This is a genomic window from Tabrizicola sp., assembly GCF_022842145.1.
In the GTDB taxonomy this organism is placed as follows: Bacteria; Pseudomonadota; Alphaproteobacteria; order Rhodobacterales; family Rhodobacteraceae; genus Tabrizicola.
In genome coordinates, this window is the sequence record NZ_JALHQD010000003.1 from 460766 (window position 1) to 514524 (window position 53759).

Below are 53759 nucleotides of genomic sequence, written 5' to 3' on the forward strand. Positions count from 1 at the left end.
GTCGAAATCGGGCACCCAGGAGGTGATCAGCTCCCAGGCCGCCTCGTCCGGGCGGATGCGCGCCTGGGTCAGCAGTTTGGCCGCGGCCAGCCGGGCTTCGTGGATGTTCGTCTCCCAAAGGTCCGCCGCCAGTGCAATCCGGTCGTCCAGCGTCAGTTCGGCCCGCCAGCGGTCAGTCAGGTCCTCGATCTGCGGAACGGTCGCGCCAAGATACACGCGCGGGACCTTGTGGTAGGCCTGCATCTCGGCGGCTTTCGTGGGGTCGGCAAGCGCCTGAAGTTCGTCCAGCGGGGTCATCCGGGCCTCCTAAACCATGGCCCTACCTGCCAGCCATGCGGCCCAAGGGCAAGTCAGCGCCGGATCAGGAAGCGCACCGAGGCGACCGCAATGCCGGCGCGGGTGACGACGGCATCATTCACGATGGTGCCGTCGGGGCGGGCATAAAGGATATCTTCGAAGCCAAGACGATTGACGCCCGAGGGCGATTTGAAGTCGGCCAGATAGGTCAGGCGGATCTGGCCGTCTTCCTCGACGACCGTGGCCTCGCCGACTGTATCTTCGCGCTTGCCCGTCCAGCGGCCCGCGCCCTGTTCCCGGAAGACCCAGGTCAGGCGGTCCTGCTGGCCATCATCGTACAGGAAGTCCTCCACCACCGTCAGCGTCCGTGCGCCTTCCGCACCGGTGACCGTGCCGTTCAGCCGGGCGGTGAAGCGGCGTTCGTCGCCGGTGAGCCAGACGCGGAAGTGGCCCTGGCCGGTCGTGCGGCCCTGGAAGGCTGAGACAAGGGTGATCGGAGGACCCGGCTCGACTGGCGGAGCGGGCGTCGCGGCACAGCCGGCAAGCGGAATGGCGGCGAGGCCGAGAAGTAGGGTTCTGCGCTGCATCAGTGGCCTCCATTTCAGAATGGATACGCAGGCGGCGCGCTGATGGATCAAGGGGTGCGGAGTTTTGGCCACTCCGCACCCCGGATGCTTCTTGGTAGGGTTACTCCACCGTCACCGATTTGGCGAGGTTGCGCGGCTGGTCAACGTCGGTGCCCTTGGCAATGGCCGTGTGATAGGCCAGCAACTGAGCCGGCACGGCATAAAGGATCGGCGCCCACAGCGGATCGACGGCGGGAAGGGTCAGCGTCTTCCAGGTGCCCTGGCCCGCGGCCTCCACTCCGGCCGCGTCCGACAGCAGCAGCACCTTCCCGCTGCGTGCCATGACCTCTTGCATGTTCGACACGGTCTTGTCGAAAAGCGCATCCTTGGGCGCCAGGACGATCACCGGGACCGCCGCGTCGATCAAGGCGATGGGGCCGTGCTTCAGTTCACCTGACGCATAACCTTCGGCGTGGATGTAACTGATTTCCTTTAGCTTCAGCGCGCCTTCCAGGGCAAGCGGGAACATCGAACCGCGGCCGAGGAAGAGGATATCCTGCGCCGTGCCCAGTTCCTCGGCCAGCTTGGCTATGGGGTCCGACAGCCCCAGTGCGGCGTTCATCAGGCCCGGCACGAGGCGCAGGGTCTCCAGCCGGTCGCGCAGGGTGGCGGCATCGATCCGGCCCCTGTCCTGCGCGGCCTTCAGGGCCATCAGGGCCAGCACGGTCAGCTGGCAGGTGAAGGCCTTGGTCGAGGCGACACCAACCTCCACCCCGGCAAGGATCGGCAGGGCCAGATCGGACTCGCGCGCGATCGAGGAGGTGGGCACGTTGATCACCGACACGACCGTGGCGACCTTCTCCTTGACGTGGCGCAGCGCGGCGAGTGTATCCGCCGTCTCGCCCGACTGGCTGACGAAGATCGCCATGCTGGTGGGCGACAGGACCGGGTCGCGGTAGCGGAACTCGGATGCGATATCGATGTCGGCAGGCAGTCCGGCAATCTGCTCGAACCAGTATTTCGCCACGTGGCAGGCGTAGGAGGCGGTGCCGCAGGCAACCAGGGTGACTCGGTCCACGCCCGTGAAATCAAGGGCTTCCGGAAGCTGCAGCGTGCCTTGCGGCGAGGTGTAATGCTTCAGCGCATCGGCGATGACCACCGGCTGCTCGGCGATTTCCTTCGCCATGAAGTGCTTGTAACCGGCCTTCTCGATGCGTGTCGCATCCAGCTGGATGCGGGTTTCGGCCCGGTTCGCACGGGCATTGCGGGCGTCATAGATCTCGGCCCCCTGGCGGGTGATGATCGCCCAGTCGCCCTCTTCCAGATAGGTGACCCGATCGGTCATTGGTGCCAGCGCAATGGCGTCCGAACCCACGAACATCTCGCCGTCGCCCCACCCGATGGCAAGCGGAGAGCCCTTGCGGGCGGCGATCATCAGGTCGTCGTGGCCGTCGAACAGGAAGCACAGCGCAAAGGCGCCATGCAGGCGGGCAAGCGTGTCCTTTGCGGCCTCGACCGGGGCTGCACCACGGTCCATCGCGCGGTTGACGAGAAGGACGATGGTTTCGGTATCCGTCTCGGATTCTTGGGTGTAGCCGTCGGCAGCAAGTTCGGCGCGCAACTCGCGGAAGTTCTCGATGATGCCGTTGTGGACGACCGCCACGCCGCCCGCGCGGTGCGGGTGCGCGTTCGTCACCGTTGCGGCTCCGTGGGTAGCCCAGCGGGTATGACCGATTCCGGCTTTTCCGGCCAAGGGGCTATGCACCAGAAGGTCCGACAGGTTCACCAGCTTGCCCACCGCGCGGCGGCGGTCCAGCTTGCCCGCGTTTACCGTGGCGATCCCCGCGCTGTCATAGCCACGATACTCCAACCGCTTGAGCGCCTCGACCAACAGCGGGGCAGCCTCATGGTTACCCAGCACCCCTACAATACCGCACATTTTTAAATCCCTTTCGCCTTCACAGCTTTAATAGCTTTCAACCTTTCGAACATCCGGGTCGCAAGTCCGGCCTTGGTGACCTGCCGCGCGCGCCCGATGGCGATGGCTTCGGCCGGAACATCCTCGGTGATGACCGACCCCGAGGCCGTCAGCGCGCCGTCGCCCACAGTAACCGGGGCCACCAGCATGGTGTCCGACCCGATGAAGGCCCGTTTGCCGATGGTGGTGCGGTGCTTCATTACGCCGTCATAGTTGCAGGTGACGGTTCCCGCGCCGATGTTGGTGAACTCACCGACATGGGCGTCGCCGAGGTAGGTCAGGTGTCCGACCTTCACGCCCTCGTCCAGGATGGCGTTCTTGATCTCGACGAAGTTGCCGACATGCACGTCCTCGGCCAGTTCCGCGCCGGGGCGGAGGCGGGCAAAGGGGCCGACCGTGGCACCGCGGCTGATGTGGCAGCCTTCGAGATGGCAGAAGCCCTTGATCTCGGCCCCGGATTCCACTGTTACGCCGGGGCCGAAGAGGACATTCGGCCCGATGATCGCGTCACGCCCCACATAGGTATCCAGCCCGAAGAAGACGGTTTCGGGCGCGGTGAGGGTAACGCCATTGTCCAGCGCCTCTGCGCGGGCGCGGGCCTGGAAGGCGGCCTCGGCCTCGGCCAGCTGGGCGCGGGTGTTCACGCCAAGGGTTTCCGCCTCGTCGCAGAGGACGACCCCGGCGGAAAGACCGCGCTTGCGAGCCAGTTCCACGATGTCGGTAAGATAGTATTCCTGCGCCGCATTGTCGTTCTTCACCTCGGCGATGAGGGAGAAAAGCAGCTTCGCCTCGGCGCAGACCACTCCGGAGTTGCACAGGGTGATGGCGCGTTCTTCCGGCGTGGCGTCCTTGAATTCGCGGATCGCCAGAAGCTGATCGCCGTCGGTCAGCAAACGGCCATATCGGCCGGGGTCGCGGGCGTGGAAGCCCAGGATGACGACGGCGTGTTTCGCCCGCGCCTCCAGCATCCCGCGGAGGGTTTCCTCGCGGATGAGGGGGGTGTCTGCATAAAGGACGATCGCCTCGCCCGGTGCGTCGGACAGGAGGGGCGCGGCCTGGGCGACGGCGTGGGCAGTGCCGGCTTGCGGGTCCTGGACAACGGTTTCCACGGCCTCGTTGAAGGCGGTGGCAGAGGCCGCGACAGCCTCGCCCCCGTGGCCGATGACCGTGACGATGCGCGAGGGTTCGAGAGCCTGGGCGACGCTGAGGGCGTGGTGAAGAAGCGGGGCGGCGGCGACGTGGTGGAGGACCTTCGGCAGGTCGGAGTTCATCCGTGTTCCCTGACCGGCGGCCAAAACGATGACTGAAACCTGCATTCTGCCCCTTCCAATGTATCGGCGCCCGTTTTACCCCCGTGGCAGTGGGTGGCAAGGGGCCGTCCGCTCACGACAGGTTACAGGACTGCCGACATGCGCTGTGTAGTGTTCGATCTGGACGGAACTTTGGCAGACACCTCGGCGGATCTGCTGGCGGCGGCAAATGCGTCGCTGCCGCAGGCCTGTCTGGGACCGCAGGATGCGCTGACGGCGTTTCATGGCGGGCGGGCGATGCTGCGGCTGGGGTTCCAGCGGCTGGGAATGGAGTGGTCGGAGGCGGACGTGGATGCGGGCTACCCGGTGCTTTTGGAGGCCTACCGGGGTGGGATCGCGACCCATACCCGGCTGTATCCCGGCGCGATGGAGGCGGTCGAGGCGCTGAAGGCGGCGGGGATTGCGGTCTCGATCTGCACGAACAAGCCGGAGGGGCTGGCGGAGCTGCTCTTGGCCGAGTTGGGGGTGCGGGGGGCCTTCGGGGCGCTTGTCGGCGCGGATACGCTACCGGTGAGAAAGCCGGACGCGGCGCCCTACCGGGCGGCGGTGGAGCGGGCGGGGGGGCTTGTCGGGCGGTCGATGCTGGTCGGGGATACCGAGACGGACGCGAAGACGGGGGTGGCGGCGGGGGTGCCGGTCGCGCTTGTGACCTTCGGGCCGGAGGGGCGCGGGGTGGAGCGGTTCCAGCCGGCGGCGCTTCTGGACCGGTACGAGGACCTGCCCGGGCTGGCGGGGCGGCTTCTGGCGTGAGGTGCGCCGCGCGTGGGCATCTTTCCGGTTCAGTCTTTTCAATGGTTTAACTGCGGTCCTTCAGGAGTTCTTAAGCTTGTTGCGGCGGGTCTTGCCGGACGCCCGCATCCAGTCACGACGGAATGGGGAGGTGAGGTGCTTTTCTGCAGATGGCCGCGCGGGTGACCGGCGGGTTTGAAAAGGAGCGCTGCGCGCAAGCCTTTTGTCTCGCCTCTGGCGCAGCGCCAACCGGCTCGCGAAGGGCCTCCGGCGGGGATATTTGCAGCCAGGTGAAAGGTCTTTGTGCCGCTTCTGTGTGGACCACCGCGGGTAGCCCGGAGGTTTGACAGTTCCCGCCCCGATCCATAGGGTCCCGCCCCATGAGCCAAGCGCCAGATGCCCCCCGGACGGTCAGCCGCCATGCGGTGACATTTGTGCTGATCACCGTCTTTCTGGACATGGTGGGCTTCGGGTTGATCATGCCGGTCCTGCCGAAGCTGATCGAGGACGTGGGGCAGGTCGACATTGCCCAGGCGGCCGTCATCGGCGGCTGGATGTTTGCGGCCTTTTCCCTGGCACAGTTCGTCTTTGCGCCGCTGATGGGCAACCTTGCCGACCGTTTCGGGCGCAGACCCCTTCTTCTGCTGGCGATCTTCGGGCTGGGGATGGATTTCATCCTGATGGCCTTGGCGCCCACGCTGGCGTGGCTCTTCGTCGGGCGGATCATCGCCGGGGTCTGTGGCGCAAGCTGGATCATCGCCAGCGCCTATATCGCGGACGTCACCGCTCCGGATGACCGGGCCAAGGCGTTCGGCTACATGGGCGCGGCTTTTGGCGTGGGCTTCGTGATCGGCCCCGCGATCGGCGGGCTTCTGGGAGAGTTGGGGCCGCGGGTCCCGTTCTGGGTCGCGGCATTCATTTCCCTGCTCAACTTCATCTACGGCTGGTTCGTCTTGCCCGAGTCGCTTGCGCCCGAGAACCGCCGCAAGTTCGAGTGGTGGCGGGCGAACCCGTTCGGGGCCTTCCGGGTCTTTGCCAGCTATCCTGGCGTGTTGCCTATGGTGCTGGTCATGGGCCTTTTCTTCTTTTCGACCTCGGTCTACCCCGCGATCTGGAGCTTCTGGGGCATCGCCAAGTTCGGCTGGTCCGAAGCGATGGTGGGTGCAACGCTGGCCGTCTTCGGCCTGGTCGCCGGGGGCTTTCAAGGCTTTCTGACCGGCCCGGCAACCAAGCGCTTTGGCGAGTGGCAGGTGGCGCTGTTCGGGCTGGTCTGTTCGGCGCTGGTCCTGCTGGGCTACGGGTTCGTCGGCGCGCTTTGGGGCGTGATCGCGCTGATGATCCTGCACGGGCCGGAGGGTTTCGTGCATCCCCTGCTGACCTCGATGCTGACCAAGCGGGTGCCGGAGGATGCGCAGGGCGAGTTGCAGGGCGGGATTTCCGCGGTGACCAACGTGGCGATGCTGTTCGGGACGGTGTTCTTCGCCTTCCTCTTCGGGCATTTCTGGGCCGAGGATCGCGCATGGCGGTCGACCGATGTCGCCTACTGGGTGGCCGCGGGGTTCCTCGCGCTTACAACCATGCTGTTCCTGATGTTGAAGAGGCGTGAGAAGGCATGAGCGAGCGTTTCGTGGGCGAAAGATTCTCGGGCAGCTTCACCCAGCAGGAGCCGATCCCCGAGGCGGGGATCGAGGCTGCGATGGCCGTGCTGCGGCATGGGCGGCTGCACCGCTACAACACGGTGGCGGGCGAGATCGCCGAGACGGCCCTGCTGGAGGAGGAGTTCGCGGCCTATGTGGGCGCGAAGTATTGCCTGGCGCTCGCTTCGGGCGGGGCGGCGATGGCTTGCGCGCTGCGGGCCTTGCAGGTCAAGCCGGGCGAGCCGGTCTTGTCCAACGCCTTCACGCTGGCCCCGGTGCCGGGGGCGATCGCCTCCATCGGCGCGAAGCCGGTTTTCGTCGACGTGGCCGAGGATCTGACCATCGACCTTGCGCATCTGGAAGCGCAAGCCAAGGCCACAGGATCGACGGTGCTTTTGCTGTCCCACATGCGGGGGCATGTCTGCGACATGGACGCGCTGATGGCGATCTGTGACCGCCTTGGGGTGCGGGTGGTCGAGGATTGCGCGCATACGATGGGCGCGAAGTGGAAGGGTGTGCCTTCGGGCCGGCATGGGGTGATCGGCTGCTATTCGACGCAGACCTACAAGCACCTGAACAGCGGCGAGGGCGGGTTTCTGGTCACCGACGATGCCGAGCTTGCGGCGCGGGCGGTGCTTCTGTCCGGGTCCTACATGCTTTACGCGCGGCACCGGGCGGCTCCGGCTCTGGAGGTCTTCGAGGCGCTGAAGCTGGAGGTCCCGAATGTGTCCAGCCGGATGGACAACCTGCGGGCGGCGATCCTGCGGCCCCAAATCGGGATGCTAGACGACCGGCGGGCGCGGTGGCGGGCCTTGTATCAGGGGATGGAGCGGGGGTTGGCCGGTGCGCCGGGCTTGAAGCTGATCCCACGGCCGCAGCACGAGGATTACATGGGGTCCAGTTTCCAGTTCCTGTTGCCCGGGTGGGAGCCTGCACGGGTGGCCGCTTTCGTGGCGGCGGCGGCGGCGCGGGGGGTGGAACTGAAGTGGTTCGGCGCGGCGGAGCCTGCGGGCTTCACCAGCCGCTACGCGCATTGGCAATATGCCCGGCCCGAGGCGCTGCCGCAGACCGACCGGGTGCTGGCGGGGCTGATCGACATGCGGCTGCCGCTGACCTTCCTGCCCGAGGACGTGAACCAGATCGCCCGCATCCTGAGCGAAGAATCGGCCCTTGCGGCCAAGGCAGCGGCGCTTGGGCCGGTTGCGGCCGTGTCGGCGGATTGATGGGCTGGCTCTTTCGCCCCGCACGGCCTGCGGGGCCGATGGTGCGCGGGTTGCGGCGTCTGGCAAGCCCGCGCTTCTACCTTCGCGGCGTGATCGTTGTGGCGCTGGGCGGGCTGGTTCTGGTGCCGACCATCGCCGATCTGGTGAATGCCGGCATGAAGACGGTGGCGAGCGACCAGGGCGATTGCCGGATCATCCGGGTGGTCGACGGCGATACCGTCTCGTTGATCTGCCCCGAGGATGGAATGGTCAGCGCGCGCATTCTGGGCTTCGACACGCCGGAGAAATACGCGCCGCGCTGCCTGGGCGAGTTCGTGGCGGCGGAACAGGCCAGTTGGGCCTTGCGGACGATGATCCAGAAGGCGGACCGGATCAGCCTGGCTCAGGAGGGCACGGACCAGTATGGCCGCTCGCTGGTGAAGCTGGAGATCGACGGAGTGGACGTAGGCCGGCTGATGATCCGGGCGGGCCATGCGCGGCAATATGGTGGCGGGTTGCGGGGGAGTTGGTGCGGATGAGGGTGGTGCGGGAGACGGCGCTGTCGCTGAAGGTCGAAGTGTCGGACCTGACGGTGACGATGTTGCTGGACGGCGAGACGATGATGCCGGCGGACTGTCTGCGGGGATCGGACAGGGCGGGTCTGACCGACTATGCGCCGGGCGATCTGGTGGCGGGCAAGCTGCCATTGCCGGTGCGCGCCTTTCTGGTGCGAGGGCCCTCGGGGTGCCTGCTGATCGACGCAGGGGCGGCGCGGGCCTGGCACAAGGGGCTGGGGCGTCTGGGCGCGGCGCTGGCCGAGGCGGGGTCGGGGCCGCAGGAAGTGGACGTGGTGGCGCTGACGCATACCCATATCGATCATCTCTCCGGGCTGGTGGACGAGGACGGCGGGTTGGCATTCCCGAACGCCGAGCGGGTGTTCGTGGCGACCGAAGAGCTGATGGCCTTCCGGGCAGAGCCTCGGATGATCCCTGTCCTGCCACGCCTGATGCCGCTGGAGCAGGGGGATGGGCCTTTGGTGGGGGTGGTGGCGGTCAATGCTCCGGGCCATTCGCCGGGGCATATGGCGTTCCTGGTCGAGGGAAGGTTGTTGATCTGGGGCGATCTGGTGCACCACCCGCTGCAGTTCGCTCGGCCCGAGGTGACCTGGAAGTTCGATGAGGATGCCGACCAGGCGCGGCAGACTCGGGCCGGGCTGTTCGAAAGGGTGCTGTCAGAGGGCTGGCTGGTCGCTGGCGCGCATTTGCCGCACCCCGGCATCGGGAGGCTGGAGCGGGACGGGTCGGCTTACAGCTTCCACCCCGTCACACGCTGAGGCGGACCGAAGCGTAGCCGTCTGCAGATATCCCGGAGGTTTGAGGGCAACGCCCCCGTCGCCGAGGAGGAGGGCGTCAGCCCGACGAGGAGACTAGCGTCTCACGCGTCAGCGCCGGGTTTGACAAACCACTTGTCACTGCGGGTAGGGCGAGGTGCCGCCGAGGCTGGCGTTGGTGTGCTGGGTCAGGGCGTCGCAGAGGCAGGCCTCGTCGGTGCAGGCGTCGCGGTGGGCGATGAAATCCTGATCGCGGGGCGGGTCGGTCTCGTCCACGTCCTGCCCCGTCGCGTTCTCGACCGCGTAGATCCAGGCCAGATCGTCCAGCCGTCCCATGCGCCAGAGGGGGGCGTTCGGCGCTTCGGACGCGGTGCACATCAGGATATGGGCGGGGACCGTGGGGGCATCGCAGCCGATGTCCGACAGGACCATGCCGTACGAGGGTTCCAGCTCGGCGATGCGCGCCTCGACGGCGGCGAGGTCGATCTGGCAGGTCTGGGCCGAGGCGGTGCCGGCGGCACAGGCGATCAGGAGGGCAAGGCGCATGGGGCAGGGTCCTTTCGTCGTGCGGCAGGAAAGGCCGGTTGGAAGCGCCGGTCAAGGTAAGGGGAACCTCCGCTCTTGAACGGCCAATCGGGCGTTCTAGATCCTGAGCGAAACTCTCTGTCATCACGGATTTTCTGCAACCGCAAAGGCCGGAATCCTGCCCGCCTTCGGTTGACCCCGGCATGGGTGCAGAGTAAACGGGCGGGAAGACAAAGCGGGCGCGGTATGCGTTCGCATGCACGCGCGCCGCCAGCATTTGAAGGAGCCCCTCGTGGACCTGCTTCTCCGTGAGTATCTACCCATCCTCATCCTCATGGCCGTTGCCACCGGCCTGGGACTGATCCTGATTCTGGCTGCAGCGGTCCTGGCCGTGCGCAACCCGGACCCGGAAAAGGTCAGCGCCTACGAGTGTGGCTTCAACGCCTTCGACGACGCGCGGATGAAGTTCGACGTGCGCTTCTACCTGGTCTCGATCCTGTTCATCATCTTCGACCTTGAAGTCGCATTCCTGTTCCCCTGGGCCGTGGCCTTCGGCGAGATCAGCATGGCGGCCTTCTGGTCGATGATGATCTTCCTGGGCGTGCTGACCATCGGGTTTGCCTATGAATGGAAGAAGGGGGCCTTGGAATGGGAGTGATGGCGGGTGCCAACACGGCCGGGGGCGACCACGAGGTTGCCGTCCAGGCGCTGAACCGCGAGCTGTCGGACAAGGGGTTCCTGCTGACCTCGACGGAAGACATCATAAACTGGGCGCGCATCGGCTCGCTGCACTGGATGACCTTCGGTCTCGCCTGCTGCGCGGTCGAGATGATGCATACATCCATGCCGCGCTATGACCTGGAACGCTTCGGGACCGCGCCGCGCGCCAGCCCGCGTCAGTCGGACCTGATGATCGTCGCGGGCACACTGACCAACAAGATGGCCCCGGCCTTGCGCAAGGTCTACGACCAGATGCCCGAGCCGCGCTATGTGATCAGCATGGGCTCCTGCGCCAATGGCGGGGGCTACTATCACTACAGCTATTCCGTCGTGCGCGGCTGTGACCGGATCGTCCCGGTCGACATCTATGTCCCCGGCTGCCCGCCCACGGCCGAGGCGCTGCTTTACGGCATCCTGCAGTTGCAGCGGAAGATCCGCCGCACTGGCACTTTGGTGAGGTAACCCCATGTCCGAAGCCCTGCAGGAACTGGCCGCGATCATCGAGATGAAACAGCCCGAGGCGGTGGTGTCCTCGACCATCACGCATGGCGAGCTGACGCTGGTGGCGAACCTGGCGAACCTGGAAGCCCTGGTCGAGTGCCTTCGCGATGATGCCTCGTGCCGGTTCACCTCGCTGGTCGACATCACGGCGGTGGACTATCCCGAGCGCGCCCAGCGGTTCGACATGGTCTATCACTTCCTGTCGATGTACCGGAACCAGCGCATCCGCGTGAAGGTCGCGGTCCGCGACGATCAGATGGTGCCATCGATCCACGAGCTGCATCCCTCCGCCAACTGGTTCGAGCGCGAGGTGTTCGACATGTTCGGCATCCTGTTCAGTGGCCACCCGGACCTGCGTCGCATCCTGACCGACTACGGTTTCCGGGGTTACCCCTTGCGCAAGGACTTCCCGACCACGGGTTACACCGAGGTCCGTTATGACGAGGCGCTGAAGCGCGTGGTCTATGAACCCGTGAACCTGGTGCAGGAGTACCGGCAGTTCGACTTCATGAGCCCGTGGGAGGGTGCCGACTACATCCTGCCCGGCGACGACAAGGCACGCGCAGGCGCGCCGGGAGAGAAGCCATGATGGCCCGCGACCGTAGGGAAGCAAAGTGCATGGCCCGCGACCGCAAGGGAGCAAACTGATGGACGGCGATATCCGCGTGAACACCTATGACGACGGCTCGAAGGATTTCGAGACCGGCGAACAGCGCATCCGCAACTTCAACATCAACTTCGGCCCGCAACACCCGGCGGCGCATGGCGTGCTGCGTCTGGTGCTGGAGCTGGACGGCGAGATCGTCGAACGCTGCGACCCGCATATAGGCCTTTTGCACCGCGGGACCGAAAAGCTGATGGAGAGCAGGACCTACCTGCAGAACCTGCCCTACTTCGACCGCCTCGACTATGTTGCGCCGATGAACCAGGAACATGCCTGGTGTCTGGCGATCGAGCGGCTGACCGGCACCGAGGTGCCGCGTCGCGCGTCTCTGATCCGGGTGCTGTTCTGCGAGATTGGCCGGGTGCTGAACCACCTTCTGAACGTCACCACGCAGGCGATGGACGTGGGCGCGCTGACGCCGCCGCTCTGGGGCTTCGAGGAACGCGAAAAGCTGATGGTGTTCTATGAACGGGCCAGCGGAGCTCGCCTTCATGCGGCGTACTTCCGGCCCGGTGGCGTACACGTCGACCTTCCGGATCAGCTGGTCGAAGACATCGACCAATGGGCGGTGGAATTCCCCCGCGTGCTGGACGACATCGACGGCCTTCTGACCGAGAACCGCATCTTCAAGCAGCGCAACGCCGATATCGGCATCGTCACCGAGGCGGATATCCAGAAATGGGGCTACTCGGGCGTGATGGTGCGCGGATCGGGCCTCGCCTGGGACCTGCGGCGCGCGCAGCCCTATGAATGCTACGACGAGTTCGAGTTCCAGATCCCCGTCGGCAAGAATGGCGACTGCTATGACCGCTACCTCTGCCGGATGGAGGAGATGCGCCAGTCGACGTCGATCATCCGCCAGGCCTGCGCCAAGCTGCGGGTGGAAAAGGGCGACGTGCTGTCGCGCGGCAAGATCACGCCGCCGAAGCGGGGCGAGATGAAGACCTCGATGGAGGCGCTCATCCACCACTTCAAGCTTTACACCGAGGGCTTCCACGTCCCCGCGGGCGAGATCTACGCCGCGGTCGAGGCGCCCAAGGGCGAGTTCGGGGTCTACCTGGTGTCGGACGGGACCAACAAGCCCTACCGCACCAAGATCCGCGCGCCGGGCTATCTGCACCTGCAGTCGATGGACTACATCTGCAAGGGGCACCAGTTGGCTGACGTTTCGGCCATCATCGGCACGATGGACATCGTCTTCGGGGAGGTTGACCGTTGATGCCGGACGTCACGATCAACCTGTGGACGCTGATCCTTGGCGCGGCCTCGGGACTTGCCGGGGTCATGGCTGCCAAGTTTGGAAACCGTCTTGTCATGGGTGCCGTCGCCGGTGCCGCTACCGCCGTAATCCTGACTATCGCCAGGGGATATTTCTAGACCATGCTGCGCCGCCTTTACAAAGACCAGCCCGCCTCCTTCTCCTTCACGCCGGCGAACCTGGCTTGGGCCAAGGGCCAGATCTCCAAGTACCCCGAGGGCCGTCAGGCCAGCGCGATCATCCCGCTTCTGTGGCGCGCGCAGGAGCAGGAGGGGTGGCTCTCCCGTCCCGCCATCGAGCATGTCGCTGACATGCTGGGGCTGGCCTATATCCGGGCGCTGGAAGTGGCGACCTTCTACTTCATGTTCCAGTTGCAGCCGGTCGGCAGCGTGGCGCATATCCAGATCTGCGGCACGACGTCCTGCATGATCTGCGGGGCGGAGGATCTGGTGGCGGTGGCCAAGGAGCTGATCTCCAGGACCCCCCACACGCTGAGCGCGGATGGCAAGTTCTCGTGGGAAGAGGTCGAGTGTCTGGGGGCCTGTGCCAACGCTCCGATGGCGCAGATCGGCAAGGACTACTACGAGGACCTGACGGGCGAGAAGCTGCGTGAGCTGATCGAGCGGTTCCGCATGGGCGAAGTTCCGGTGCCGGGGTCGCAGATCGGGCGCTATGCGGCGGAACCGGTCGGGGGTCTGACCAGCCTCAAGGAGTTCGAGTCGGGCCGCAAGCAGTTCAATGCCAGCGTGCAGGCGGCGGTGGACCTGAAGGATACGGTCAAGCGGATCGACGGGACGGAAGTCCCGCTGACGACGCCCTGGCTGGGCAAGCCTGCCGCGGTGACGCCGGCGAAGGGCAGGGAAGTCGAGCCGAAGCCCGGTGCGGGTGCGGTGGCCGATGCGACCGGCGCGACCGTCCAGGAGGCGAAGGCTTCGTCCCCCGGCAAACCCAAGTCGGACGGCAATGCGCCCAATGCGACTCCGCTGGCGACACCCGAGGCCCGGGCATCGGGCCAGGCGGGGGGCGTGAAGCCTGCGGGCCTGTCCGCGCCGAAGGACGACAAGGCGGATGACCTGAAGCTGATCGTCGGGATCGGTCCGAAGCTGGAAGCCCTGTGCAACCGGCTTGGTTTCTTCCACTTCGACCAGATCGCGAACTGGACGCCGGGCGAAATCGCCTGGGTGGACGAGAACCTGGAAGGCTTCAAGGGTCGGGTGACCCGTGACAAGTGGGTGGTTCAGGCGAAGATCCTGGCAGCCGGCGGGAGTGTGGCAGAGGCGGAAGCGGCGGCGAAGGCGTAAAGCTGCCGCAGGGTAGTTGGTGCGGTAAGGGTGGATGATGGACAGCGACGACGATACGACGATCGGCATGGGTGGCTGGGCTCTGGTGGTTCTTTCCGGAGTCGTGACCTTTGCCGTGCTGCGTGGCTGGCTGTACTATCATCCGGTCCCGGCGGCGCTGTTTTCGCTGGCCATTGCGCTGATCGTGGTGCTGGTCCTGTTTCGCCTCGCCGTCGCGGTGAACCGCTATGACGACGCGGAGGAGGAGGCGCACCGGGTTCGCAAGGTGGTGCCTTCGACCGCGGATGTCGGCATGCGGATCGGCGGGGACAGCGTTGCAACGACGCCCTCCGCGATGGCCGTGCCGGTCCGCGCCGAAGGTTCGGTCGTGCCGCAGCGACCTTCGTCCGTGATGACGCCGCTGGCCAGTATCGAGGCGGCCCCGGTGATCCTGCCTCCGGTCATGGCCGCGCCTTTGGTGGCCGATGCCGTGGTGCTGGCACCGGTGGCGAAGGCTGCCGCAAAGCCGAAAGCCGAGGCCAAGGCGAAGGTCGCAAAGCCCAAGGCCGAGAAGCCCGCGGCCGTGGCCAAGTCGACTGGCGCCGCAGGGGCGAAGCCGAAGGCCGAACCGAAGCCGAAGGTGGAGCCGAAGCCGAAGGCCGAGCCGAAGCCGAAGGCCGAGAAATCGGCGAAGCCCAAGACCGCCAAGGCGGCCGCGCCGCAGGGTCTGGTCCGTCTGACCGCGCCCCGCCTGGGCCAGCCGGACGATCTGCAAGAGATCGAGGGGATCGGTCCGGCGCTGGAAAAGCTGGTCAATTCCCTGGGGTTTTACCATTTCGACCAGATCGCGGGCTGGACCGATGCCGACGCTGCCCTGGTCGATGCCGAGATGAAGACGTTCAAGGGCCGCATCGCCCGCGACAAATGGGTGGAGCAGGCACGGATCATCGTCAACGACGGGCTTGAGGCGTTCCGCGAACACGCCAGGGCCAATGATTACTGAAGCCATCGGTGGCCCCGCACGGGCTGCTGCAACGGGAGTGACATGGAATGCGTAGAGCAGAGAATGTGAATGCCCCCTCGATTGGTGGCTGGATCCTGGCGGCGACGGCGGGGCTGGTCGCCTTTGCGCTGCTGACGGTGTTGGGCGACTTTGATCTGACCCCGGCAGTCGCCGTCGCCGGTGTGCTGACGGTGGTCGTGGGTCTGATCGTCGGCATGCCCTGGGGTGCCAGCATGCCGGCCCCGCGCGCGATGCCCGCTCACGCGCCGCAGGCGGCTGTATCCCATCCCGCGGCCCCGGCGGCCGTCATGGCGGCGCCTGTGGCTGCTGCTACGGGTTCCGAAGGGCCGGCCCGGCTGGATGCTCCGCGCGCCGGCAAGGCGGACAACCTGAAGGAAATCGAGGGCATCGGCCCGGCGATGGAAAAGCTGGTGAACGAGATGGGGTTCTTCCATTTCGACCAGATCGCGCAGTGGAGCGAAGCCGACGTCGCCTGGGTCGACGCGAACATGAAGAATTTCAAGGGCCGCATCACCCGCGATCGCTGGGTGGCGCAGGCCAAGATCATCGTCAAAGAAGGGCTTGAGGCGTTCCGGGAACGCGCCAAGACCAACAGCTACTGAAGACCCATGGTGCAGACCCGTCCCGATCCAGCCGATGTCCAGCGCGCCCGCCAGGCGCGGCTGGTGGGCATCGTGCTGGCGGTGACGATCGTTTTGTGGATGGCGGCCCAGTGGTTGGGCGGAAAACTCGGGTTGGAGGTGCGCTTCGTGTTCCTCTTCGACCTTCTCGCCATCGCGGCCTTTGTCTGGGCCCTGGTGGTGACGTATCAGATCTGGCGCGGACGCCGGGGTTAGGAAGACCAAGATGCTCAAGGATCAGGACCGCATTTTCAGCAACCTCTACGGGATGCATGACCGCAGCCTGAAGGGTGCGATGAAGCGCGGGCATTGGAATGGCACCGCCGACATCATCAAGCGCGGGCGCGACACCATCATCGAGCAGGTGAAGGCTTCGGGCCTGCGGGGCCGGGGTGGCGCGGGCTTCCCGACGGGCCTGAAGTGGTCGTTCATGCCCAAGCAGTCGGACGGGCGGCCGTCGTATCTGGTCATCAATGCCGACGAATCCGAGCCGGGGACCTGCAAGGACCGCGAAATCATGCGGCACGACCCGCACACGCTGATCGAGGGCGCGCTGATCGCTGCCTTCGCGATGAACGCGAACGCCTGCTACATCTACATCCGCGGCGAATACATCCGCGAGCGTGAGGCGCTGCAGGCCGCCATCGACGAATGCTATGACGCCGGGATGCTGGGCAAGAACGCGGCCAAGTCGGGCTGGGACTTCGATCTGTACCTGCACCACGGGGCAGGGGCCTATATCTGCGGTGAAGAGACCGCGCTTCTGGAGTCCTTGGAAGGCAAGAAGGGCATGCCCCGGATGAAGCCGCCGTTCCCGGCGGGCTCGGGTCTGTATGGCTGCCCGACGACGGTGAACAACGTCGAATCCATCGCCGTGGTGCCGACGATCCTGCGGCGCGGGTCGGACTGGTTTGCCTCCTTCGGGCGGCCGAACAACACCGGGACCAAGCTTTTCGGCATCTCGGGCCACGTGATGCAGCCCTGCGTCGTGGAAGAGGCGATGTCGATTCCGCTCAAGGAGTTGCTGGAGCGTCACTGCGGCGGCGTTCGCGGCGGCTGGAAGAACATCAAGGCCGTGATCCCCGGCGGGTCTTCGGTGCCTTTGCTGACCCAGGCGCAATGCGACGACGCGATCATGGACTTCGACTGGCTGCGCGAGCAGCGGTCAGGCCTTGGTACCGCGGCGGTGATCGTGATGGATCAGTCCACCGACGTCATCAAGGCGATCTGGCGGCTGTCGAAGTTCTACAAGCACGAGTCCTGCGGCCAGTGCACCCCCTGCCGCGAGGGCACGGGTTGGATGATGCGCGTGATGGACCGTCTGGTGCGCGGCGAGGCGGAGGTCGAGGAGATCGACATGCTTCTCAGCGTGACCAAGCAGGTCGAGGGCCACACCATCTGCGCCCTTGGCGACGCCGCCGCCTGGCCGATCCAGGGCCTGATCCGCGCCTTCCGCGACGAGATCGAGGACCGCATCAAGGCCAAGCGCACCGGCCGTGTCACCGCGGTCGCGGCGGAGTGATGCGGATGGCGCTGGCCCTTTCGGTTCTTGCCCAGGCGGCCTGCGTGGCGACGGTTCCGTCCGTCCCCGCAATGCGCGAGCCTGTGCGGGTGACGAATGGGGGCCAGCCGTTCCAGATGTGGGAGGGCGCACTGGCCCGCAAGGTCGCGGATGCGGCCTGCGGCGGGAAGGTTCGCGTCTCGATCTACGACCGGTTCGACCGGGCGACCGGGGAATGGGTCTATCGGGAGGGCTGCGCATGACATCGGCCGTCACCTTCGGTCACAAGGGCCTGATGCGGGCACTTTGTCATGGCATATCAAGGGCGTTTGGCTCCATCTCGGCCGCACGAGCAGCCATGGAGGCCAATATGCTTCGCACCGTTATCATTGCCCTGACCCTTACGGCCACGCCCGCGCTGGCGCTGGTGCCGATCAACGAAGAACCGGTGATCCGCGAGAAGCTTCTGCAGGGCTTCATCGGCGACGCCATCGCCGACAACTGCCCGACCATCGACGCCCGCAACCTGCGCGCTCTGGGTGAGCTGAACGCCTTGCGCGACTATGCGCTGAAGCAGGGCTATGAGGCCAAGGTTGTCCGCGAGTTCGTCACCTCGGACACCGAGAAGGCCAAGTTCAAGGCCGAGGCGGCCGAATGGCTGAAAGCCAAGGGCGCCGAGCGGGGCAATGCCGAGGCCTATTGCGCCGTCGGTGAAGAGGAAATCGCCAAGGAAAGCCTGGTTGGCTATCTGTTGAGGTCGAAGAAGTGACCGACCCCGTCCTGCACCTGGCCGAGTTGAACGTGGGGCGCCTTCTGGCCCCCACCGACGACCCGCGCGTGGCCGAGTTCATGGCGGCGCTGGACCGGGTGAACGGAATGGGCAAGCGGATGCCCGGGTTCGTCTGGATGATGGAAGGCTCGGGCGAGCCGGGGACTGGCAACACCGAAGCAAAGATCGACGGTGACGCGCAGTTCGTGTCGAACCTGACGGTCTGGGAAAGCGTCGAGACGCTGGAGCATTTCGTCTTCAACACCGTCCACCGCACGTTCTATGAGCGGCGGGCCGAGTGGTTCGAGGTGCTGGGCCGGATGCATTTCGTCATGTGGTGGGTGCCCGCGGGGCATCGGCCAACTTTGGACGAGGCGCTGGCGCGGCTGACGCACCTGGAGACGCATGGCGACAGCGACCATGCCTTCGGGTGGAAATATCTGCAGGAAGCGCAGGCGTGGAAGACCCGCGGTTGCGCCCAAGTGGCGGCGGAGTAGGGGCGATGTGCTACGGCGGTACTGACCCGAAATACATGATGCGCGACATCGAGGCGCGTGTGAAACACCTGTCGTTTGAACAGGATACGACGAAACAGGCGGCCCCGGTCGCGCAGGGCGGGCTGCTGGCCCGGCTGCGCGATGCAGTGGTGGGGCTGCTGCGGAAGGACCGGGCGCATGTCTAACTTGAAGAAAATCAGCATCGACGGGATCGAAGTCGAGGTCGATGGCGCGATGACCATCATCCAGGCGGCGGAAGTCGCCGGGGTGGAGATCCCGCGCTTTTGCTACCATGAGCGGCTGTCGATCGCCGGCAACTGCCGGATGTGCCTGGTCGAGGTCGTCGGTGGCCCGCCGAAGCCTGCCGCAAGCTGCGCGATGCAGGTGAAAGACCTTCGCCCCGGCCCGGAAGGGCAGGCGCCCGTGGTCAAGACCAAGTCGCCGATGGTGAAGAAGGCCCGCGAGGGGGTGATGGAGTTCCTGCTCATCAACCACCCGCTGGACTGCCCGATCTGCGACCAGGGCGGCGAGTGCGACCTGCAGGATCAGGCGATGGCATACGGCGTGGACTTCAGCCGCTACCGCGAGCCGAAGCGGGCGACCGAGGATCTGAACCTTGGCCCCTTGGTCAAGACCGCGATGACGCGCTGCATCTCCTGCACCCGCTGCGTCCGCTTCACCACCGAAGTCGCCGGGATCTCCCAGATGGGCCAGACCGGGCGCGGCGAAGACAGCGAGATCACCAGCTATCTGAACGAGACGCTGGCCTCGAACCTGCAGGGCAACATCATCGACCTGTGCCCGGTGGGCGCGCTGACCTCGAAACCCTATGCCTTCACCGCGCGGCCCTGGGAGCTGACCAAGACCGAATCCATCGACGTGATGGACGCGCTGGGGTCGAACATCCGCGTCGACACCAAGGGCCGCGAAGTCATGCGCTTCCTGCCGCGCAACCATGACGGCGTGAACGAGGAGTGGATTTCCGACAAGACCCGCTTCGTCTGGGACGGTCTGCGTCGGCAACGGCTGGATACGCCCTATGTGCGCGAGAACGGCCGTCTGCGGAAAGCCACCTGGGGCGAGGCGCTGGAGAAGGCCGCCGCCGCGATGAAGGGCAGACGCGTGGCCGGGCTGGTGGGCGACCTCGTGCCGGTCGAAGCCGCGTATTCGCTGAAAACGCTGGTGGAATCGCTCGGCGGCCATGTCGAGTGCCGCACCGACAACGCCAAGCTGCCGATCGGCAACCGCTCGGCTTACGTCGGCACGGCGACGATTGAGGACATCGACAGCGCCAAGGTGATCCTGTTGATCGGGACCAACCCGCGCGTCGAATCTCCGGTCCTGAACGCCCGCATCCGCAAGGCCTGGACCAACGGGGCGATGGTCGGTCTCTTCGGCGAACGGGTCGACCTGACTTATGACTACAAGCACATGGGCTCCGACCGGGCGGCGCTGGTCGATCTGGTGGGCCGGGTGACGCAAAAAGACAACACGCTGGTCATCATCGGCCAGGGTGCCATCAACGAAGCCGACGGCGAGGCGGTGCTGTCCCAGGCGATGGCCTATGCGACCGGCGCGGGTGCCAAGTTCATGGTCCTGCACACCGCGGCGGCCCGTGTGGGCGCGATGGACGTCGGTGCTGTGACCGAGGGCGGGCTTGCAGCTGCGACTGAGGGTGTCGAGGTGATCTACAACCTTGGCGCCGACGAGGTGGAAATCGCCGCCGGCCCCTTCGTGATCTACCAGGGCAGCCACGGCGACCGGGGTGCCAACCGTGCCGACATCATCCTGCCGGGCGCTGCCTACACCGAGGAGAACGGGCTGTTCGTCAACACCGAGGGGCGGCCCCAGTTGGCCTTCCGCGCTGGCTTCGCGCCGGGCGAGGCGAAGGAGAACTGGGCGATCCTGCGGGCGCTGTCGGCCGAAGTGGGCCAGCAACTGCCCTGGGATTCGCTGGCAGGTCTGCGGGCGGCGCTGGTCAAGGCGCATCCGCATCTGGGCCGCATCGACGAGGTGCCGCAGAACGAATGGCAGCCGCTGCCGGTGAAGGCCCCGGCCAAAGCCACGTTCCGCAACGCGATCGGGGATTTCTACCTGACGAACCCGATTGCCCGCGCTTCGGCGGTGATGGCCGAACTTTCGGCGATGGCCAAGGACCGCGCGGCGGCCCCGATTGCGGCGGAGTAACATGGCGCAGCGCCTCTCCCTTCTGGCGACCCTTGGCACCGCGACAGCGGCGCTTGGGGCTTGCGCGCCCGCCGGAGAGGTGCCAGAGGAGCGCGGGCAAGCGCCGGTCTATCAGGGGATCTCGACGATCCTGCTCGACAAGGACCTGGTCAGTCTCACGGTCGCGATGACCGGGGCGAAGGACGGGTCGGACGTCGAGGCCTATGGCCGCTGCGCAGCCGCGCAATATGCGCTGGATCAAGGGTTTGGCTTCGCACGCCAGGTGCGGACCATCGTGAAGAAGGACGGGCAGACGTGGTACGGGGATGCGGTCTATCTGCTCTCGGCCACCCGGCCCGAAGGCCTTCGCACCATCGTCACCGCCGAAGCGGTGGCAGAGTGCGAAGCGCTTGGAATACCAAGCCGGTAAGACTGGCGGATTGAGGATGAGGGACTGACATGGACGGGTTTCTTGCCACGGGGTTCGGAACGGCGGTGCTGATCGCGGCGCAGTCGCTGCTGATCGTGGCCTTCGTGATGATCAGCCTTCTGTTCCTCGTCTACGGCGACCGGAAGATCTGGGCGGCGGTGCAGATGCGGCGCGGCCCGAACGTTGTGGGGCCGTTCGGCCTGCTGCAATCGGTGGCCGATGCGTTGAAGTATGTGGTGAAGGAGATCGTGATCCCGGCGGGCGTCGACCGCCCGGTCTTCTTCCTGGCACCGATGCTGTCCTTCGTGCTGGCGATCCTCGCCTGGGCGGTGATCCCCTTTGATGACGGCTGGGTCCTGGCCAACATCAACGTGGCGATCCTGTTCGTCTTCGCCGTCTCCTCGCTGGAGGTTTACGGCGTGATCATGGGCGGCTGGGCCTCGAACTCGAAATACGCGTTCCTTGGGTCGTTGCGGTCCGCCGCACAGATGATTTCCTACGAAGTGTCGCTGGGCCTGATCATCATCGGCGTCATCATCTCGACCGGCGCGATGAACTTCGGCGCCATCGTGGCGGCGCAGGACGGGGCTTACGGCTTTTTCAACTGGTACTGGCTGCCGCACTTCCCGATGGTCTTCCTGTTCTTCATCTCGGCGCTGGCTGAAACCAACCGCCCGCCCTTCGACCTGCCGGAAGCGGAATCCGAACTCGTCGCCGGGTTCATGGTGGAATACTCGTCCACCCCCTACCTTCTGTTCATGGCCGGCGAATACATCGCGATCTTCCTGATGTGCGCGCTGATTTCGCTGCTGTTCTTCGGCGGCTGGCTCTCGCCCATCCCCGGCCTGGCCGATGGCTGGTGGTGGATGGTTGCCAAGATGTGGCTCTTCTTCTTCATGTTCGCGATGGTGAAGGCCATCGTCCCCCGCTACCGCTACGACCAGCTGATGCGGATCGGCTGGAAGGTCTTCCTGCCGATGTCGCTGGGCTGGGTCGTGCTGGTGGCGTTCCTTGCGAAATTCGAAGTGTTCGGTGGCTTCTGGGCCCGCTGGGCGATTGGAGGCTGAAGATGTCCAACATCGACTGGACCCGCGCCACGAAGTATTTCCTGCTGATGGACTTCATCAAGGGCTTCGGCCTGGGGATGAAGTACTTCTTCGCGCCGAAATCGACGGTGAACTACCCGCACGAGAAGGGGCCTCTCAGCCCCCGCTTCCGCGGCGAACATGCGCTGCGCCGCTATCCTAACGGCGAGGAACGCTGCATCGCCTGCAAGCTGTGCGAGGCGGTCTGCCCGGCCCAGGCCATCACCATCGACGCCGAACCGCGGGAGGACGGCTCCCGCCGCACCACGCGGTACGACATCGACATGACCAAGTGCATCTACTGCGGCTTCTGCCAGGAAGCCTGCCCGGTCGATGCCATCGTCGAAGGCCCGAACTTCGAATTCTCGACCGAGACGCGGGAAGAGCTTTTCTACAACAAGGACCGCCTCTTGGAGAACGGTGCCCGTTGGGAAGCCGAGATCGCCCGCAACCTTGAAATCGACGCCCCGTACCGGTGACCCCATGACCGACGATTTCGCCAAGATCTTCGCCTCGATGATGGAGCAGGGCCAGAAGATGGCCCAGTCCTTCATGCCCGGCATGGAGAACGTCGATGCGAAGGCGTTCGAAAAGTTCTTCCCGGCGATGCCGAAGGAACTCTTGGAGATGTGGTTCGGCAAGACCTTCAACCCCGAGGGTCTGGATGCGCGCACCCGGTTTCTGGTGACGATCGCCGCGCTGACGGTGCTTGGTCCGGTCGGTGAGCCGCAACTGCGGATGACGATCAAGAACGGGTTGGCCGCCGGGGCCACGAAACGCGAGGTCGCGGAAGTGATCTGGCAGATGTCCATGTTCGGCGGCGTTCCCGCCATGCAGAAGGCGCTGGAAATTGCCCAGTCCGTCTTTGCCGAGACCCCTGAGGAGAAAGACGCATGACCGTCTTCAGTTTCGCCTTCTACATGTTCGCCGTGGTCACGGTGCTGTCGGGCCTGATGGTCACGCTGTCGCGGAACCCGGTCCATTCGGTGCTGTGGCTGATCCTTGCGTTCCTGTCGACCTCGGGCCTGTTCGTGATGCTCGGGGCCGAGTTCGTGGCGATGCTTCTGGTCATCGTCTACGTCGGCGCGGTGGCGGTGCTGTTCCTGTTCGTCGTCATGATGCTGGACATCGACTTTGCCGCCCTGAAGGGGGAACTGGCACGCTACATGCCACTGGGCCTTCTGATCGGCGTGGTCCTCTTGATGCAGGTCGCCATCGGCGTCGGCGTCTGGACGGCCGCTGACGGGGCGGATGGCCTGCGTCAGGCCGTGGCACCCGCCCCGACCGAGATGGAGAACACCCGCGCGCTGGGGATGATCCTTTACGACCGCTATTTCCTGCTGTTCCAGCTGTCGGGCCTGATCCTGCTGGTTGCGATGATCGGGGCGATCCTTCTGACGCTGCGCCACCGCAAGGACGTCAAGCGGCAGAACGTGCTGCAGCAGATGTGGCGCGACCCGGCGAAGGCGATGGAACTCAAGGACGTGAAACCGGGGCAGGGGCTGTGAAGGTGCGCTTTAGCGCCGCCTGACGAAGATAGGCCCAAGGGCCAAGTGAACTAACGGGCCCTAAGAGCCCAAGAGGGAACGGACAGATGATCGGACTTGAACATTACCTGACGGTGGCCGCGGCGCTGTTCGTCATCGGGATCTTCGGGATCTTCCTGAACCGGAAGAACGTGATCGTCATCCTGATGTCGATCGAACTGATGCTTCTGGCGGTCAACATCAACCTCGTCGCCTTCTCGTCCTTCTCGGGGGACCTCGTGGGGCAGGTCTTCACGATGTTCGTCCTGACCGTCGCGGCGGCTGAGGCTGCCATCGGCCTTGCCATCCTCGTCGTCTTCTTCCGCAACCGCGGCACCATCGAGGTGGAAGACGTCAACGTGATGAAGGGCTGATCCATGCAGGTCGGAGACAAGAACGCCTTCGGGATGCGGATCACCGCCCTCAAGGGCCGCATGGTCGATCTGACGTGCGAGACATGCCACACCGCCGGGGCCGTCCCAGCGACAGAATTCCCATCGACCCGCTGCGGATCAGACCGCTGCGGCGCGACCCAAGGCAGGACCGAGTAAATGGCAACGATCATCCTCTTCGCTCCCCTGATCGGGGCCTTGATCTGCGGCTTCGGCTGGCGGCTGATCGGCGAGAAGGCCGGGCAGGTGATCTCCACCGCGATGATCTTCCTGGCCGCGGCGCTGTCCTGGCAGATCTTCCTGACCTTCGACGGCGAGACGCAGCGCATCGTCCTGATGCGCTGGATCGAATCCGGCACGATGGGCAGCGAATGGGCGATCCGGCTGGACCGGCTGACCGCGATCATGTTGGTCGTGGTGAACTCGGTCTCGGCCTTGGTCCACCTCTACAGCTTCGGCTACATGGCGCATGACGAGAACTGGCACGAGGGCGAGCACTACAAGGCGCGCTTCTTCGCCTACCTCTCGTTCTTCACCTTCTCGATGCTGATGCTGGTGACCTCGGACAACCTGGTCCAGATGTTCTTCGGCTGGGAAGGCGTGGGCGTCGCATCGTACCTGCTGATCGGCTTCTACTATCGCAAGGCCAGCGCCAACGCGGCGGCGATGAAGGCCTTCATCGTGAACCGGGTCGGCGACTTCGGCTTTGCGCTTGGGATATTTGCCCTCTTCTACCTGACCGACAGCATCCGCTTCGACGATGTCTTCGCCGCCGCCCCGGCGCTGGCCGAGACGAACCTGACCTTCCTCTGGGCCGAGTGGAACGCGGCGAACCTGATCGGCGTCCTTCTCTTCATCGGCGCGATGGGGAAATCTGCGCAGCTTTTTCTGCACACCTGGCTTCCGGACGCGATGGAGGGCCCGACGCCGGTGTCCGCCCTGATCCACGCGGCCACGATGGTGACGGCGGGCGTGTTCCTCGTCTGCCGGATGTCGCCGGTCTATGAGTATGCCCCGGAAGCGCTGGCCTTCATCACCGTCCTTGGCGCGCTGACGGCCTTTGTCGCCGCGACCATCGGCCTGGTGCAGAACGACATCAAGCGCGTGATCGCCTATTCGACCATGTCGCAGCTTGGCTACATGTTCGTGGCCGCCGGGGTGGGGGTCTATTCGGTGGCGATGTTCCACCTGTTCACCCACGCCTTCTTCAAGGCGATGCTGTTCCTCGGCGCGGGTTCCGTGATCCACGCGACCCACCACGAGCAGGACATGCGCAACTACGGCGGGCTTCGGAAGAAGATCCCCTACACCTTTGCCGCGATGCTGATCGGCACGCTGGCGATCACCGGCGTGGGCATTCCGCTGACGCATTACGGCTTTGCCGGCTTCCTGTCGAAGGACGCGGTGATCGAGAGCGCCTGGGTCGACTCGGGCTTCGCCTTCTGGCTTCTGGTCGTCGCGGCCTGCTTCACCAGCTTCTATTCCTGGCGGCTGATGTTCCTGACCTTCTTCGGCGAAAGCCGCGCGCAGGGGCACGATGCGCATGGTCACGGCCACGCGGCGCACGGGCATGACGACCACGGGCACGGCCACCACGAGCCGCACGAAAGCCCGATGGTAATGCTGATCCCGCTGGGCGTCCTGGCCCTGGGCGCGATCTTCTCGGGGATGCTGTGGTACAAGGTCTTCTTCGGCGAAGAGACCGCCGTGCGGAACTGGTTCGGCATGGAGACCGAGGCCCACGGCGAAGCAGCCGACCACGGGACGGAGGTCGCTGCCACCGAAACGCACAGCGAGACCGCCACGGCCGAGACCGCGACCACCGAGGCTGCTCCGGCTGCACCCGCCACGATCGAGGCCGCTCCGGCCGAAGGCACCACCGTCGCCACCACGACCGAACCGGCCGAGCCCGAAGCCAGCCCCGGCGATGCCGAGGGTCATGCCGTGGGCGTGGCCCCCAAGGGTGCGCTGGTGATGCTGCCCTTCACGCCCGAGGAGCAGGCCGTGGTCGACACCCGCCTGGATGCCGACAAGGCCGCCAAGGCTGAACACGCGCCGACCACAATGATCAACGCAGCCCACCTGGTGCCGACCTGGGTCAAGGTCTCGCCCTTCGTCGCCATGCTGATCGGTTTCGCGGTGGCCTGGCTTTTCTACATCAAGGACCCCAGCCTGCCGCGCCGTCTGGCGACCCAGCAGCGTCCGCTCTACCTGTTCCTGCTGAACAAGTGGTACTTCGACGAGCTTTATGACGTGATCTTCGTCCGTCCCGCCAAGTGGCTGGGCAACTTCCTGTGGAAGAAGGGCGACGGCAACGTCATCGACGGGTCACTGAACGGGGTGGCTCTGGGGATCATCCCCTACTTCACCCGCCTCGCAGGCCGCGCGCAGTCCGGCTACCTGTTCCACTACGCCTTCGCGATGGTGCTGGGGATCGTTGCCCTCGTCACCTGGATGACGCTCTTCGGCGGCGCGAAGTAAGGGGCGCGCATAATGGAAAACCAGCTTCTCTCGATCATCACCTTCCTGCCGCTGGTCGCGGCGCTGATCCTTGCGCTGTTCATGCGCGGGGACGATGCGGCGGCGCGTCAGGGGGCGAAGTGGCTTGCGCTCTTCACCACCTCGGCGACCTTCGTGATCTCGCTTTTCATCCTGTTCCGCTTCGATCCGTCGAACACCGGCTTCCAGTTCGTCGAGGAGCGCGAATGGATTCTGGGCCTGAGCTACAAGATGGGCGTCGACGGGATCTCGATCCTCTTCGTCATGCTGACCACCTTCCTGATGCCGATCACCATCTGGTCGTGCTGGGGCGTGGAGACGCGGGTGAAGGAATACATGATCGCCTTCCTGGTGCTGGAAACGCTGATGCTTGGCGTGTTCTGCGCGCTGGACCTTGTCCTTTTCTACCTCTTCTTCGAGGCCGGGCTGATCCCGATGTTCCTGATCATCGGCATCTGGGGCGGGAAAGAGCGGATCTACGCGGCGTTCAAGTTCTTCCTGTATACCTTCCTCGGTTCCGTCCTGATGCTGGTTGCGATGATCGCGATGTATCTGGACGCGGGCACCACCGATATCACCAAGCTTCTGGTGCATGACTTCGGGTCCGAGACGTTCAGCGTCCTCGGCATCCAGGTCGTCGGCGGTTTGCAGACGATGCTGTTCCTCGCCTTCTTCGCGTCGTTTGCCGTGAAGATGCCGATGTGGCCGGTCCACACCTGGTTGCCTGATGCCCACGTGCAGGCGCCCACGGCCGGGTCCGTGGTGCTGGCGGCGATCCTTCTGAAGATGGGCGGCTACGGCTTCCTGCGCTTCTCGCTGCCGATGTTCCCCGTGGGGTCGGACGTCATGGCGCCCCTGGTCCTGTGGATGTCGGCCATCGCCATCGTCTACACCTCGCTCGTGGCGCTGGCGCAGACCGACATGAAGAAGCTGATCGCCTATTCGTCCGTCGCCCACATGGGCTTTGTCACGATGGGGATCTTTGCCGCGAACCAGCAGGGCGTCGACGGGGCGATCTTCCAGATGATCAGCCACGGCTTCATCTCGGGTGCCTTGTTCCTCTGCGTCGGCGTGATCTACGACCGGATGCACACCCGCGAGATCGACGCCTATGGTGGCCTCGTGAACCGGATGCCCGCCTATGCGCTGGTCTTCATGTTCTTCACGATGGCCAACGTCGGCCTGCCGGGCACCAGCGGTTTCGTCGGTGAATTCCTGACGCTGATGGGGGTCTTCCAGGTCAACACCTGGGTCGCCGCCGTCGCCGCCACGGGCGTGATCCTCTCCGCCGGTTACGCGCTGTGGCTTTACCGCCGGGTCGTCTTTGGCGACCTGATCAAGGAAGCGCTGCGCTCGATCACCGACATGGACCGCCGCGAGAAGGCGATCTTCGCCCCCTTGATCGCGATGACCCTGATCCTTGGCATCTATCCCAGCCTTGTGACCGACATCATCGGGCCCTCTGTCACGGCCCTTGTCACCGACTACCAGGCCGCGCTGCCCGTTGACGGAGCGGCAGTGGCCCTGAACGAAGGACATTCGGAATGACTTCCGCCGATTTCCAGACCCTCCTCCCCGAGATCGTGCTGGCGGGCTATGCCATGCTGGCGCTGATGGTGGCGGTCTACACCACCAAGGACAAGCTGGCCGCGACGCTGGTCTGGGCGACGGCGGGCCTCTTCGTGGCGCTGGCGCTGTACATCGGCGCGGGCGGAGCGGGAGAGCGGCTGGTCTTCAACGGCCTCTTCATCGACGACCCCTTCGCGCGCTTTGCCAAGGTGACGATCCTGCTGTCCGCCGCCGCCGTGCTGGTGATGAGCCAGGACTACATGACCCGGCGTGACCTTCTGCGGTTCGAATACCCGATCCTGGTGACCCTGTCGGTGGTCGGCATGATGGTCATGGTCTCGTCTGCCGACCTGATCACGCTTTACATGGGGTTGGAGCTGCAATCCCTGTCGCTTTACGTCATCGCCTCGATCCGGCGGGACAGCGCCAAGTCGTCGGAAGCCGGCCTGAAGTACTTTGTCCTTGGTGCGCTGTCGTCGGGCCTGCTGCTCTACGGTGCCTCGCTGGTCTATGGCTATTCCGGCACCACCCAGTTCGCAGGTATCCTGTCCACCGTGCAGGACGGCGTGCCGCTGGGGTTGCTGTTCGGTCTGGTGTTCATGCTGGCGGGCCTTGCCTTCAAGGTCTCCGCCGCGCCCTTCCACATGTGGACGCCCGACGTCTACGAAGGCTCGCCCACCCCGGTCACCGCCTTCTTCGCCACGGCCCCCAAGGTCGCCGCGATGGCGCTGATCGCGCGGCTGGTGCAGGACGCGTTCGGCGGCATCCCCGGCCAGTGGGGCCAGGTGCTGGCGGCACTTGCCGTGGCCTCGATGTTCCTGGGCGCCGTGGCCGCGATCGGCCAGCGCGACATCAAGCGGCTGATGGCTTATTCTTCGATCGCCCACATGGGTTACGCGCTCATCGGGCTTTGCGTCGGCACGGCTTACGGCGTGCAGGCGACGATGATCTACATGGCGATCTACGTCACCATGAACGTCGGCACCTTCGCCTTCATCCTGTCGATGGAGCGTGACGGCCGCCCGGTTTCGGACATCGCAGGCCTGAACCAGTTCGCCAAGAAGGAGCCGCTGAAGGCGCTGGCGATGCTGGTCCTTCTCTTCTCCCTCGCCGGCGTCCCACCGATGGTCGGGTTCTTCGGCAAGTTCTACGTGCTGAAGGCCGCCGTCGACGCGGGCTGGGTCTGGCTGGCTGTGGCCGGTGCCGTGGCCTCGGTGATCGGTGCCTTCTACTACCTGCGCATCGTCTACTTCATGTACTTCGGCGCCGAACAGGAACCCGTCGAAAGCCGCATGGCCCCGGTTCAGTGGGGCATGCTGGTCGCCGTGGCAGCGATCATGCTGCTGGGGATCGTGAACCTCTTCGGGATCGAAGCCCCAGCGGCGCTGGCCGCCGAAGCGCTTGTCCGGTGACGGCGGGGCAGGGCGCATCACCCTGCCCGAAATCGACAGCACCAACGCCGAAGGCTTCCGGCGGGCAGCAAGTCTGCCGGGGCCGACCTGGATCCTCGCCGGGGTCCAGACCGCAGGCCGGGGCCGCCGTGCCCGGCCCTGGTCCAGCCCGATGGGCAACTTCCACGGCACCCTCGTCCTGAAACCGCATGAGCCACCCGAGACGGTGGCCCTGCGCTCCTTCGCCGCCGCCCTGGCACTCCGCGACGCCTTCGTCCATCTCACGGGCCTGCCCGACAGCTTTGCCTTGAAGTGGCCGAACGACGTTCTCTGCAACGGCGGCAAGATCGCCGGCATCCTGCTGGAGAGCCAGGGTCTGAACGGCCCGGCCCCGATCCTTTGCATCGGTATCGGGGTCAACCTGATCGCCGCTCCGGATGCGTCGCAAGTGGAAGCCGGAGCGGTCGCACCCGTGTCGCTGCTGACCGAAACCGGACTGCGTCCCACGCCCCAGGCCTTTCTCGACGCCCTCGCCCCCGCCTATGCCCGATGGGAAGCAATCTTCACCAGCGAAGGCTTCGCGCCCTTGCGGGCGGCCTGGCTTTCCCACGCCGCCCGCCTGGGTCAGCCGATCCGCGCCCGCACCGGGACCGAAACCCGTGAGGGCACCTTTGAGACCATCGACGCCACCGGCAACCTGATCCTCCGCACCGCCCACGGCCCGGTTGCCATCCCGGCTGCCGAAGTGTTCTTCTGACAGGGAAGGGAAGGCCATATGCTTCTCGCCATCGACTGCGGCAACACCAACACCGTCTTCTCCGTCTGGGACGGCACGCGCTTCCTGGCGACCTGGCGCATCGCCACCGACCACAAGCGGACGGCGGACGAATACTTCGTCTGGCTCTCGTCGCTGATGACCCTGACCAGCACCGCCGCCACGGTGACCGAAGCGATCATCTCCTCGACCGTCCCCCGCGTCGTCTTCAACCTGCGCGTCCTGTGTGATCGCTACTTTGGCTGCCGCCCGCTGGTCGTGGGCAAGCCGGACTGCAAACTGCCCGTCGCCCCCCGTGTCGACCAGGGCACCACGGTCGGGCCGGACCGCCTGGTCAACACGGTGGCAGGCTTCGCGCGGTATGGCGGTGACCTGATCATCGTCGACTTCGGCACCGCCACCACCTTCGATGTCGTCGACAGTGACGGGGCCTATATCGGCGGTGTGATCGCGCCCGGCGTGAACCTTTCCCTCGAAGCGCTGCACATGGCCGCAGCCGCCCTGCCTCACGTGGATGTGGCCAAACCCCTGAAGGCCATCGGCACGAATACGGTGGCCTGCATGCAATCTGGCGTGTATTGGGGCTACATCGGGCTGGTCGAGGGCATCGTGCGCGAAGTACGCCGCGAACGTGACCGGCCGATGAAAGTGATCGCGACCGGGGGCCTTGCCTCCCTTTTCGCGCAAGGAACCGAACTATTTCATTCGATTGAGGACGACTTGACCATGCACGGCCTCGTCCTGATCAACGACCTGAACAAGGATACCCCATGAGCGCCAACCGCCTCATCTACCTTCCCCTCGGCGGCGCCGGCGAGATCGGCATGAACTCCTACGTCTACGGCTATGGGCCGAAAGGCAAGGAACGGCTGATCCTGGTCGACGTGGGCGTGACCTTCCCCGACATGGACGGCTCGCCCGGCGTGGACCTGATCCTGCCCGATGTCAGCTGGCTGCACGACAAGCTGGACCGGCTTGAGGCGATCTTCATCACCCACGCGCACGAAGACCACATCGGTGCGCTGGCACCCCTGTGGCCGGAGCTTGGCAAGAAGGTCTATGCCCGCCGCTTCACCGCGACCATTGGTCGGCTCAAGTTCGAAGAGGCGGGTCTGCCCGTCGACCAGATCGTCGTGGTTGAACCGCGCCCCACCACCATCGAGGTCGGCCCCTTCAAGGTGCAGTTCGTCCCCGTCTCGCATTCGATCCCCGAAAGCTCGGCGCTGGTGATCGACACACCGGCGGGGCGGATCTTCCATTCGGCGGACTTCAAGATCGACCACACCCCGGTGGTGGGCGAAGGCTGGGATGACGCCCGTTTCACCCAGATCGTGGCCGAACGCCCGGTCAAGGTGATGACCTGCGATTCCACCAACGTCTTTTCGACCCACGAGGGCCGGTCCGAGGCGACACTGGCCGAGCCTTTGACCGAGCTGATCCGCAGCCGGACCGGCATGGTCGTCGCCACCACCTTCGGCTCGAACGTCGCCCGCCTGAAGACCCTGGCCGAGGCGGCCCGCGCCGCCAACCGGACGATCTGCGTCCTTGGCCGGTCGATGAAGCGGATGCTTTCGGTCGCAGATGAAGCGGCGGTCATGACCGGTTTCCCAAAGACCGTGTCTCCGGAAGAGGCGCTGGACGTGCCGCGCCGCAACCTGATGCTGCTGGTCACCGGCAGCCAGGGTGAACGCCGCGCCGCCTCGGCGCAGCTAAGCCGTGGCAAATACCTTGGTCTGGAAATGAAAGAGGGCGACACCTTCCTCTTTTCCTCGAAGACGATCCCCGGCAACGAACGCGACGTTCTGCGCGTCTGGAACGCGTTTTCCGAACAGGGCGTGCAGGTGATCGATGACCAGGGCGGCAAGTACCACGTCTCGGGCCATGCGAACCGACCGGACCTGGAGCACGTCCACAGGCTGATCCTGCCCGACATGCTGATCCCGATGCACGGCGAACACCGGCACCTGGCGGAACACGTCCGCATCGCCACCGAAAGCGGCATCGCGTCCGCCGTGGTGGTGAACGGCACGATGGTGGACCTGACCGGCGACGTGCCCGTGGTGGCGGAATATGTCGAGACTGGCCGCATCTACCTGGACGGCACCGCGATGGTCGGGGCGATGGACGGCGTGATCCGCGACCGCATCCGGATGGCGCTGAACGGCCATGTCACCGTCACGGTGATCCTGGACGAGACCAACACCCCGATGGGCGAGCCCTGGGTCGAACTGATGGGCCTTGCCACCACCGGCCGGGGCGACCGGCCGCTGGCCGAAACGATGGAGACCGACCTTGACGAGGTCATGGGTCGCCTTGGCCGCAAGGTCCTGGCCGATGACGTGAAGCTTGAGGAAGAAATCCGCCGCGTGGTCCGTCAGGTGTCGATGGAAGAGATCGGCAAGAAGCCCGAGGTCAACGTGGTGATCAGCCGCCTCGTCGCCGAATAAGCGAACCGCAACCAAAGAAAAAGGCCCCGTCCTGGACGGGGCCTTTTGCATGTCTGGGGGAGGGATCAGCCCTCGGTGCCGGTGGCGTCTTCCAGCTCTTCGGTCTTCGACGGCTTCAGCGCGAAGCTGCGCAGGATGAAGTCCGGCACATGGTCGCCCATGCCGATCACCGACGGCCCAAGGTCGCGGTCGCGGCGATAATCGCGCCGGTCGTCCCGACGTTCCTCGCGCGGCTCGCGGCGTTCACCCCTGTCTGCCCGTTCAACCCGATCAGTCCGCTCAACGCGGTCCGTCCGTTCAACGCGGTCCGTCCGCTCGACCCGGTCGCCCCGATCTTCACGGCGACGCTCGCCGCTGCGCTCGGTGCGTTCCGGGCTGCGCGGTTCGCGGCGGTCATCCCGGCGCTCTTCGCGGGGGGCCTCGCGTGGGGTTTCGCGCACGGCCTCTGCGACAAGCTCGGGCTTCGGCGCTGCGACCAGCGGCTCCATCGGTGCGCTTTCGTCATGCGCCTTGACCGGACGGTCACGCTCACGGCTGCGGCCGCCACGTTCGCGGCCCTTGCGCTCTTCGCGCGGGCGGTCGGGCTTGCCTTCCCGGGTGTCGGGCTCAAACCCCTCGGGCAGCGCGCCGCGCGGGATTTCCGTCTTGATCAGGCTTTCGATCGCCTTGAGGTACTTTTCATCCGACGGAACCGAGATCGTGTAGGCCTTGCCCAGACGCCCCGCGCGGCCGGTGCGGCCGATGCGGTGGATGTAATCCTCGGGGTGCGAGGGCACGTCGAAGTTGAACACGTGGCTCACGGCCGGGATGTCCAGCCCGCGTGCCGCCACGTCCGAAGCGACCAGAAGGTGCAACGAGCCGTCGCGGAAGGCGTCCAGCGTCTTCATCCGCATCGACTGTTCCAGGTCGCCGTGGATGGGTGCCGCGTTGAAACCATGCGATTTCAGCGACTTGGCCACCACGTCCACGTCCATCTTCCGGTTGCAGAAGATGATCGCGTTGGTGCAAGACTCACCCTCGGCGCGGATCAGCCCGCGCAGGACGGCGCGCTTGTCGCCAAAGCTGCGGTCCTTGCGAACGGGCTTCACCTCGATCAGGCTTTGCGTGATGGTCAGCGAGGCCGTGGCCTGCCGCGCAACTTCGATCTTGGCGGGGTCCTTCAGGAAGGTCTTGGTGATCCGCTCGATCTCGGGCGCCATCGTGGCGCTGTAGAACATCGTCTGGCGGGTCGCCGGGGTCAGTTGGAAGATCCGCTCGATATCCGGGATGAACCCCATGTCGAGCATCCGGTCAGCCTCGTCGACGACCATGATCTGAACACCGGTCAGAAGCAGCTTGCCGCGTTCGAAATGGTCCAGGAGACGGCCAGGCGTCGCTATCAGCACATCGACGCCACGGTCGATCAGCTTGTCCTGTTCGCCAAACGCGACGCCACCGATGAGAAGCGCCTTCGTCAGCTTGGTGTGCTTGGCGTAGATCTCGAAGTTCTCGGCCACCTGGGCGGCGAGTTCGCGCGTCGGCGCCAGCACCAGGCTGCGCGGCATCCGGGCGCGGGCACGGCCCTGACCCAGAAGCGTGATCATCGGCAGCGTGAAGCTCGCGGTCTTGCCGGTGCCGGTCTGGGCGATCCCCAGCACGTCGCGGCCTTGCAGCGCGTGCGGAATGGCCTCGGCCTGGATCGGGGTGGGAGTTTCGTAGCCGGCTTCAGTTACGGCTTGCAGCACGCGCGGGTCCAGCGCGAGGTCGGAAAATTTGGTCATTAGCGTCCTATGAATGCGGTATCGGACCGCATGAATGGTGGGACGCATGTTTCCGGGCGCCCCGGCGTCTCGGCCACGTTGGCCGCCGGAGGCGCATAGCTGAAATCCCGGCGATGGTCAAGTCGGCCCCGGAAAAGGGGAACTGGCAGCACGTTAAAGGGTAGATTTCGGCGGCTCAAACCCGTTGCCAGACACCCTTTCACTGAGGCTGGTTGCGTTGCGGCGGGCGGCACTTGCACACGGCTGTGGGGAATCCCGGCTCCGGGCTAGGTCGCCTCATCGGGGGCTGTTGGTGTTTCTGCTTCCCAGCCCGTCGCCTCCATGGCCGCTTCTTCAGCCCGAGCGCCTGCCTCCAGCCGCTCAAGATAGGCCTGACGCCCCGCGCGCATTCCTTGCAGACGACGGAAAAGCGTTCCCGGATCGGAATTCAACCGCTCCAGGAGGCAACAGGCCAACGGCCCGACCACAGGTTCTGCCAGCGCCGCCTGCCAGATCGGGGCCAAAAGATTGTAGTCCAATCCGCCCCGGTCCAGCCCGAAATCCAGCATGCCCATCGGCAGATGTGCACCCTTCTTGCGTTTCCGGCGAAAAAGCTCGTCCGGACCAAGGCCAGAGGTCATACGCTCGAATTCATACAGTTTCATTAGCGAAAACAAGACGTTCATCGAAAGGCCTAGCCTGCGCTGCGCCTCGGTCTCGCCAAAGTCGCCAAAGGTGATAACCGACGAGATCAGCCAGCGGGTCGGAAGTTCGTCCCTGAGCGATCGACCATGTTCGATCCAGATGCGGCGGAACAGGGCCGGAGCATGGTCCGGAAAGGTTGCTCGCCGCAGATGGACGATCAGGTCGGCATTCAGAACGGCGAGTTCGGACTTGCCGCGCAGTTCCATTCGCAATTGCCACAGCTTGCGCTTGTAGTCGGACAGGCGGTGGGCGGGCGGCGTATCGCCCTCCGGCACCATGTGTTCGGCAAGCATCGCCAGGTCGATGTCCAGAGGTGGCAACCCTTCACCTTGGCCATAGTTCACCGGACCCCGGCGCTTGCTCCAGCGCTCGATCAAACCGTCGGGTGCATCCTGATAGGTCAGATTGACCTCGGCTGCAGCCGAATCCGGCGGGTCGGCAGGGCTGTCGGCCATCGTCATAGTCGCATCTCCTGGCCCCATCCCGTCCAGCCTTCGTGAAGGCTAGGATGCGGGGTAGACCCGGTCAAGCGCGGCTCAGACCATCATTTCCTTGGTCGCAGTCAGCTTGACGCCGGGATAATCGCGGACGACTCGGTCGATGTCCCATTGCAGGCGGGTCAGGAACACAAGGTCCCCGTCACTGTCATGCGCGATGTGGCCCTTGTTGACGTTGACCAGCTTTTCCATGTCGGCCTTGTCGCCGGAAATCCAGCGAGCGCTGGTGAAGTTCGATCCTTCAAAGCGGACGGGCAGTGAGTATTCCTGCTCGATCCGGCTGGCCAGCACGTCAAATTGCAGCGCGCCGACGACGCCGACGATGTAGCCCGAACCGATCATCGGCTTGAAGACCTTGGCGGCCCCTTCCTCGGCGAACTGGGTCAGGGCCTTTTCCAGATGCTTGGCCTTCATCGGGTCCATCGCCCGGATGGACTGTAGAAGTTCCGGCGCGAAGGAGGGGATGCCGGTGAAGCGCAGGGATTCCCCTTCGGTCAGCGCGTCGCCGATGCGCAGTTGTCCGTGGTTCGGGATACCGATGATGTCACCGGCCCAGGCTTCCTCGGCCAGCTCGCGGTCGGCGGCCAGGAAGAGGACGGGGTTGGTGATCGACATCGGCTTTTTGGTGCGGACATGGTGCAGCTTCATGCCGCGTTCGAAATGGCCCGAGGCCAGGCGCACAAAGGCCACCCGGTCGCGGTGCTTGGGGTCCATATTGGCCTGGACCTTGAAGACAAAGCCGGTGACCGGGCTTTCGCTGGGATCGACCTGGCGTTCGGCGGCTTTCTGGGGCTCGGGCTCGGGCCCGTATTCGCCGATGCCGTCCATCAATTCCTTCACGCCGAACGAGTTGATCGCCGAGCCGAACCAGATCGGCGTCATCGAGCCGTTGAGGAAAGCCGTGCGGTCGAAGGCGGGGAGCAGTTCGCGCGCCATCTCCAGCTCGTCATGGAACTTCTGCAAAAGCTCGGCCGGGATGTGCTCGGCCAGCTTCGGGTCGTCCACGCCGCTGATCTTGATCGATTCCGCCACCTTGTTGCGGTCGGCGCGGTCCATGATCTCCAGCTTGTCGTGCAGAAGGTCATAGGCGCCCACGAAATCGCGCCCGACGCCGATGGGCCAGGAGGCCGGGGTCACGTCGATCGCCAGGTTTTCCTGGATCTCGTCGATGATTTCGAACACGTCGCGGGATTCGCGGTCCATCTTGTTGCAGAAGGTCAGGATCGGCAGGTCGCGCAGACGGCAGACCTCGAACAGCTTGCGGGTCTGGGATTCGACGCCCTTCGCCCCGTCGATCACCATGATCGCGGCGTCGACGGCCGTGAGGGTGCGGTAGGTGTCTTCCGAGAAATCGCTGTGGCCGGGCGTGTCCACCAGGTTGAAGCGGTACTGCCGGAAATCGAAGGACATCGCCGAGGCGCTGACGGAAATGCCCCGCTCCTGCTCCAGCTTCATGAAGTCCGACCGCGTGCGCCGCGCGTCGCCCTTGGCACGGACCTGACCGGCCATCTGGATCGCGCCCCCGAACAGCAGGAACTTTTCGGTCAGCGTCGTTTTCCCGGCGTCGGGGTGCGAGATGATCGCAAAAGTCCGGCGGCGGGCGATTTCGGGCGGAAGGGGGGCACGGTTCGACATGGCACCCCCTTAGCTTGCGCAGGCTTTGGCCGCAACGGGCACGGGGGGTTGCGCGACTCGGATCTGGCGCGCAGGATGAGAACATTGGTGGAACATCAGGAGGATGCCATGACCCTGAAAGAGATTGCCGACGAATTGGTCGCCGGTTGCCGCGAAGAGCGCACGCGAGAGAACCTGGACAAGCTTTACGCCCCCGACGCCGTCTCGGTCGAGGCGATGGACATGGGCGGCGGCCGCGAGACGGTGGGTCTGGCGGGCATCCACGGCAAGCACGACTGGTGGGACGGGGCCTTCGTGACCCACGGGCTGACGGTCGAGGGGCCGTTCCTCCACGGCGACGACAGATTCGCGGTGATCTTCGGGATGGACACCACGGAAAAAGCGACCGGCCGAAGGAGCCAGGGCCGCGAGGTGGCGGTCTACCACGTGAAGGACGGCCGGATCGTGCGGGAAGAGTTCTTTTACGGCGGTTGATCCGGCATCGGCCGGGTTCCTGAAGGAGCGCTGGCGCGCAAGTCATTTGTCTCGTCGTCGGGGCTTGCGCCCTCCTCCTTGAAGTTGGGGGTTTTCCACCCCCAAACCCCCGGAGGATACTTGGGCAAATGTGAAAGAGCGCAGGGTGCTTGTCCTTGTTCCGTCGCCTGCTAGGCTTTGGCCAAAGCAGGAGGGTTGCGGATGGATTTGGGGATTGCGGGAAAGCGGGCGCTGGTCTGCGCGTCGTCCAAGGGCTTGGGCCGGGGCTGCGCCGAGGCGCTGGCGGATGCGGGCGTGGATCTCGTGATGAACGCCCGCGGTGCCGAGGCGCTGGAAGCGGCGGCGCACGACCTGCGCGCGCGCTATCAGGTGAACGTGACCGCCGTGGCCGCCGACATCACGACCGAGGCGGGTCGCGCGGCGGTACTGGCACATGGCCCCTTCGACATTCTGGTCACCAACGCCGGAGGCCCGCCGCCGGGGCTATGGTCCGACTGGGCTCGCGAGGATTTCATCAAGGCGCTGGACGCCAACATGCTGACCCCCATCGCGCTGATGCAGTCCGTTCTGCCCGGCATGATGGCCAAGGGCTGGGGCCGGGTCGTGAACATCACCAGTGTTTCGGTCAAGGCGCCGGTGCCGGTCCTGGGCCTGTCGAACGCGGCCCGCGCGGGGCTGACGGGGTTCGTGGGCGGGACCTCGCGGCAGGTGGCGGGCAAGGGTGTGACGATCAACAACCTCTTGCCCGGCATCCATGCCACCGACCGGGCGATTGCGCTGGATGCAGCCGTGGTCAGGACACGGGGGATCAGCATGGAAGAGGCGATCAGCGAACGCTCCGCCACGATCCCGGCGGGGCGCTACGGCACCCCGGCCGAATTCGGCGCCGCCTGCGCGTTTCTCTGCTCGCAGCACGCGGGCTTCATCGTCGGGCAGAACATCCTCTTGGACGGCGGGGCTACCAACGCGACGCTCTAGCGCGCCTTCGCCCGTCCCGGATCGACGATGCCAAGCAGGAACAGCGCCGCACCGCCGCCGATCCAGGCCCAGCCACCGGTTCCCAGAACCTCGGAGGCCAGCACGAAGAGGCGATTGGCCTCTTCCATCGTCCACTGCGGCTCGAGGATGCCCAGCGTTTCTCGCACGCGCCAGACCAGCGTTCCGGCAAGGCCGACGATGCTGAGGCCGGTGAGGAAGGCCAGCCAGCGCCGTTCCAGTCCCACCAGGGACAGCACGGTGAACAGCGCGGCCAGAAGGAACGAGAAGAGGAAGAGCCGCACTTCGTTCGGTGCCTGGGCCAGGTAGGTCTCAATCGAGGCGCGGTCGAAAGCGGGCAGGGCGTTCCAGGGTGCCAGATTGCTGCCGACCGGAGTGGCGATCCAGGGCAGGAACAGGCCGGCAAGCACGGAAATGGCGCACAAAAGCGCAAGCGCACGAAACAGCATGACCGGACCTTCCTGTCCAGGAATGAAAACAGTTTCCCCATATCGCCGCATTCTGTGCAAATCGTGGACAGTTTGCGCCATTTTTGCGGTGCTGCAGGCCGGACGCGGCGGTTGTAGCGGCGGAAGGGCGCTGGTAGACAAATCCGAGAAATACTCCAGGACAGCATGCCCGACAGCACTCCCCTTCGGCTTGAGGTCCGCCATCTGGTGCGTGCGTTCGGCGGGCGGCGGGTGGTGGACGATGTGTCGCTTACGGTGGCGGCCGGGCAGGTGACCTGTCTCCTGGGCCCGTCGGGCTGCGGGAAGTCCACCACGCTGCGGATCATCGCGGGGGTCGAGCGGGCCGATGCGGGCGAGATCCTGCTGGACGGCAATGTGGTCGCGGGACCCCGCGTGCATGTCCCGCCCGAGGCGCGTTCGGTCGGGCTGATGTTTCAGGATTTCGCCCTGTTCCCGCATCTGACCGTGGCCGAGAATGTCGCGTTCGGCTTGCGCGTCGACCGGACCGAAAAAGCGCGGCGCGTGGGCGAGCTGCTGGAAAAGGTCGATCTTGCCGGCTTTGGGTCGAAACACCCGCATGAGCTTTCGGGGGGCGAGCAGCAGCGGGTTGCGCTGGCCCGGGCGCTTGCGCCAAAGCCGCGGGTCATGCTGATGGACGAGCCGTTCTCAGGCCTGGACAACCGGCTCCGCGACGGCATCCGCGACCGCACGCTGGAGCTTTTGAAGGAAGAAGGTGCTGCCGTCCTTCTGGTCACGCATGAGCCTGACGAAGCGATGCGCATGGCCGACGAGATCGCGCTGATGCGGGCCGGCCGGATCGTCCAGAAGGGCGCGCCCTACAACGTCTACAACGCCCCGGTCGACAAGGTCGCGGCGGCGTTCTTCAGCGATATCAACGTGATCCGGGGCACGTCCCGGGGAGCCCTGACCGAAACCCCGTTCGGGGCCTTTCTCACGCCCGGTCATGCCGACGGCGGCGCGGTCGAGATCGTGATCCGCCCGCAGCATCTGCGGATCGACTTCGATCGCGGCGGTCGCGGCCCGAACCCGACGCCCGAGGACGGGGTTCCGGCCCGCGGCACGGTCCTGCGCAGCCGCTATCTTGGCCGCGAAAGCCTGGTCGACTTCGCGATGGACTTCGAAGGCGCAAAACTGACCGCATCCGTGCCCGGGGTGTTCCTGCCGAAGCCGGGCACCGTGCTTTGGCTGATGATCCGGCGGGAACGTTGCTTCGTCTTCGGGGTCTAGCCTGCGTGCAACCGCCGCCAGTCGGCAAGCGTCCTGCCGGGATCGTCCGGGAAGGTATCGCCTGCCAGAACGAGGGTCTCGATCCGGTCAACGCGGAAGCTCCGGAAATCGCCCCGCACTTCGCACCAGGTCGCCTGCGTCCAGACCCGACCCCAGAACTCCAGCACCAGCGGCCGCACCGGGCGGACCGATGCAGTGCCTTCACCATCGACATAGCCGATCAGGATCCGCTGCCTCAGCCGGATCGCGCGGCGGAGGACGGGCAGGTGGCGGGCAGCGGCCAGGGCCTCGGCACCGGGGAAAACCCAGCTCTCCTCGCCCATCCCGTCCAGAAGGCGGGCGGGCAGGACGGCGGTGACCTTGCCGAGCAGGCTTTCCGCCGCCCGGGTCAGCGAAGGGTCCGCGCCGCGTGACACCAGTTGCAGGCCCAGCGTCAGGGCCTGCACTTCGTCGGGTGTCAGCGTCAGAGGTGGCAAGGTCACCGGCTCCCGCAGGATATAGCCCACCCCGCGTTCGCCCTCGACCGGCAGGCCCGAGGCGATCAGCGTCGCCATGTCGCGCCAAAGGGTGCGGGTCGACACCTCCAGCCGTTCGGCCATGTCGCGGGCGGTATGAAGCCGCCCGTCGCGCAGGATCTGGATCAGTTCGAACAGACGGTCGGTGCGGCGCATGGGGCAGGGTGGGCCGGGGATCAGTCCAGCGTCAAGGCCAGCTCTTCGTGGCGCATCCGGGCAGAGGGCCCGTCGATCAGCGCCATGAAGGGGGCGAAGTCGGGGTCAGCCATGACGGCCTGGGCCGCAGCCTCGGCCTGGGTCAGGGTCTCCCAGGTCACGGCATCGGTCCAGTGGCCGTCCGGCCCCCGCGACAGGCGGCGGAAGAGGAAACCGGGCTGGCGGCGGATCAGGGCCTCGGTGCCACGGGCGGCGGCCAGAAAGGCGACGTCAGTTGTGCCGGGGACAAGAGCGAAGGTGACATATTCGATCACGCGCATCGGGAACTCCTTGGTTGCGATGCGGTGGGTATGGCAGGGGGCAACTGACAAGGGTCTGTCAGCAACGTTGGCGCCGGGCCAAATTTCTTGAGGAAGAAATTTTTCAAAATCCTTCCTCAAGGATTTTGGGCTCCCGGCTTAGCTCTCCGCCTCGATCCCCGATTGCGGCAGCAGCGTTGCGACCTTGTACAGCAGGCTCCGCGCCGCCTTCGCCCGCGGGTTACCCTCTTGCCCCACGTGCCGAAGCCCCTCGACCAGCGCCTCCAGCTCCTCCGGCGTCAGCATCGTCGGCGGCAGCATCAAGGGCGAGCGCAGGATGTAGCCCAACCCCCGTTCGCCCTCGACCGGCAGTCCGGTCGCCGCCAGCATCTCCATGTCGCGCCAGATCGTCCGGGTCGACACCCCGAGTCGCGCGGCCAGTTCCGAGGCCGTGTGCAGCCGCCCGTCGCGCAGGGATTGGACGATGTCGTACAGGCGCGCGTCGCGTTTCATCGGGTTTCCAGCCGTAGCAAGGGCAATATTGCCCATCTTACTGACAAAATACTGTCAGTTGTCTGCCCCGCGCAAGCCGCTTGGGTCTTGGAACCGACCCGGTGAGGGGCGTAATCAGACACCAGAGACGGGACATGGCCCCACGCCGGGGCCGCATACGGAGGTTAACATGTTCAACAACATCGGTCTGCCGGGACTTCTGCTTATCGCGGTCGTGGTCCTTGTACTGTTCGGCAAGGGCAAGGTGTCCAGCCTGATGGGCGAGGTCGGCAAGGGCATCACCGCCTTCAAGAAGGGCGTCGGGGACGGCAATGCCGAGATCGAGGCCCAGAAGGCCGCCGAGGCCAAGGACGTCACGCCGTCCGAGAAGGAAAAGGTCTGACCCGGACCGGCCAAGGTAACGCAATATGGAACTCAGCTGGTCCGAGCTACTCATCGTGGGCCTCGTCGCGCTGATCGTGATCGGCCCGAAGGACCTGCCCGGCATGTTCCGCGAGCTGGGTCGCTTTACCGCGAAGATCCGCTCGATGGGGCGCGAATTCAGCCGCGCGATGGAGCAGGCCGCGAAGGAATCCGGCGTCAAGGACGTGGCGGACGATTTGCGGAAGGTGACTTCGCCCAAGGCGATGGGGCTTGAAGCGGTGAAATCCGCCGCCGACAAGTTCGAGAAATGGGACCCGATGAAGAACCCCGCGGTGCCCACGAAGCCCCTGACCCCGCCGCCAATGCCAGCCGCAACGACGCCAGCCGCAACGACGCCCGCCGCAATGACGCCCGCTCCTGCTGCCGCCGTGGTAGCCGAGGCGGTCCCTGCCGCGGCTCCGGTCGGGCCCGCGACGGCGGCGCTTTACGAACAGAAGGCGGCGCGCAAGGCGGTGCTGGATGAAGCCGCCGCAAAGCTGAAGGCGATCTCGCCTGCCGATGCGACCGCATCGGCACCGGCACCCAACACGCCGGGACGCCGCCGCAAGAAGCCGGAAAGCCCGGCCGGGGACGCAGAATGACCACCAAGGATGACATCGAGGACAGCTCGGCCCCCCTGGTCGAGCACCTGATAGAGCTGCGCAACCGGGTGATCTGGGCGGTCGGGGCCTTCCTCGTCGGCATGATCCTGTGCTTCGTGGTGGCCGAGCCGATCCTGGACTTCATGCTGGAGCCCATCGAACGGGCGATGCGCGAACTGGGCGATCCGAACCCGGTGATGCAGTACACCGCGCCGCAGGAATACTTCTTTACCCTCGTCCATATCTCGGTCGTGGCCGGGTTGATGGTCAGCTTCCCGGTGATCGCCTACCAGCTGTGGCGCTTTGTGGCCCCCGGTCTTTACAAGACGGAAAAGCAGGCGTTCCTGCCCTTCCTAATCGCGTCCCCGGTGCTGTTCTTCGTCGGCGCAGCTTTCGCGCATTACGTGGTCACGCCCATCGCAATGACCTTCTTCCTGGGCTTCGCCGATGCCTTTTCCGTGGTGACAGCACTCCTGCCGGGGCTTTCCGACAATGTCGCCGAGGTCGTGGTGGACACCGCCGCGCCGGTGGCGGACACGGGCATCGACATCGTCTTCCAGGGCAAGGTCAACGAGACCTTGGACATCAGCCTCAAGCTGATCATGGCCTTCGGGCTTTGCTTCCAGCTGCCGGTCCTTCTGACGCTGATGGGCAAGGCGGGACTTGCGACTTCTGCCGGTCTGGCCAACATGCGGCGCTATGCGATCGTCATCATCCTGCTGGTCGCGGCCGTGGTCACGCCGCCCGACGTGATGAGCCAGCTTATCCTCTTCTTCGCGGTCTACCCGCTTTACGAACTGTCGATCTTCCTGATCCGCCGGATAGAGAAGCGGCGCGAGGCGGAACTGCGGGCAGAGGGGCTTTGGGACGACGAAACCGACGACAAGCCCGAGGATCTGCCGGAGACCAAGGCGTGACCGACCCGCTTGACCGGATTGCCGCGGCGCTGGAGCGGCTTGCCCCGGCGCCGATGCCCGCCCCGGACTTCACCGCCGAGGCTTTCGTCTGGCACACAAGCCCTGACCGGCTGGAGCCGGTAGCCCATGTCAGCCGCGTGGATCTGGCGCTGCTGGTCGGCGTGAACCGCTCGCGCGATACGCTGATGGAGAACACCCGGCACTTTGCCGCCGGTCTGCCCGCCAACAACGCGCTTCTCTGGGGCGCGCGGGGGATGGGAAAATCCAGCCTGGTGAAGGCGGTCCACGCCCAGGTCCGGGCCGAAGGTCACGACCTGAAGATCGTGGAACTCAGCCGCGAGGACCTGCCGTCGGTCCAGCGCCTGCTGTCGCACCTGCGCACAGCCCCCCACCAGTTCCTCCTCTTCTGCGACGACCTGTCGTTCAGCCACGACGACCAGCATTACAAGTCGCTGAAGGCCGTTCTGGATGGCGGGATCGAGGGGCGACCCGAGAATGTCCTGTTCTACGCCACTTCGAACCGTCGCCACCTGATGCCGCGCGACATGATCGAGAACGAACGCTCGACCGCGATCAATCCCGGCGAGGCGGTGGAAGAGAAAGTCTCGCTCTCCGACCGTTTCGGGCTGTGGCTGGGCTTCCATCCCTGCAGCCAGGACGACTATCTGGAGATGATCCGCGGCTATTGCGCGGCGCATGGCGTACAGGTGCCGGACGAACGCCTCCACGCCGAAGCGATCGAGTGGCAGGCGACGCGCGGCGGCCGGTCGGGCCGGGTGGCGTGGCAGTTCTTCTGCGATCTCGCGGCCCGCGAAGGGGTGCGGCTTCGCCTGTGAGCTGCCTTCCCGCTTGCCTAAGGCGGCTTCCGGGCTTACCCCGGTAGGGCCATGCTCACAGAACTTCTGGTCATTCTGGCCCTCATTATTCTGAACGGCGTCCTCGCGATGTCGGAACTTGCCATCGTCAGCGCGCGGCCGGGTCGGCTGAAGTCGCTGGAGGCGAAAAGCCGCGGCGCGCGGATGGCCCTTCGCCTTGCCGAACATCCCGGGCGGTTCCTGTCCACGGTGCAGATCGGAATCACCGCCGTCGGCGTCCTGTCGGGCGCGCTATCCGGGGCGACGCTGGGCCTCCGGCTGCAGCTTTGGCTGGTTGAGCAGGGCGTTGCCGCCGACTGGGCCGCGACGCTGGGTGTGGGTGGCGTGGTCGTCGCGATCACCTATGTCAGCCTGATCGTCGGCGAACTGGTGCCAAAGCAGATCGCGCTCCGCGACCCCGAGGCGGTCGCCATCCGCATGGCCCCGGCGATGACCTTCCTGTCGGTGATCGGCGCGCCGCTGGTCTGGTTTCTGGACAAGTCGGGCAAGCTTCTGCTCTGGCTCCTGGGCCAGCGCGGGACCAGCGAAAACCGGGTGACCGAAGAGGAAGTCCACGTCCTTCTGGCCGAAGCCCATGAGGGCGGCGTGCTGGAAACCGAAGAACGCGAGATGATCACCGGCGTCATGCGCCTGTCGGACCGCACCGCCAGCGCGCTGATGACCCCGCGGCACGAAGTCGAGATGCTGCCCCTTGACGCCACCGGCTCCGAAGCCGTGGCCGCGATCCGCAAGATCGCCCGCCCCCGGATGCCCGTCGCCAACGCCGAGGGCGAGGTCGTGGGCATCGTCCTTCTGACCGAGGCGTTCCAGGTCGTCTCGCGCCGCGAAACCCTGTCGATCAAGGCGCTGGTGCACGAGGTGCCGGTGGTGTCCGACCGGTCCGAGGCGCTGGATGTCCTGGAAATCCTGCAACGGTCCGAGCATCGCTTTGCGCTGGTCTATGACGAATACGGCCACTTCGAAGGCATCCTGACCACCGGCGACGTGCTCGAGGCCATCACCGGCGCTGTTGCCGCGTCCGAAGCCGACGAGCCCGCCATGGTCGAACGCGCGGACGGCAGTTTTCTCGTCGCGGGCTGGATGCCGGTTGACGAATTCTGCGACCGGCTGTCACTCCCCCGCGAACTGGCAGGGGAATACGACACGGTGGCCGGACTGGTCCTGCACCAGATGGGCCAGATCCCCGACCTGGGTGCCTCGGTCAAAGCCGAAGGCTACTGCTTCGAGGTGATCGACCTGGACGGCCGCCGCATCGACAAGGTCCTGGTGTCGCGGCTCGCCGACTGACGGCTGCCCCCCGTCGCTCCCCCCGCGCGCGCGGAGGGCTCGACATGCAACGCCGGGCGCTTACTGCAGATAGCCCACCGGGTCGAAGCTTTGCTTGGAGGTGTTGCGCACCTCGAAGTGCACGAAGGCCGGATCGCCCGGTGCCACCTTGCCGATCTCCTGCCCGCGCTTCACCTTGTCGCCCTTCTTCACCACCATGCCGGACACCCCGACATAGACCGTCAGAAGGTCGCCCGCATGGCGGATGATGACGATCCCCTTGCCGTTGGTGTCGGCCGAAAGCACCGTCACCGTCCCGGCATCGGCGGCTTTCACCGAACTTCCCGCAGCGGCGGCGATGTCGATGCCCTGGTTCTTCTTCGCGTCGTAGCCGCGAATGATCTTGCCCGACACCGGCATCACCATCTTCGTCGACGTGGTCTTTTCAGCCCCAAGATCGGGCGAGGGCGGCGTTGCCTTCGGTTTGGCCGCCGCAGGCTCGACCGCCTCGTCCGGCAAGGGCTTCTTGGCCGAGGGCGGCTCGGGCGTGGGCGAGCCTGCGCCGGGCGCGGTCGGGACCGGCTCCGGATCGGGCGCGGCAGCCGTGGCGATCGGGATGATCAGCGTCTGGCCCTCGCGCACGGCCATGTCCGAGCCAAGCTGGTTCCAGTCCGCGAGCGCCTTGGCCGAGACGTTGTAGGTCCGCGCGATGGTGAACGCCGTCTCGCCCCGTGCGACACGGTGGGTCAGGGGCTGGCCCGACACCGGCTTCGACGCGACCGGAGAGCTTGCCACCGGCGTCGGTCCCGCCTCGTCCAGCGCCGTGGTCGCGATCGAGGTGATGTCCACGCCCCCGCCCGACGGCAGGGCCGCACCACCGATGACCGCAGGCTGCGGCGCGGCCGCGACGCGCTTCGGCAAAAGCAGCATCTCGCCCTCGCGCAGCGTATCGGTCGGGCGCAGCGCATTGGTGCGCGCCAGGTCTTCGGGGTTCATGCCCAGGCGGCCCGCCATGCTGGCGACGCTCTCGCCGCGCTGGGCCGTGGCCATCTGGTAATCCGGGTAGGAGATGATCCCGTTGCCATCCGGCAGCGGCGCCGCAGCCGTCGCCTGTCGCGCGGCCTCGGACGTGTCGCCCCGACCGGACCGCAGGTCCCAGTCAAGGTTGCCGGTGTCCATGCAGCCTGCCAGTGCCAGCGCGCTTGCGCCCATGACCAGGGTTGCGCGAAGTCTGCCCGATGTTGCCATGTCGTCCCGCCTGATGATCGCCTGTCCGGGTTGGCCCGGTTTCTGACGCGCAGTCTACTCGGAGCCGATCCCTTCGACCAGTGGGACAAATCGCACTGGGCGAAGTTCTTCGTAATCAAAACCGCTTTGGGTGCGCGTGACCTTGATCAAGGCCTGCACCGCGTCGGACTGACCCACCGGGACGACCATGATCCCGCCCGGCTTCAGCTGCTCCAGAAGCGGGCCGGGAGGGTCCTCTGCCGCCGCCGTCACCAGGATCCGGTCGAAGGGGGCCTGGTCCGGCAACCCGTGCGAGCCGTCGGCGGTGATCGTGGTGATGTTCACCAGGTTGAGCTGGCGGAACAACTCCCCCGCCTCCCGCGTCAGGCGGCGGTAGCGGTCCACCGTGTAGACCCGCCGCGCCAGCTGCGACAGGATCGCGGCCTGGTAGCCCGATCCGGTGCCCACCTCCAGCACCGTGTCGCGCGGGTTCACCTTCAGTGCCTGGGTCATCAGCCCCACCACCGAGGGCTGGCTGATCGTCTGGCCGCAGGCGATGGGCAGCGGCATGTCCTCATAGGCGCGGTCGGCAAAGGTGCCGCGCACGAAAAGACCCCGGTCGATCTTTTCCATCGCGGTCAGGACCCGAGTGTCGGTCACGCCGCGGGAACGGAGGGCAAAGAGAAAGCGCATCTTGCGTTCGGCAAGCTCGGAGGTCGGTTGATCCTCCGGCCCTTCGGTCATGCCAGGCTCGCCTGCAGATCGGCGAGGAGGTCATGCGCCGTCAGGTCGGCGCGCATCGGCGTGATCGAGATATAGCCGTCCAGGTTCACCGCCGCATCGCTGCCGGGCAGGGTGGGCGTGTGCTGGTGTCCGCCCTTGATCCACAGGAACCGCTTGCCCGAGGGCGACATATGCGGCTCGACGCTGAAGGCCGTGTCGCGGCGGAAGCCCTGGGCCGCGACCATCATCCCCTTGGTGGCCGAAGCGGGCAGCGGGGGGAAGTTGACGTTGTAGAAGCTGCGGTAATCGCCCGTGGTCCAGATGCCCTTGTCCAGCAGCGCGCGGACAACTGCGGCACCGTGGACGCGGGCGCTTTCGAACGGATCGGCCAGCTTGGCATTGTCCGGCCCGAAGAACTGCGACATCGCGATTGCGGGCACGCCTTGCAACGCCGCCTCCATCGCCCCGCCGATGGTGCCAGAGTAAAGCACGTTCTCGGCGGCGTTGTTGCCCCGGTTGACGCCCGACAGCACCAGGTCCGGCTTGGCGCCGTCCAGCACGTCGTAGATCGCCGCCAGCACGCAGTCGGCGGGCGAGCCTTCGGCGGCAAAGCGGCGCGGCCCCAGCTCGGCGATCATCATCGGATGGGTGTAGCTGATGCAGTGCCCGACGCCCGATTGCTCGAAGGCGGGGGCAACGGTCCAGACCTCGCCCTCGGGACCGGCGATCTCGGTCGCGATCTCGGTCAGAACCTCAAGCCCCGGCGCGTTGATGCCGTCGTCATTGGTGATCAGGATGCGCATGTCTTGGGGGTTCCTTCGGGCTTGCCCTTGATTAGACGAGCTGGGGGGGCGCTTCAAGGCAAAGGCGCGGCCCGTCGTTCGACTTCGTCTCCTCCTCGCACGCGCACCGGTTCGCGCGCGCGCCCCGCGAGGAGAAACCACAGGGGCACGACGAGCAGCCCACCAGTCCACGAGGAGAAGCCGCAGGCGCACGACGAGCAGTCCCCGGGTGGGCCAAGCCGAAGGTCAGCCGTCGAAACTGGAAAAGACCAGCCGCAGCCGCCCATCCTCGGCCACAGCCTGGGGCGTGACCAGGGGCTCGTCCCGGATCAGCGCCAGACAGCTTTCCGCATCCTGCGCCTGTCCGTCGCTGCAGGCCGGGTGCGATTGCCAGCGTTCGGCGATCAAGGCCCGGACTGCGGCGCTGTCCAGGTTCAGATCACCCAGGGCCTGCACCTGGCCAAGCGCAACCCCCGCGCCGTCGCGGAAGGCGATATGGACCAGTTCGCTGCAATAGATCGTGTCCTCGGACTGGAAGAAATAGGGGTCATAACCCTTGCCCAGATGGCTGCGGGCGGCCTCGGTCACGGCCAGAGCGGTGTCGCTGCCCAATTCCTCCATCCGGTAGACCGCCACCGCGCCGTCCTTGCCCTGCGCCACCCAATCCTGCAGCGGCGTGGCGCGGGTGGTTCGCACCGCCTCCAGCACGACCGGGTTTCCCGCCGCGTCGAAGTCCAGGATGCCGACATGGGTAAAGGGGCTGTCGGTGGCCAGCAGGATCGCCAGCGACTGCGCGGACTGCGAGTTCTGGAAGATCACATCGCCACGCTTCAGGTCCGGCAGGTCCTGGGCTCGGGCGGGCAGGGTGATGAGAAGTGCCAGCGCAAGGCTGGGCAAAAGACGTCGTCCGACCATAGGCAACCCCCGAAAGCGACTTCGGGCAGCCTAGCCCCCCTGCAGGCCGGGTGCCAAGGTTCGAGGGGACGGAATGCAAGCCGGTTCCAAAGATCGCGTCCTGGTCCTGCTACCTGCCTACCATTCGAGGTGGGGGAATTGGGGCGGCCGCAGGTACCGCGCCTCCCTTTGGAAAGCGTCCTCATCCCCGCTCGCACCGAGAGGAAGCCGCTATGGAACATACCTCCCGTCCCTCACCGACCGAGAGAAGCGAGGCCAGAATTACAGTGCCGTGGTCCACTGGTGGCTGAGTGCGCTATTTCAATCAGTGCCCACGCGCCCGCGCCATCGGCAAGCCCGCCGTCCACGCCTAACCGTCGACCCCGCTTCTGCCAACACAGTTAAGCCAACGTAAACGCCCGCGGCTAACCCCTTGAAAAGGTTTACCCCTCCGAGGCCACCACGCGTGGGCGTCAAGCGTCGCGCTGGGCGATCCAGTCGTGATCCGGATCATTCTTGAACCGCCACTTCCGGATCGGCCCGGCCATCACGTTCAGATAGTACATCTCATACCCGTACGGGGCCCCGCAGGGATGGTGTCCCTTCGGGACCAGCGTGACGTCGTGGCTTTTTACCGCCATCGTCTCGTCCAGCGACCCGTCCTCGGTATAGACCCGCTGGATCCCGAAGCCCTGACCGGGGTTCAGCCGCATATAATAGGTTTCTTCCAGGTAGGTCATGTTCGGGAAGTCGTCCTCGTCATGCCGGTGGCTTGGATAGGACGACCAATGCCCCGCCGGAGTGAATACCTCGGTCACGAGAAGGCTGTCGGCCACATCCCGCAACTCCATCGCGATGTTGTTGACGTAGCGGGTGTTGGTCCCCTTGCCGCGCGGGGTCAGTTCGATCCCCTCCGGCCCCAGCTTTTGCGCGGCATGGTTCCCCTTTCCCGGCGCGGTGCAGACCGCCAGCGTGCAAGGCGTGGTCGCCACGGCCTTCCAGGCGCTGCCGTTCGGGACGTACAGGCAATGCGGCGGGGTCTTTTCGAAGACGTCCATCCGCGCGCCCATCTCGCCCCAGTCTTTGCCGGCTGCCTGAACCGTGGCCTTGCCCTCCACCAGAACCAGGATCACCTCGCGGTCGCCGGTCACCTCCTCAGCCACATCGCCCGGTTCCAGCCGGTAAAGACTGAAGCCGACATAACCCCAGCCCGCGCTTTCGGCGGTGATGTCATGCACCTTGCCGCGGGTGCCGGTCGGGTGGCGGAGGAGGTCGGGCATGGGCTTGTCCTCAGGAGGGGCGGGAGTGATCGATGGTCAGGCCCGCTTGGGCGCAGACCTTCAGGATATGCTCGTAGCCAAGCTTGGAATACTCATAGGGAGGGGCCTTGGCGGGGTCTTGCTCCGCCTCGACCACGATCCAACCCGCGTAGTCCATGGCCCTCAGCTTGTCGGCGACCGCCTGGAAGTCGATGCAGCCGTCGCCGGGCACAGTGAAGGCCCCGGCGATCACGGCATCCAGGAAGCTGCGGTTGTTCGCGCGGACATCTGCGACGACCTCGGGACGGATGTCCTTGAAGTGGACGTGGTGCACCCGGTCGGCCCAGGTGTTCAGGACGCGCATCACGTCAGCCCCGCCGAAGAGAAGGTGGCCGGTGTCGAAGAGGAGCTTCACGTCGGCAGTGGAGCCTTCCATCACCGCATTCACGTCGTCTTCGCTTTCGATGAACGACCCCATGTGGTGGTGGTAGGCCAAAGTCACGCCCTGATCGGCCATCCACTTCGCCAGTTCCGACAGCTTCGCCCCATAGGCCCGCACGTCGGCAGCCGAGAATTTCGGCCGGTTGTTCACCGGCACCACGATGTTACCCTGCACGGTGTTGGAGCATTCCGCGTAGACGATGCAGGGGGCCTTCAGGGCCGCGAACTGTTCGACTTGCTGGCGCACGGCTTCGATCTCGGTCTTCACGTCGTTGACGAGAAGATTGCCCGAGCACCAGCCGCCACACAGCGACAGGCCGTTGGCCGTCAGGTAGGTCCGCAGACCTTCGGTGTCCGAGGGCATCCGCCGCCCGCGCTCGACGCCGGTATAGCCGATCTCTCGCGCCTCGCGCAGGGCCTGCTCCATCGTGTAGGCGGCAGTCAGGTCCGGCAGGTCGTCGTTTTGCCAGGAAATGGGAGAGATCCCGATCTTCACGCTCATGTCTTCGTCCTCAGTTGAGAAGCCACTGGGCACGGATGCCCGCTTCATATGCCTTGCGCGCCTCGTTCACTTCGGCCCGGTCCGAGACCTCGGGGACGGCTACGTCCCACCAGGTGCCGCCTGCGCCGGTGCCGGGCATCGGGTCGGTGTCGATAACGATCACCGTGGGGATCGTCGCCGTCCTGGCCTTCTGCATCTCGGCTTCCAGTTCCGCAATGTTCGCAACCTTGACAGCGTTTGCTCCCATGCTGCCTGCATGCGCGACGAAGTCGAGGTTGGCTTCGTTCACATGATAGCTGTCGCGCAAGAGGTTGTTGAAAGGCGCGCCGCCGGTGGCGGCCTGCAGGCGGTTGATGCACCCATAGCCGCGGTTGTCGGTGAGGACGACGGTGAAGGGGATGCCCATCATCACCGCGGTCGCAAGCTCGGAGTTCGCCATCATGTAGCTGCCGTCGCCGATCATGCAGATCACGTCGCGCTCGGGCAGGGCCAGCTTGATGCCCATCGCGCCCGCAATCTCGTAGCCCATGCAGGAAAAGCCGTATTCCATGTGGTACCCGCCCTGTGCTGCCCGCCACAACACATGCAGCGCGCCGGGCATGGTGCCAGCCGCGCACATGATGAGGGATTGCTTGCCGGCGTTCCGGTCGACCGCGCCGATCACCTGCGCGTCGGTCGGAAGCTCGTTGGTCTTGGGGGCGGCGAACAGGGTATCCGTGGTTTGGAACCACGTCGTGCGGGCGGCGAAGTCGGGGTCGGCGAAGCGATGCTGGCCGAGGGCGGCGCTGATCTTCTCCAGCGCGACTTTTGCATCCGAAACAAGCGGTTGTGCCGCGCGTTTGTGGGCGTCGAAGCCGTGGATGTTGATCGAGAGAAGCGTCCGGTCGGGGTTGGAGAAGACAGTCCAGGAACCCGTGGTGAAGTCCTGGAACCGCGTGCCGACGCCAATCACGAGGTCGGCCTTCGCGGCCAGCGCATTGCCGCAACCCGTGCCGGTGACGCCGGGGGAGCCGAAGTGCAACGGTTCCTCCCAGTCGACGGCGCCCTTCCCGGCCTGGGTTTCCACCAGCGGGATGTTGTGGGTCCGGGCGAAGTTCAGAAGCGTCTGTTCCGCGCCGGAATAAAGCACCCCACCACCGGCCACGATCAGCGGGGTCTTCGCAGCCTTGATCGCGGCAACGGCGGCCTCCAGCTCGCGCTGGTCGGGCTCGGGGCGGCGAATGAACCAGGTGCGGGGGGTGAAGAATTCGACGGGGTAGTCGTAGGCCTCGGCCTGGGTGTCCTGACAGAAGGCGAGGCAGACCGGGCCGCAGTTCGCTGGGTCTGTCATCACGCGCAGCGCTCGGGGCAGGGCGGTGAGGATGTGCTCGGGGCGGCTGATGCGGTCGAAGTAGCGCACGACGGGGCGGAAGCAGTCGTTGGCGGAGACGGTGGCGTCGTCGAAATCCTCGATCTGCTGCAACACCGGGTCGGGGGCGCGGTTGGCGAAGACGTCGCCGGGGATGAACAGGACCGGTAGGCGGTTGACATGCGCCAGCGCCGCCGCCGTCACCATGTTGGTCGCGCCCGGCCCGATCGAGGACGTGACAGCCATTGCGTTGCGACGCTGCCTGGACTTGGCATAGGCAATCGCCGCATGGGCCATCGTCTGCTCGTTCTGACCCCGGTAGGTGGGCAGCACGTCCTTGTGGGCATGCAGCGCCTCACCCAGACCGGCAACGTTGCCGTGGCCGAAGATCGCCCAGACGCCTTCGATGAAACGGGAACCATCCTCGGCCTTCTGGACAGAGAGCCAGCGGACAAGGGCTTGGGCGGCGGTCAGGCGGATCGTGGTCATTGTGTTGCTCCTTCGCGCACCTTGTCCCAAAGCTGGCCAAGGCGGGCGTAACGGTCGGACATCATCTGGACGGCGGCGTCATCGGTCGTCTCGCCCTTCAGCCAGGCGCGGGCCGCGT

General features: G+C 65.6%; 61 protein-coding genes (2 of these 61 running past the window's edge). 41 read left to right on the forward strand and 20 right to left on the reverse strand.

Annotated features, from left to right (window positions below; all coding sequences use genetic code 11):
* From Q0C42_RS10410 to glmU, 4 genes are all read right to left on the reverse strand, one after another.
* Positions 1–297, reverse strand: partial view of a DNA alkylation repair protein gene (locus Q0C42_RS10410; RefSeq protein WP_295074933.1) — the beginning only. Its footprint begins 378 nt before the window's first position; only the first 297 of its 675 coding nucleotides appear in the window; its start codon is at positions 295–297; its stop codon lies beyond the left edge, outside the window.
* 53 nt (positions 298–350) lie between these two features.
* A complete protein-coding gene (locus Q0C42_RS10415) occupies positions 351–884 on the reverse strand; it encodes a DUF3833 family protein (RefSeq protein ID WP_295074936.1) in 534 nt (177 codons plus the stop codon).
* A 100-nt stretch (positions 885–984) separates the two neighbouring features.
* Positions 985–2802 carry a glutamine--fructose-6-phosphate transaminase (isomerizing) gene (gene glmS, locus Q0C42_RS10420; protein WP_295074939.1) on the reverse strand — a complete coding sequence of 606 codons (1818 nt, stop codon included), beginning with the start codon at positions 2800–2802 and terminating at the stop codon, positions 985–987.
* 2 nt (positions 2803–2804) lie between these two features.
* Positions 2805–4157, reverse strand: a complete 1353-nt coding sequence (gene glmU, locus Q0C42_RS10425; RefSeq protein WP_295074942.1) for a bifunctional UDP-N-acetylglucosamine diphosphorylase/glucosamine-1-phosphate N-acetyltransferase GlmU — start codon at positions 4155–4157, stop codon at positions 2805–2807.
* A 93-nt stretch (positions 4158–4250) separates the two neighbouring features.
* On the opposite strand from glmU, the gene Q0C42_RS10430 reads away from it, so the two are divergent.
* The 5 genes from Q0C42_RS10430 to Q0C42_RS10450 all read left to right on the forward strand — a co-directional run bounded on the left by Q0C42_RS10430 (position 4251) and on the right by Q0C42_RS10450 (position 9052).
* Positions 4251–4901 carry an HAD-IA family hydrolase gene (locus tag Q0C42_RS10430; RefSeq protein ID WP_295074945.1) on the forward strand — a complete coding sequence of 217 codons (651 nt, stop codon included), beginning with the start codon at positions 4251–4253 and terminating at the stop codon, positions 4899–4901.
* A gap of 359 nt (positions 4902–5260) precedes the next feature.
* Entirely contained in the window at positions 5261–6496 is a 1236-nt protein-coding gene (locus Q0C42_RS10435; protein ID WP_295074948.1) for a TCR/Tet family MFS transporter, read from the forward strand.
* A gap of 11 nt (positions 6497–6507) precedes the next feature.
* A complete protein-coding gene (locus tag Q0C42_RS10440; protein WP_295075328.1) occupies positions 6508–7740 on the forward strand; it encodes an aminotransferase class I/II-fold pyridoxal phosphate-dependent enzyme in 1233 nt (410 codons plus the stop codon).
* Positions 7740–8258, forward strand: coding sequence for a thermonuclease family protein (locus Q0C42_RS10445; RefSeq protein ID WP_295074951.1), 519 nt, complete (start codon positions 7740–7742; stop codon positions 8256–8258). Before Q0C42_RS10440 ends, Q0C42_RS10445 begins: the two co-directional genes overlap by 1 nt.
* On the forward strand, positions 8255–9052 hold the full coding sequence (locus Q0C42_RS10450) for an MBL fold metallo-hydrolase (protein ID WP_295074954.1): 798 nt from the start codon (positions 8255–8257) through the stop codon (positions 9050–9052). The genes Q0C42_RS10445 and Q0C42_RS10450 overlap by 4 nt, the downstream gene beginning before the upstream one ends.
* 135 nt (positions 9053–9187) lie before the next feature.
* Here Q0C42_RS10450 and Q0C42_RS10455 read toward each other — a convergent pair whose 3' ends face one another.
* A complete protein-coding gene (locus tag Q0C42_RS10455; RefSeq protein WP_295074957.1) occupies positions 9188–9595 on the reverse strand; it encodes a hypothetical protein in 408 nt (135 codons plus the stop codon).
* A 271-nt stretch (positions 9596–9866) separates the two neighbouring features.
* Between Q0C42_RS10455 and Q0C42_RS10460 the strand changes: the two genes are divergently transcribed.
* The 28 genes from Q0C42_RS10460 to Q0C42_RS10595 all read left to right on the forward strand — a co-directional run bounded on the left by Q0C42_RS10460 (position 9867) and on the right by Q0C42_RS10595 (position 32688).
* Entirely contained in the window at positions 9867–10232 is a 366-nt protein-coding gene (locus tag Q0C42_RS10460; protein WP_295074960.1) for an NADH-quinone oxidoreductase subunit A, read from the forward strand.
* A complete protein-coding gene (locus tag Q0C42_RS10465) occupies positions 10223–10756 on the forward strand; it encodes an NADH-quinone oxidoreductase subunit B family protein (protein ID WP_295075331.1) in 534 nt (177 codons plus the stop codon). The genes Q0C42_RS10460 and Q0C42_RS10465 overlap by 10 nt, the downstream gene beginning before the upstream one ends.
* 4 nt (positions 10757–10760) lie before the next feature.
* A complete protein-coding gene (locus tag Q0C42_RS10470) occupies positions 10761–11384 on the forward strand; it encodes an NADH-quinone oxidoreductase subunit C (RefSeq protein WP_295074962.1) in 624 nt (207 codons plus the stop codon).
* Between the two features lie 58 nt (positions 11385–11442).
* Positions 11443–12678 (forward strand): NADH-quinone oxidoreductase subunit D, encoded by a 1236-nt coding sequence (locus Q0C42_RS10475; protein WP_295074965.1) that lies wholly within the window; start codon positions 11443–11445, stop codon positions 12676–12678.
* Positions 12678–12836: a hypothetical protein gene (locus tag Q0C42_RS10480; protein ID WP_295074968.1), complete on the forward strand. Its 159-nt coding sequence runs from the start codon at positions 12678–12680 to the stop codon at positions 12834–12836. Before Q0C42_RS10475 ends, Q0C42_RS10480 begins: the two co-directional genes overlap by 1 nt.
* A gap of 3 nt (positions 12837–12839) precedes the next feature.
* Positions 12840–14018 (forward strand): NADH-quinone oxidoreductase subunit E, encoded by a 1179-nt coding sequence (locus Q0C42_RS10485; protein WP_295074971.1) that lies wholly within the window; start codon positions 12840–12842, stop codon positions 14016–14018.
* A gap of 37 nt (positions 14019–14055) precedes the next feature.
* Positions 14056–15000 carry a hypothetical protein gene (locus Q0C42_RS10490; RefSeq protein WP_295074974.1) on the forward strand — a complete coding sequence of 315 codons (945 nt, stop codon included), beginning with the start codon at positions 14056–14058 and terminating at the stop codon, positions 14998–15000.
* Between the two features lie 47 nt (positions 15001–15047).
* Complete coding sequence (locus Q0C42_RS10495) at positions 15048–15623, forward strand: NADH:ubiquinone oxidoreductase (RefSeq protein WP_295074977.1); 576 nt, start codon at positions 15048–15050, stop codon at positions 15621–15623.
* 6 nt (positions 15624–15629) lie between these two features.
* Positions 15630–15857, forward strand: a complete 228-nt coding sequence (locus Q0C42_RS10500; RefSeq protein WP_295074980.1) for a DUF5337 domain-containing protein — start codon at positions 15630–15632, stop codon at positions 15855–15857.
* Between the two features lie 10 nt (positions 15858–15867).
* Entirely contained in the window at positions 15868–17163 is a 1296-nt protein-coding gene (nuoF, locus tag Q0C42_RS10505) for an NADH-quinone oxidoreductase subunit NuoF (protein WP_295074984.1), read from the forward strand.
* Positions 17164–17168: 5 nt separating this feature from the next.
* The gene (locus tag Q0C42_RS10510) at positions 17169–17405 is read left to right on the forward strand and encodes a hypothetical protein (protein ID WP_295074986.1); all 237 of its coding nucleotides are present in this window, start codon (positions 17169–17171) and stop codon (positions 17403–17405) included.
* Positions 17406–17512: 107 nt separating this feature from the next.
* Positions 17513–17911, forward strand: a complete 399-nt coding sequence (locus tag Q0C42_RS10515; RefSeq protein WP_295074989.1) for a DUF5333 domain-containing protein — start codon at positions 17513–17515, stop codon at positions 17909–17911.
* Positions 17908–18408: a DUF3291 domain-containing protein gene (locus Q0C42_RS10520; protein WP_295074992.1), complete on the forward strand. Its 501-nt coding sequence runs from the start codon at positions 17908–17910 to the stop codon at positions 18406–18408. The genes Q0C42_RS10515 and Q0C42_RS10520 overlap by 4 nt, the downstream gene beginning before the upstream one ends.
* A 5-nt stretch (positions 18409–18413) precedes the next feature.
* Positions 18414–18593 carry a hypothetical protein gene (locus tag Q0C42_RS10525; RefSeq protein ID WP_295074995.1) on the forward strand — a complete coding sequence of 60 codons (180 nt, stop codon included), beginning with the start codon at positions 18414–18416 and terminating at the stop codon, positions 18591–18593.
* Positions 18586–20595, forward strand: coding sequence for an NADH-quinone oxidoreductase subunit NuoG (nuoG, locus tag Q0C42_RS10530; RefSeq protein WP_295074998.1), 2010 nt, complete (start codon positions 18586–18588; stop codon positions 20593–20595). The genes Q0C42_RS10525 and nuoG overlap by 8 nt, the downstream gene beginning before the upstream one ends.
* Before the next feature lies 1 nt (position 20596).
* The gene (locus Q0C42_RS10535; RefSeq protein ID WP_295075001.1) at positions 20597–21004 is read left to right on the forward strand and encodes a hypothetical protein; all 408 of its coding nucleotides are present in this window, start codon (positions 20597–20599) and stop codon (positions 21002–21004) included.
* A gap of 29 nt (positions 21005–21033) precedes the next feature.
* Entirely contained in the window at positions 21034–22071 is a 1038-nt protein-coding gene (gene nuoH / locus Q0C42_RS10540) for an NADH-quinone oxidoreductase subunit NuoH (RefSeq protein ID WP_295075005.1), read from the forward strand.
* A 2-nt stretch (positions 22072–22073) separates the two neighbouring features.
* Positions 22074–22568, forward strand: a complete 495-nt coding sequence (nuoI, locus tag Q0C42_RS10545; protein WP_295075007.1) for an NADH-quinone oxidoreductase subunit NuoI — start codon at positions 22074–22076, stop codon at positions 22566–22568.
* Between the two features lie 4 nt (positions 22569–22572).
* Positions 22573–22986 carry a carboxymuconolactone decarboxylase family protein gene (locus tag Q0C42_RS10550; RefSeq protein ID WP_295075010.1) on the forward strand — a complete coding sequence of 138 codons (414 nt, stop codon included), beginning with the start codon at positions 22573–22575 and terminating at the stop codon, positions 22984–22986.
* Entirely contained in the window at positions 22983–23597 is a 615-nt protein-coding gene (locus Q0C42_RS10555) for an NADH-quinone oxidoreductase subunit J (RefSeq protein WP_295075013.1), read from the forward strand. Before Q0C42_RS10550 ends, Q0C42_RS10555 begins: the two co-directional genes overlap by 4 nt.
* 86 nt (positions 23598–23683) lie before the next feature.
* On the forward strand, positions 23684–23989 hold the full coding sequence (gene nuoK / locus Q0C42_RS10560) for an NADH-quinone oxidoreductase subunit NuoK (RefSeq protein WP_295075016.1): 306 nt from the start codon (positions 23684–23686) through the stop codon (positions 23987–23989).
* A 3-nt stretch (positions 23990–23992) separates the two neighbouring features.
* Complete coding sequence (locus Q0C42_RS10565; protein ID WP_295075019.1) at positions 23993–24166, forward strand: hypothetical protein; 174 nt, start codon at positions 23993–23995, stop codon at positions 24164–24166.
* A complete protein-coding gene (gene nuoL, locus Q0C42_RS10570; protein WP_295075022.1) occupies positions 24167–26488 on the forward strand; it encodes an NADH-quinone oxidoreductase subunit L in 2322 nt (773 codons plus the stop codon).
* A gap of 12 nt (positions 26489–26500) precedes the next feature.
* Positions 26501–28054, forward strand: coding sequence for an NADH-quinone oxidoreductase subunit M (locus Q0C42_RS10575; protein ID WP_295075025.1), 1554 nt, complete (start codon positions 26501–26503; stop codon positions 28052–28054).
* Positions 28051–29487, forward strand: a complete 1437-nt coding sequence (nuoN, locus tag Q0C42_RS10580) for an NADH-quinone oxidoreductase subunit NuoN (protein ID WP_295075028.1) — start codon at positions 28051–28053, stop codon at positions 29485–29487. The genes Q0C42_RS10575 and nuoN overlap by 4 nt, the downstream gene beginning before the upstream one ends.
* The gene (locus tag Q0C42_RS10585) at positions 29477–30223 is read left to right on the forward strand and encodes a biotin--[acetyl-CoA-carboxylase] ligase (protein ID WP_295075030.1); all 747 of its coding nucleotides are present in this window, start codon (positions 29477–29479) and stop codon (positions 30221–30223) included. The genes nuoN and Q0C42_RS10585 overlap by 11 nt, the downstream gene beginning before the upstream one ends.
* 18 nt (positions 30224–30241) lie before the next feature.
* Positions 30242–31015 carry a type III pantothenate kinase gene (locus Q0C42_RS10590; RefSeq protein WP_295075033.1) on the forward strand — a complete coding sequence of 258 codons (774 nt, stop codon included), beginning with the start codon at positions 30242–30244 and terminating at the stop codon, positions 31013–31015.
* The gene (locus tag Q0C42_RS10595; protein WP_295075036.1) at positions 31012–32688 is read left to right on the forward strand and encodes a ribonuclease J; all 1677 of its coding nucleotides are present in this window, start codon (positions 31012–31014) and stop codon (positions 32686–32688) included. Before Q0C42_RS10590 ends, Q0C42_RS10595 begins: the two co-directional genes overlap by 4 nt.
* Positions 32689–32753: 65 nt before the next feature.
* Here the strand turns inward: Q0C42_RS10595 and Q0C42_RS10600 are convergent, their stop codons facing one another.
* The 3 genes from Q0C42_RS10600 to Q0C42_RS10610 form a co-directional block, all read right to left on the reverse strand.
* Positions 32754–34448, reverse strand: coding sequence for a DEAD/DEAH box helicase (locus tag Q0C42_RS10600; protein ID WP_295075038.1), 1695 nt, complete (start codon positions 34446–34448; stop codon positions 32754–32756).
* 266 nt (positions 34449–34714) lie between these two features.
* A complete protein-coding gene (locus Q0C42_RS10605; RefSeq protein WP_295075041.1) occupies positions 34715–35593 on the reverse strand; it encodes a hypothetical protein in 879 nt (292 codons plus the stop codon).
* A 75-nt stretch (positions 35594–35668) separates the two neighbouring features.
* A complete protein-coding gene (locus Q0C42_RS10610) occupies positions 35669–37264 on the reverse strand; it encodes a peptide chain release factor 3 (protein WP_295075044.1) in 1596 nt (531 codons plus the stop codon).
* A 108-nt stretch (positions 37265–37372) separates the two neighbouring features.
* Between Q0C42_RS10610 and Q0C42_RS10615 the strand changes: the two genes are divergently transcribed.
* Positions 37373–37738, forward strand: a complete 366-nt coding sequence (locus tag Q0C42_RS10615) for a nuclear transport factor 2 family protein (protein ID WP_295075047.1) — start codon at positions 37373–37375, stop codon at positions 37736–37738.
* A 201-nt stretch (positions 37739–37939) separates the two neighbouring features.
* Positions 37940–38716, forward strand: a complete 777-nt coding sequence (locus tag Q0C42_RS10620) for an SDR family oxidoreductase (protein ID WP_295075050.1) — start codon at positions 37940–37942, stop codon at positions 38714–38716.
* On the opposite strand, the gene Q0C42_RS10625 is transcribed toward Q0C42_RS10620, so the two are convergent.
* Positions 38713–39183, reverse strand: coding sequence for a hypothetical protein (locus tag Q0C42_RS10625; RefSeq protein ID WP_295075053.1), 471 nt, complete (start codon positions 39181–39183; stop codon positions 38713–38715). The genes Q0C42_RS10620 and Q0C42_RS10625 overlap by 4 nt on opposite strands.
* A gap of 165 nt (positions 39184–39348) precedes the next feature.
* On the opposite strand from Q0C42_RS10625, the gene Q0C42_RS10630 reads away from it, so the two are divergent.
* Positions 39349–40431, forward strand: coding sequence for an ABC transporter ATP-binding protein (locus Q0C42_RS10630; protein ID WP_295075056.1), 1083 nt, complete (start codon positions 39349–39351; stop codon positions 40429–40431).
* On the opposite strand, the gene Q0C42_RS10635 is transcribed toward Q0C42_RS10630, so the two are convergent.
* From Q0C42_RS10635 to Q0C42_RS10645, 3 genes are all read right to left on the reverse strand, one after another.
* Entirely contained in the window at positions 40428–41102 is a 675-nt protein-coding gene (locus Q0C42_RS10635; protein WP_295075059.1) for a YafY family protein, read from the reverse strand. The two genes, Q0C42_RS10630 and Q0C42_RS10635, sit on opposite strands and share 4 nt — an antisense overlap.
* Before the next feature lie 20 nt (positions 41103–41122).
* Complete coding sequence (locus tag Q0C42_RS10640; protein WP_295075062.1) at positions 41123–41422, reverse strand: hypothetical protein; 300 nt, start codon at positions 41420–41422, stop codon at positions 41123–41125.
* Positions 41423–41560: 138 nt separating this feature from the next.
* Positions 41561–41914 (reverse strand): HTH domain-containing protein, encoded by a 354-nt coding sequence (locus Q0C42_RS10645; RefSeq protein ID WP_295075065.1) that lies wholly within the window; start codon positions 41912–41914, stop codon positions 41561–41563.
* Between the two features lie 169 nt (positions 41915–42083).
* On the opposite strand from Q0C42_RS10645, the gene Q0C42_RS10650 reads away from it, so the two are divergent.
* From Q0C42_RS10650 to Q0C42_RS10670, 5 genes are read left to right on the forward strand one after another with little or no spacing between them, the layout of a single operon-like run.
* On the forward strand, positions 42084–42296 hold the full coding sequence (locus tag Q0C42_RS10650) for a twin-arginine translocase TatA/TatE family subunit (protein WP_295075068.1): 213 nt from the start codon (positions 42084–42086) through the stop codon (positions 42294–42296).
* Positions 42297–42321: 25 nt separating this feature from the next.
* Positions 42322–42918 carry a Sec-independent protein translocase protein TatB gene (gene tatB / locus Q0C42_RS10655; protein ID WP_295075071.1) on the forward strand — a complete coding sequence of 199 codons (597 nt, stop codon included), beginning with the start codon at positions 42322–42324 and terminating at the stop codon, positions 42916–42918.
* Positions 42915–43835: a twin-arginine translocase subunit TatC gene (gene tatC / locus Q0C42_RS10660; RefSeq protein ID WP_295075074.1), complete on the forward strand. Its 921-nt coding sequence runs from the start codon at positions 42915–42917 to the stop codon at positions 43833–43835. Before tatB ends, tatC begins: the two co-directional genes overlap by 4 nt.
* Positions 43832–44671 (forward strand): ATP-binding protein, encoded by an 840-nt coding sequence (locus Q0C42_RS10665; protein ID WP_295075077.1) that lies wholly within the window; start codon positions 43832–43834, stop codon positions 44669–44671. The genes tatC and Q0C42_RS10665 overlap by 4 nt, the downstream gene beginning before the upstream one ends.
* Positions 44672–44722: 51 nt before the next feature.
* Positions 44723–45997: a hemolysin family protein gene (locus tag Q0C42_RS10670; protein WP_295075080.1), complete on the forward strand. Its 1275-nt coding sequence runs from the start codon at positions 44723–44725 to the stop codon at positions 45995–45997.
* 60 nt (positions 45998–46057) lie between these two features.
* Here the strand turns inward: Q0C42_RS10670 and Q0C42_RS10675 are convergent, their stop codons facing one another.
* From Q0C42_RS10675 to iolC, 8 genes are all read right to left on the reverse strand, one after another.
* Positions 46058–47188: a peptidoglycan DD-metalloendopeptidase family protein gene (locus Q0C42_RS10675; RefSeq protein ID WP_295075083.1), complete on the reverse strand. Its 1131-nt coding sequence runs from the start codon at positions 47186–47188 to the stop codon at positions 46058–46060.
* A 90-nt stretch (positions 47189–47278) separates the two neighbouring features.
* Positions 47279–47947, reverse strand: coding sequence for a protein-L-isoaspartate(D-aspartate) O-methyltransferase (locus Q0C42_RS10680; protein ID WP_295075086.1), 669 nt, complete (start codon positions 47945–47947; stop codon positions 47279–47281).
* Positions 47944–48729: a 5'/3'-nucleotidase SurE gene (gene surE / locus Q0C42_RS10685; RefSeq protein WP_295075089.1), complete on the reverse strand. Its 786-nt coding sequence runs from the start codon at positions 48727–48729 to the stop codon at positions 47944–47946. Before surE ends, Q0C42_RS10680 begins: the two co-directional genes overlap by 4 nt.
* A 225-nt stretch (positions 48730–48954) precedes the next feature.
* Positions 48955–49623 carry a YiiX/YebB-like N1pC/P60 family cysteine hydrolase gene (locus tag Q0C42_RS10690; RefSeq protein WP_295075091.1) on the reverse strand — a complete coding sequence of 223 codons (669 nt, stop codon included), beginning with the start codon at positions 49621–49623 and terminating at the stop codon, positions 48955–48957.
* Between the two features lie 452 nt (positions 49624–50075).
* Positions 50076–50882 (reverse strand): 5-deoxy-glucuronate isomerase, encoded by an 807-nt coding sequence (iolB, locus tag Q0C42_RS10695; protein WP_295075094.1) that lies wholly within the window; start codon positions 50880–50882, stop codon positions 50076–50078.
* 10 nt (positions 50883–50892) lie between these two features.
* Positions 50893–51804: a myo-inosose-2 dehydratase gene (gene iolE / locus Q0C42_RS10700; protein ID WP_295075097.1), complete on the reverse strand. Its 912-nt coding sequence runs from the start codon at positions 51802–51804 to the stop codon at positions 50893–50895.
* A 10-nt stretch (positions 51805–51814) separates the two neighbouring features.
* Positions 51815–53641, reverse strand: coding sequence for a 3D-(3,5/4)-trihydroxycyclohexane-1,2-dione acylhydrolase (decyclizing) (gene iolD / locus Q0C42_RS10705; RefSeq protein WP_295075100.1), 1827 nt, complete (start codon positions 53639–53641; stop codon positions 51815–51817).
* Positions 53638–53759, reverse strand: partial view of a 5-dehydro-2-deoxygluconokinase gene (gene iolC / locus Q0C42_RS10710; RefSeq protein ID WP_295075102.1) — the 3' end only. It continues 1789 nt past the right edge of the window; 122 of the gene's 1911 nt are visible here — the last part of the coding sequence; the start codon falls outside the window, past its right edge — the gene reads right to left on this strand; its stop codon occupies positions 53638–53640. Before iolC ends, iolD begins: the two co-directional genes overlap by 4 nt.

What these genes read in the sequence shown, in the direction of transcription:
- Q0C42_RS10535 (WP_295075001.1), top strand. Translation starts at nt 20,597, where the DNA reads ATGGCGCAGCGCCTCTCCCTTCTGGCGACCCTTGGCACCGCGACAGCG.
- nuoN (WP_295075028.1), top strand. Translation starts at nt 28,051, where the DNA reads ATGACTTCCGCCGATTTCCAGACCCTCCTCCCCGAGATCGTGCTGGCG.
- Q0C42_RS10595 (WP_295075036.1), top strand. Translation starts at nt 31,012, where the DNA reads ATGAGCGCCAACCGCCTCATCTACCTTCCCCTCGGCGGCGCCGGCGAG.
- tatB (WP_295075071.1), top strand. Translation starts at nt 42,322, where the DNA reads ATGGAACTCAGCTGGTCCGAGCTACTCATCGTGGGCCTCGTCGCGCTG.
- Q0C42_RS10600 (WP_295075038.1), bottom strand. Translation starts at nt 34,448, where the DNA reads ATGACCAAATTTTCCGACCTCGCGCTGGACCCGCGCGTGCTGCAAGCC.
- Q0C42_RS10435 (WP_295074948.1), top strand. Translation starts at nt 5,261, where the DNA reads ATGAGCCAAGCGCCAGATGCCCCCCGGACGGTCAGCCGCCATGCGGTG.
- Q0C42_RS10620 (WP_295075050.1), top strand. Translation starts at nt 37,940, where the DNA reads ATGGATTTGGGGATTGCGGGAAAGCGGGCGCTGGTCTGCGCGTCGTCC.
- Q0C42_RS10445 (WP_295074951.1), top strand. Translation starts at nt 7,740, where the DNA reads ATGGGCTGGCTCTTTCGCCCCGCACGGCCTGCGGGGCCGATGGTGCGC.
- Q0C42_RS10590 (WP_295075033.1), top strand. Translation starts at nt 30,242, where the DNA reads ATGCTTCTCGCCATCGACTGCGGCAACACCAACACCGTCTTCTCCGTC.
- Q0C42_RS10625 (WP_295075053.1), bottom strand. Translation starts at nt 39,183, where the DNA reads ATGCTGTTTCGTGCGCTTGCGCTTTTGTGCGCCATTTCCGTGCTTGCC.
- Q0C42_RS10670 (WP_295075080.1), top strand. Translation starts at nt 44,723, where the DNA reads ATGCTCACAGAACTTCTGGTCATTCTGGCCCTCATTATTCTGAACGGC.
- Q0C42_RS10465 (WP_295075331.1), top strand. Translation starts at nt 10,223, where the DNA reads ATGGGAGTGATGGCGGGTGCCAACACGGCCGGGGGCGACCACGAGGTT.
- Q0C42_RS10635 (WP_295075059.1), bottom strand. Translation starts at nt 41,102, where the DNA reads ATGCGCCGCACCGACCGTCTGTTCGAACTGATCCAGATCCTGCGCGAC.
- Q0C42_RS10650 (WP_295075068.1), top strand. Translation starts at nt 42,084, where the DNA reads ATGTTCAACAACATCGGTCTGCCGGGACTTCTGCTTATCGCGGTCGTG.
- Q0C42_RS10485 (WP_295074971.1), top strand. Translation starts at nt 12,840, where the DNA reads ATGCTGCGCCGCCTTTACAAAGACCAGCCCGCCTCCTTCTCCTTCACG.
- Q0C42_RS10605 (WP_295075041.1), bottom strand. Translation starts at nt 35,593, where the DNA reads ATGACGATGGCCGACAGCCCTGCCGACCCGCCGGATTCGGCTGCAGCC.
- Q0C42_RS10450 (WP_295074954.1), top strand. Translation starts at nt 8,255, where the DNA reads ATGAGGGTGGTGCGGGAGACGGCGCTGTCGCTGAAGGTCGAAGTGTCG.
- Q0C42_RS10630 (WP_295075056.1), top strand. Translation starts at nt 39,349, where the DNA reads ATGCCCGACAGCACTCCCCTTCGGCTTGAGGTCCGCCATCTGGTGCGT.
- Q0C42_RS10675 (WP_295075083.1), bottom strand. Translation starts at nt 47,188, where the DNA reads ATGGGCGCAAGCGCGCTGGCACTGGCAGGCTGCATGGACACCGGCAAC.
- Q0C42_RS10480 (WP_295074968.1), top strand. Translation starts at nt 12,678, where the DNA reads ATGCCGGACGTCACGATCAACCTGTGGACGCTGATCCTTGGCGCGGCC.
- nuoK (WP_295075016.1), top strand. Translation starts at nt 23,684, where the DNA reads ATGATCGGACTTGAACATTACCTGACGGTGGCCGCGGCGCTGTTCGTC.
- iolB (WP_295075094.1), bottom strand. Translation starts at nt 50,882, where the DNA reads ATGCCCGACCTCCTCCGCCACCCGACCGGCACCCGCGGCAAGGTGCAT.
- Q0C42_RS10510 (WP_295074986.1), top strand. Translation starts at nt 17,169, where the DNA reads ATGGCGCTGGCCCTTTCGGTTCTTGCCCAGGCGGCCTGCGTGGCGACG.
- Q0C42_RS10575 (WP_295075025.1), top strand. Translation starts at nt 26,501, where the DNA reads ATGGAAAACCAGCTTCTCTCGATCATCACCTTCCTGCCGCTGGTCGCG.
- tatC (WP_295075074.1), top strand. Translation starts at nt 42,915, where the DNA reads ATGACCACCAAGGATGACATCGAGGACAGCTCGGCCCCCCTGGTCGAG.
- nuoG (WP_295074998.1), top strand. Translation starts at nt 18,586, where the DNA reads ATGTCTAACTTGAAGAAAATCAGCATCGACGGGATCGAAGTCGAGGTC.
- Q0C42_RS10470 (WP_295074962.1), top strand. Translation starts at nt 10,761, where the DNA reads ATGTCCGAAGCCCTGCAGGAACTGGCCGCGATCATCGAGATGAAACAG.
- glmU (WP_295074942.1), bottom strand. Translation starts at nt 4,157, where the DNA reads ATGCAGGTTTCAGTCATCGTTTTGGCCGCCGGTCAGGGAACACGGATG.
- iolD (WP_295075100.1), bottom strand. Translation starts at nt 53,641, where the DNA reads ATGACCACGATCCGCCTGACCGCCGCCCAAGCCCTTGTCCGCTGGCTC.
- Q0C42_RS10455 (WP_295074957.1), bottom strand. Translation starts at nt 9,595, where the DNA reads ATGCGCCTTGCCCTCCTGATCGCCTGTGCCGCCGGCACCGCCTCGGCC.
- Q0C42_RS10525 (WP_295074995.1), top strand. Translation starts at nt 18,414, where the DNA reads ATGTGCTACGGCGGTACTGACCCGAAATACATGATGCGCGACATCGAG.
- Q0C42_RS10415 (WP_295074936.1), bottom strand. Translation starts at nt 884, where the DNA reads ATGCAGCGCAGAACCCTACTTCTCGGCCTCGCCGCCATTCCGCTTGCC.
- Q0C42_RS10640 (WP_295075062.1), bottom strand. Translation starts at nt 41,422, where the DNA reads ATGCGCGTGATCGAATATGTCACCTTCGCTCTTGTCCCCGGCACAACT.
- Q0C42_RS10490 (WP_295074974.1), top strand. Translation starts at nt 14,056, where the DNA reads ATGGACAGCGACGACGATACGACGATCGGCATGGGTGGCTGGGCTCTG.
- Q0C42_RS10475 (WP_295074965.1), top strand. Translation starts at nt 11,443, where the DNA reads ATGGACGGCGATATCCGCGTGAACACCTATGACGACGGCTCGAAGGAT.
- nuoL (WP_295075022.1), top strand. Translation starts at nt 24,167, where the DNA reads ATGGCAACGATCATCCTCTTCGCTCCCCTGATCGGGGCCTTGATCTGC.
- Q0C42_RS10680 (WP_295075086.1), bottom strand. Translation starts at nt 47,947, where the DNA reads ATGACCGAAGGGCCGGAGGATCAACCGACCTCCGAGCTTGCCGAACGC.
- Q0C42_RS10645 (WP_295075065.1), bottom strand. Translation starts at nt 41,914, where the DNA reads ATGAAACGCGACGCGCGCCTGTACGACATCGTCCAATCCCTGCGCGAC.
- Q0C42_RS10555 (WP_295075013.1), top strand. Translation starts at nt 22,983, where the DNA reads ATGACCGTCTTCAGTTTCGCCTTCTACATGTTCGCCGTGGTCACGGTG.
- Q0C42_RS10430 (WP_295074945.1), top strand. Translation starts at nt 4,251, where the DNA reads ATGCGCTGTGTAGTGTTCGATCTGGACGGAACTTTGGCAGACACCTCG.
- iolE (WP_295075097.1), bottom strand. Translation starts at nt 51,804, where the DNA reads ATGAGCGTGAAGATCGGGATCTCTCCCATTTCCTGGCAAAACGACGAC.
- nuoI (WP_295075007.1), top strand. Translation starts at nt 22,074, where the DNA reads ATGTCCAACATCGACTGGACCCGCGCCACGAAGTATTTCCTGCTGATG.
- surE (WP_295075089.1), bottom strand. Translation starts at nt 48,729, where the DNA reads ATGCGCATCCTGATCACCAATGACGACGGCATCAACGCGCCGGGGCTT.
- Q0C42_RS10500 (WP_295074980.1), top strand. Translation starts at nt 15,630, where the DNA reads ATGGTGCAGACCCGTCCCGATCCAGCCGATGTCCAGCGCGCCCGCCAG.
- nuoH (WP_295075005.1), top strand. Translation starts at nt 21,034, where the DNA reads ATGGACGGGTTTCTTGCCACGGGGTTCGGAACGGCGGTGCTGATCGCG.
- Q0C42_RS10610 (WP_295075044.1), bottom strand. Translation starts at nt 37,264, where the DNA reads ATGTCGAACCGTGCCCCCCTTCCGCCCGAAATCGCCCGCCGCCGGACT.
- glmS (WP_295074939.1), bottom strand. Translation starts at nt 2,802, where the DNA reads ATGTGCGGTATTGTAGGGGTGCTGGGTAACCATGAGGCTGCCCCGCTG.
- Q0C42_RS10690 (WP_295075091.1), bottom strand. Translation starts at nt 49,623, where the DNA reads ATGGTCGGACGACGTCTTTTGCCCAGCCTTGCGCTGGCACTTCTCATC.
- Q0C42_RS10550 (WP_295075010.1), top strand. Translation starts at nt 22,573, where the DNA reads ATGACCGACGATTTCGCCAAGATCTTCGCCTCGATGATGGAGCAGGGC.
- nuoF (WP_295074984.1), top strand. Translation starts at nt 15,868, where the DNA reads ATGCTCAAGGATCAGGACCGCATTTTCAGCAACCTCTACGGGATGCAT.
- Q0C42_RS10495 (WP_295074977.1), top strand. Translation starts at nt 15,048, where the DNA reads ATGCGTAGAGCAGAGAATGTGAATGCCCCCTCGATTGGTGGCTGGATC.
- Q0C42_RS10565 (WP_295075019.1), top strand. Translation starts at nt 23,993, where the DNA reads ATGCAGGTCGGAGACAAGAACGCCTTCGGGATGCGGATCACCGCCCTC.
- Q0C42_RS10615 (WP_295075047.1), top strand. Translation starts at nt 37,373, where the DNA reads ATGACCCTGAAAGAGATTGCCGACGAATTGGTCGCCGGTTGCCGCGAA.
- Q0C42_RS10515 (WP_295074989.1), top strand. Translation starts at nt 17,513, where the DNA reads ATGCTTCGCACCGTTATCATTGCCCTGACCCTTACGGCCACGCCCGCG.